The sequence below is a fragment of the Leifsonia sp. ZF2019 genome, from assembly GCF_019924635.1.
Lineage (GTDB): Bacteria > Actinomycetota > Actinomycetes > Actinomycetales > Microbacteriaceae > Leifsonia.
The window spans coordinates 3958407-4016077 of the sequence record NZ_CP065037.1; the positions used below are offsets into that span (position 1 = coordinate 3958407).

Here is a 57671-nt window from a genome sequence, read left to right on the forward strand (position 1 = left end):
CGTGAGATCAGCGATCGTCCACCTCCGCGTGGACTGTCGCACGCACGCCGTCCGCCGTGGGCGATGGAGCGGAGCGCCCGCAGAATCACCTCCTGAGCCGCCGGCAACTCACCCCACCCACCAGCCCGAGCAGGAAGCTCAGCACCAGCGCCGCGGCTCCCCCGATGAGCAGGAACAGCTTCATCCTCCACCCCGGCTCGACCGTATGGCCGAAGCCAGGGCCGCGGCATCCGCCGTGAGGGGGATTCGCACCGCGATGACGCTCTGTTCGACGTGCGAGCAGGAGGACGCGGAAGACCTGACGAGGCGGCGGCCGCGGTTCGCCCCGCGGCCGCCGCCGGACTCAGTAGCGCAGCCCGTGCCCGAACCGGAACAGCGGGTCGGCGGTGTCGAACGGGACGTCGGGGCGGGCGGACTCGACCGCGGCCATCGAGCGGGGGAGGTCGAACGGCAGGCTGCCCTGCGGGGCGAATCGGCCGGTGACCACGTCGAGGAGGGCGTCGGCACTCGCGCCCCAGTTGACCGTGACGGCCGCGGCGGTCCCGACGAGGGGTTCGAGGATCGCGGGACGGTCGGCGAAGACGTCGACGATCACGGGCGCGTGGGCGGCGAGGTCGCGGATGCGGTCGACGACCTCCGCGGGGAACTCGAGGGAGCCCGAGTGGAAGAGGCCCTCGAAGACCGTGGGGCGCTCCTCGTACGGGGCCTGGAGGCGGACGACGATGGCATCAGCCTCCTCCGGGGTCGCGACGACCTCACCATAGGCGGCGGCGCGCTCGGGGTCGATGCCCTCGACGTACAGCCGCGGGGCGCCCCGGAGAGGAAGCAGGGGCGCGCCGGCGGCGCCGTTGGTGAGCAGGGTGATGGAGGCACGCTGCGCCCATTCCCCTGCCGCGACGAACGCGTCGCTGCCCACGATCGCATCGGCGGCCTCGAGGTCGACGAGCGCATCCTCGAAGAGGCCGAGCTCGAACTTCTCGCGGAGGATGCGCCGCGCCGACTCGTCGAGGCGGCGCTCGGGCACGTCGCCGCTCTCCACCAGCTCGATGAGCAGCTCGGGGCAGGCCTCGCCGCCGAACTGGTCGGCCCCGGCGTCCAGGACCTTCTTCATCCGCTCGCGCGGGCTCAGGTGCTCCACGCCCCACGCACGGGCCGGGAACGGCTGGCCGAAGATCTCGGCATCGGTCAGGAGGCCCCAGTCGGTGCACACGAGACCGTCGAACCCGAAGCGCTCGCGCAGCAGGCCGGTGATGACGGACTTGTTGAAGCCGAAGCCGACCTCCTCGTAGTCGGTGCCGACCGGCATGCCGTAGTAGGGCATCATCTGGCGGGTGCCCGCCTCGATGAGCGCCTCGAACGGCGCGAGGTGCAGCTCGAAGGCGCCGCCGGGGTAGACCTGCTCGCGGCCGTGGGCGAAGTGCGGGTCTTCGCCGTCCTTCTGCGGGCCGCCGCCGGGGAAGTGCTTGGTCATGGTGGAGACGGATCCAGGCCCGAACGAGGCACCCTGGAAGCCGCGGACATAGGCGGCACCGAGCCGCGAGGTCAGCTCCGCGTCCTCACCGAAGGTCGCGACCTGCCGCGACCAGCGCGGCTCCGTCGCGAGGTCGACCTGCGGATGCAGCGCCACACGCAGCCCCACGGCCGTGTACTCCTGCCGTGCGATGTCGGCGAACCGCTCGACGACGCCCTCGTCGCGGATGGCCGCGAGACCGAGGGGCTCTGGCCACTGCGAGAACGGCCCGGCGAGCATCGCGGTGCCGGGGTTGTCGGTGAAGGAGTGCCGGGGGTCGGTCGAGAGGGTCACCGGGATGCCGAGACGGGTGGAGGCGGCGAGCCGCTGGAGTGCGTTGTGCCACTCCGCGATCTCGCGGGCGGTGGAAGCGCCCCCGATGAGGTTGAAGTGCGACATCCGGCGGCGTTCCACGAAGTCGACCGCCGACGGGGTCGAGAACACCGGGTTCGGCTCGGTGAGCTCGCCCATCCCGATCATCGTGTGGAAGAACAATCCGGCCTTCTCATCGAGGGTCATCTCGCTCAGCAGCAGCTCGACGCGCTCCGCGACCGGCAGCTCGGGGTCGAGCCAGGGGCGGGCGGTGACGGTGTCGGTGGCGGTCATTTCACTCCTTTGATCCGGTAGACGAGCACGGCGCCGAGCAGGGCGACGACGGCGCCGAAGAGGTACCACACCGAGTACCCGCCGATGGCGGTCGCCGATCCCAGCGCGATGATGGACGGCGCGATGGCCGGGGCGATCGACTGCGGGAGCGCGTTGGCGATGTTGAGCACCCCGAGATCCTTCGCCGTGTCGTCTGCGTTGGGCAGCACCTGGGTGGCGAGCGCGAGGTCGACGGAGAAGAAGGAGCCCGCCCCGAGGCCGATGACCGCCTGCGCCACGACCACGACGGCGACACTGGGCGCGAAGGCCAGGATCACCAGGCCGACGACCATGATCAGCCCGGCGATGGCGACGAACGGCCGGCGCTTGCCGAGCTTGTCGGAGAGGTAGCCGCCGATCGGGCTGGAGATGACCATCGCGACGGTCGAAGCCAGGTTGGCGAGGAGGATGGTGGAGATCGCCGCCTGCTCGTCGAGCTGGAACTTCTGCGTGAGGTAGAAGGGCAGGAAGGTGGCGATGCCGGCGTAGCCGAACATCACGAAGAACTTGGTCAGCCAGGTCCAGCCGAAGTCGGGGTGCTTGACCGGGTTGAAGACGAACGACCCGAAGAACTGCCCGATGGTGAAACGCTGTCGCGGCTTCTCCGTCAGCCGCCGGTCCTTCAGCACCGCGACGAAGAACACCGCCACGAGGAGCGCGAGCAGGGCGGGGACGAGGAACCGCAGCAGATCGTCGGAGATGAAGTTGATGATGAAGCTGCCGGCGAGGATGGCGAGCGGAGTGGTGATGCCGACGATCCCCGAGACCCTGCCGCGGCTGGCCGCGGGCACCTGGTCCGGCAGCGTCGCGTTGGCCGCGGCGAGCACGGCGTTCAGCGACGCCTGCGCCAGGCACCAGCCGATCAGGACGACCCAGATGGAGGTGGCGGAACCGACCAGGACGAAGGCGCCGACCCCCACGACGGCACCGCCGAGGATCCACGGGCGACGCATCCCGAACCGCGAGGTCGTGCGGTCGGAGAGACGACCGGCGAGCGGGTTCGCGATGAGCGCGAACAACGCGCCGACCCCCAGGATGAGGCCGAGCTGTGCGGTGGCCTCCTCCGTGGACGCGCTCAGGTGCTCGACCTTGAACGCCATCGAGACGAGCACGGGGGTGAGCAGCGCGAGCAGGACGCCGAAGTTCACCACGGCGAGGCCCGGGGTGTAGCCCCGAGGGGTGCGGGAGGGGGTCGTTCCGGGTGCCTTGATCCCTGTCGTACCCGTGTACGCGGCAGCCGCCGCGGGTGACATCTCTGTCATTGTCGAGTCCTTTCGAGTCGTCCGCCTTGACGATGCGGGTCAGCATATCCCACAAAACGACCGTGTGGTAACTGAATTCCGACCGATCGGTAACGCGGCTACGATGGGCTCCGGAGGTGCGTGTGACGTCTGTGATCGATGGGAGCCGGTTCGCGCGCGCCGCGGCGACCAGACAGGCGATCGTCGAAGCCGCGACCGCGCTGTTCGCCGAGCAGGGCTTCCGCGCCGTGTCCCTGCGCGAGATCGCAGCGCGTGCCGGCATCTCGCACCCCGCACTGCTCAAGCACTTCTCGGGGCGGGAGGAGCTGCTCGCCGAGGTGGCCAGACGGATCGACGACGGACTGTGCCACGGGGCGCCGGGTGCCGCGACCGACGACGGCCTGCCGTTCGCCGCACAGGCGAGCGCCCCGTCCGCCGCACCGGAAGCGGTGCGCTTCTTCGCCGCGCTGACCGGCGAGGCGTCCGCGACATCCCACCCGCTGCACGCCGTGATGCGGGAGCGCGTCGCCCGCGTCCGCGCGGAGCGACAGGGCGTGCTCGAGCGCGCGTCGGCGTCGGGCGCACTGGGCGAGGGACGCGATCCTGCCGACGAGGCGACCCGCCTGACGGCGGCCTGGGCGGGCCTCCACCTCGTGGAGCAGTACGTGCCGGAGCGTGTCGACAGCGCCTCCCGGATCGCCGCGCACGAGCGCCTCCTGGCCGACCCGCCGGGGCGACGCGATCCCGGGGACGAGCGCGGGGACGGCGCCTCGCCACCCGCGCGCCCTCTCCCCCCACTGGTGACGGAGGACGCCTCTCCCGTCGCGCCGGGCTACCGCGCCGGCCGTCAGCGTCGTGCGAAGATCGTGGCCGACGCCACCGCCCTCTTCGCCCGCGAAGGGTACGGCGACACCAGCCTGCTCGACATCGCGCAGCGGGTCGGCGTCTCCAAGTCGGCGATCTACCACCACTTCCCCGCGAAGGACGCCCTGCTTCACGAAGTGCTCCGCGAGCGCGACCGGCGCATCGACGGGGTCGTGGAGGCTTCTCCCGCGCTCTCGGCGGCGGACACCCTCCGCGGCTTGGCCGACGGTGCGGCACGCAACGAGACCGAGCAGCCGGGCCTCATCGAGCTCTACGCGGTCATCTCGTCCGAAGCGACCCCGCTGGGCCACGCGGCGCACGGCTACTTCGAGCAGCGGTTCGCGCGCGCGCTCGACGGGTTCACCCGGATGTTCCAGGACGCCGCGGCCGCCGGCGACCTCCCCGCCCACCGCGACCCCGAGCACGAGGCGTGCTGGCTGCTCGCCCTGTGGGACGGCTTGCAGTACGAGTGGCTGTACGACCCGGAGAGCGTCGACGTGCCGGGCCAGCTGCGCGCCCACCTGGCGGACGTGCTCCCCGCGTAGCCGGCCCGGCAGCGGGCGCGCAGATCTGGTCCAAATGTCTGAGCCGGCGTTAGACTCAGCGCGCCGACGCGGCCGGGGCGCCGAGGAAGTCCCCGATGATCGCCGAGATCAGCGCCGGTCGCTCGGCGAGCAGGCCGTGCGTCGCACCCGGCACGATCGCGAGCTGAGCGCCGGGGATCGACGCGGCGATCAGGATGCTGTGGTCGGGACGGATCGTGTCGCGGTCCCCCGACATGACCAGCGTCCGTGCGGTGATCCCACGGAGGTCGGCCGGGTCGATGTGCGGCTCCGACGTCCAGAGCCGGAAGAGCTTGGCGAGCACGACGTCGGCGTGCTCCGGGCCGTCGGGCGAGAGCCGGTCGTAGTGCAGGCGTTCCACATCCGGCTCCTGCTCGGCGGCATCGGTCGCGTGCGCGGGATCCCCGAGCGGCTGGAGCACGAGCGCCCCTGCCGCCTCGTGCGAGCGGGTGAAGGCGGACGGATCGAGGTTCGCACTGATCGCGACCAGCGACCGCACCCGCTCGGGATGCCGCATCGCGAGCAGCAGCCCGAGAATGGCGCCGTCGCTGTATCCGACCACGTCGACGCTCGGAAGGTCGTGTGCGTCGAGATAGGCGAGCACCTGCTCGAGCCCGCGCTCGTAGCTGTACTCGCCCGCCTCGTCCGCGCTCCGGCCGTGCCCGGGCCGCTCGAACGCGTAGACGCGGCGGGCGGCGGCGAGCGCCTCCCCCTGCTCACGCAGCGACTCGAGCGAGCAGAACCCGCCGTGCAGCAGGAGCAGGGGATCACCGGCGCCGGCGACCTCCTCGTAGACGTCGATGCCGGCGATGCGGAGGTAGGGCATGGGGTCAGCTTAGGGCGCGGACACGGACCGGCGCGGGCTGCACGTCAACCCCGTTCACAGGGCCGTATCGGCCGCCTACCGTCCACCGGAGATCGAATTCCCCATCGAACGAGAAGGAGCAGGCAGTCATGGCCACTACCGCGAAGAAGACGTCGAAGGCCGGCAGCAGCACGTCCGCGGCATCCCCGCGCACCGCACGCGTGCGCGGCGAGTCGGCGGGCGAGCACACCACCCGCCGAGAGAACGCGGAGCACGGCTTCACCGCATCCGCCTCTCTCGCAGCCGACCTGCAGCGCGTGCACGTCGACCTGATCGAGCTGCACCTGCAGGGCAAGCAGGCGCACTGGAACATCGTGGGCCGCAACTTCCGCGACCTGCATCTGCAGCTCGATGAGATCGTCGACGCGGCGCGCGAGTTCAGCGACGACATCGGTGAGCGCCTCCGCGCCCTCCACGCCACGCCGGACGGCCGCTCGCGCACCGTCGCGGAGACGACCTCCCTCGACGAGTTCCCCAACGGCGAGATCGACACCGCGGAGGCCGTGGACCTCATCACCGACCGCCTCGAGTCGGTGGTGCGCACCATGCGCTCGGTGCACGACGATGTCGACGAGGCCGACCCCACGTCCGCCGACATCCTGCACGCGATCATCGAGCGGCTGGAGCAGCTGGCCTGGATGGTCAGCGCGGAGAACCGGACGCCGGCCGGGCGCTGAGCGCTCAGGACGCCATTTCACGCAGATAGGCCGCGTAGCCGTCGGGCGCCCGCCCCTCCAGCCGCGCGGAGGTGACCACCGGGTGCCGCTCGCTCTCCGCGATGCGGTACCCGGCGGCGCGGATCCGCGCCACGAGGTCGACGTCTTCGCCGACGGTGAGCGCGGGAACGCCGCCGACGGCGAGGTAGGCGTTCGCCCGCACGCCCAGATTCGCGCCGTGCACATGGCCGAGAGTCGCGCCGGGCGGATGCGTCCGCAGCCACACTCCGCGCCGCGCCTGGTCGAGGTCGTCGAGGCGCGGCACGACCGCGCCGACGAAGGCATCGGCCTGGGCGGCCGCCGAGAGATGAGCGCGCAGCCAGGGTGCCGGGACGGCGGTGTCGGCATCCGTGAACGCGATCCAGGTGCGTTCGGGGTCGCCCCCGGAGAGCCGGAGCCCGGCCGTCGCGGCGGCGTCGCGGGCGCGGCCGACGTTGCCGTAGTCGCGCTCGATCGTCACGACCTCCGGGTACTGCCGGGCGATGGCCGCGGAACGATCGCCGCACGAATCGAGGACGAGCACGACGGTCGACGGCACGGCGGACGCCTCGCAGGCGTCCAGCACCGATTCCAGGCAGGAGTCGAGCGTCACCTCCTCGTCCCGTGCCGGGATCGCGACCACGATGTGCTCGATGGTCACGCGAAGACCTCCAGCCGGAAGTCGTTCTCGACGTGCTCGACGATCCGTTCCAGCCCGGAGCGCGTGGCGACGTGCTCGTGCGCCTGCCGCCCGGATTGGGCGAAGTCGTCGGCCCATCCCGTCCAGTGGCACAGGAGCAGATGGCCCCCGGGGCGCAGAGAACGGACGATCCGCTGCACGGTCGCCTCCCACTGGTCCGCCGCAAGGTAGTAGGCGACTTCGGAGACGACCACCAGATCGAAGTCTCCGGAGGGCCACTCGTCGGGGACGCGCATCCGGTGGACACGGACGTTCGGCAGAGCCGCCGCCCGCTCGGCGGCCAGCGTCACGGCGGAGGCCGCAGCGTCGACGCCGACGAGCGCATCGCACCGCTCGGCCAGCGCGGCGGACAGTTCCCCGTTCGAGCATCCGATCTCCAAGGCCCTGCCGTACCGTTCGGACGGAAGAGCGGCAACGGTCATGGCGCGCTTCCGCCGCTCATACCAGCGGGTGCGCACCGACCACGGGTCCGCACTGTCGCGGTGCAGTCGCTCGAAGTGCTCGCGCGCAGGATCGCGCTGCGGCTCGATCAGCACTTCGCGGCCCTCGGCGGCCCGTTCGACGAACTCCGCCGACAGAACGCCCGACGGGTTGTGCGGCGAGTGCAGCTGACTCGTGAAGGCGGCGAGCGCGGCCCTCTTCCGCCGCCGGGCCTCGGGTGTCGACGCGACCTGCGACACACGTCCCCACGGGAGGTCGTCCGGCGTGCCCCACTGCCAGAGCCAGATGGGGTAGAAGCGCAGGGTGTGACCGCGCATCCCGCACACCGCCGCCGCCTCGCGGCCGAGCGTGCGATGGTCCCCGTGGCGGTCGCCCGGCCAGGGGGCGAGCACGAGGCGGCGCGCACCCCCGTCGCCGGGGATCGCCGCCTCGAGGCCGCGCCGCAGGTCGTCCGATTCGTGCTTGAGACGGCCATCGCCTCGGCCGAGGGAGGCCGGGGCCGCGTCGAGGCCGAGGCGTTCGAGCGCGGTCGACAGTTCGTCGGCTCGGCCGGGGCTGTCGACGGTCGCCACCACCACGTCCACGGGCAATCCCATCCCTGCGCAGAGCGCGAGCAGGCCGCCGACGCCGAGCGTCTCGTCGTCGGGGTGGGCGGCGAGCACCGTGACCGCGTCGAAACCCGCCAGCCACGTGGCGTCGGCCACCGGCACATCAGCCCATCTCTCAGCGGCCTCCCATTCTGCGAGCGACGTCTCCGTGACGAGCGGATCGAACGTCACCATGCGAGATCGCCGTCGCCGAGATGGGCGGCCAGCGACGCGTCGTCCCGGCCCCGGTGGTACTGCGACACGTAGAGCTCGAGGTCGGCGCACCGGCGCGCGAGGCCCTCGTCGAAGGCGAGCGCAGCCGGGCCGAGCACGTCGCGGGCCGCCGCGAGCGCGACCACGACGGCGTCGGCGACGATCCCGCGGACCGAGTGCGCGAGGGCCGCCAGGTCGGGCGCATCGTCCGCACGACCGTCCGCTGCGGCATCGATGCGCGCCGCGGCGTCCCGCACGGCGAGGCGTCCCGCCTCCAGCGCCCGGTGCAGCTCTCCGAGTCGGGCGGCTCCGAGCGCATCCTGCGGCCGGGCCCGCACGCGCTCCCGCAGGGCCGACGCGATCGGGAGGCAGCCACCCCACCAGCAGGCAGCGACACCGATCGCTCCCCAGCGGAAGCCCGGACGATCGAGATACCAGGCCGCGCCCCCGATCGGCGTCGCGGACGCCCGGTCGAACCGGAGCGGCCCGCTCACCACTTCGGCGAGGCCGCGGGCGACCCACGCCGCCGGCTCCGCCCGCACGGCGGGCGGGGTCAGCTCGACGGCGAACATCCGCGTCGCCCCGTCGAGGGTGGTGGCGGTGACGAGCCCGTGGGACAGCTCGCCGCCGAGCGAGCACCAGGCCTTGCGGCCGCTCAGCAGCCAGCGACCGCCGTCCTCGACCGCCTGCACGGCCGCGCCAGGCGCCTCCGCCGCGAACACCCCCCACGTCGTGCCCTTCGCCGCGGACAGGTCGTTCCTGCCCGCCTCCGCCATGATCGCGACGGCGTCGACGTGGGGTTCGAGCACGCGGGCGGCCGTGAGGTCCGCCTCCGCGATCCGCGCCAGACGCCGGAACCGCTCGTCCGTCGATCCGCCGCCCGGCAGTGGTAGGAGGGTCTGCGGCTCGATCGCGCGCAGGGCCGCGAGCAGGGGGGCGACCCGGCCGCCCCACGCGCGCGCGGCGGCGAGATAGCGGTCGAAGCCCGGGCTCGACGGCTCGGCCGTGAGGTCGGGTGTTCCGGACGGACGAACGGGGGCGATGGACGTCATGGCACCCACCGTCGGGTGGCACCGGCACGCCGTCAACCCCCTTGAGGGCGCCGCCACGAGGTGCGGTCGTCACGGCGCGTATACAACGACGACTCGGGCCGCCGGTCAAGCCCTTGCCCATCGAGCGCCCGAGGCATTCGATCACAGCACAGGAGCCGAAACGACAGAAGGGATGGATCGATGTCCGTGACCCTGAACCGGAAAGCGCTCGATCACGCGCGGGGCCTCGTCGAGAAGAGCCGATTCGTCCGCGACGCGCGGGACGACTGGAGCGAGCACGCCCCGAGCGCCAGCGACGAGAACGCGTACATCGACGCACACGGTTGGGACGACTACGCGCTGTGGCACCTCGGCGAGGATCCGGAAGCGGACCCGGAGACCAAGCAGCGCTACAGCTTCCCATACGGCGACTTCCGCCGCGTACACCGATGCGCGGTGATCTCGCTCGAAAGCCGCGCCGCCCAGAACGACCATGACGACATCACCCGGGCGAGCAAGCAGCTGCTCTCCCAGATCGACGAGGACTGACACATGCCAGAGAACCAGTACACCTTCGACAATCCCGTCGACCGCTATCCGCGCATCTCGCCACCCGAGGAGCAGGTGCCGGAGCCGGGCCGTGACAGCGAGCTCGACCCGCCCGCGGACCACGGCGAGCTCAGCTACGTGGGCAGCGGGCGCCTGACCGGACGCAAGGCACTCGTGACCGGAGGGGACTCCGGGATCGGCGCAGCGGCGGCGATCGCGTTCGCCCGCGAGGGCGCCGACGTCGCCATCGTCTATCTGCCCGACGAGGAGGTGGACGCCCAGGCCATCGGCGAGCAGATCCGCGCGGCGGGACGCTCCGCGCTCCTCCTGCCCGGCGACCTCGCCGAGAAGGCTTTCGCCGCCGAGGCGGTCTCCCGCACGGTCGCGGAGTTCGGCGGTCTCGACATCCTGGTCAACAATGCGGGCAAGCAGGTCTTCTGCACCGATCTGGCCGAGCTGCCGGACGAGCAGTTCGACCTGACGATGAAGACCAACGTGTACGCGATGTTCTGGCTCACGAAGGCTGCGCTCCCGCATCTGACGCCGGGATCGACCATCATCAACACGACCTCCGTTCAGGCCTACCTGCCCGGCGAGCAGCTGGTCGACTACGCGACGACGAAGGCCGCCATCAACGCGTTCACCAAAGCCCTCGCGCAACAGCTCGCGCCGAAGGGGATCCGCGTGAACGCGGTCGCCCCCGGCCCGATCTGGACTCCGCTGCAGCCCAGCTCCGGCCAGCCGCCGGAGAAGCTGCCCGACTTCGGCGCGCAGACACCGATCGGGCGTGCGGGCCAACCGGCTGAGCTCGCTCCCGCCTACGTCTTCCTCGCCTCCCCCGAGTCGAGTTACGTGATCGGCGAGACGCTCAGCGTGAACGGCGGGATGCCGACGCCCTGATCGCCGGCCACCGGTGCGACTGTCAGGGGCGCTCGCTTGTGCGCGCACGGTCTCGGGAGGATGGTGGGTGGCATGGAGCTGGTGCGGAACGAGTTCGCCACGACGGACATCGACGAAGTCCAGCAGGTCTTCGCCACCGCCTTCGCGGACGGGCTGGTCACGGAGGCGAGGCACGGTGAGCCTTTCGCGTTCGCCCAGACCGTCGCGACGGACGGCGTCGTCACCGTCTCGACGCTGCGCTTCCAGGGTCACGTCCAGGCGGCCATGGACGGGTCGCGGGATGTGCTGTTCACCGACATCACATCGGGGTCGTACGCCTGGCGCAGCCGAGGCCGCCAGGGCGATCAGGACCGATCGCTGATCCTCCCGGCCCACCACGAGCTCGCGGTCGAGTTCGATTCGGTACGCTCCGTGACCCTCAGCATCGACGCCCCCACGGTCGCCCGCTGGCTCTCCCGCTACGGCGGGCTGCCGCCGTCGCCCGCGCTCCTGCACCAGGCCGCCGCCGGCTCCGACGCGGTCCGCGCCGCGCTGCGGTTCTACATCGACGTGGCGCCGACGGAGGCGTTCGAGTCGGAGCTCGTGCGGGCCGGCCTGCTCGACGTGCTGATGAGCATGACGGCGCACCACCTGCTCCCGGAGGTGACGACCGCGCAGCGTCGACAGGCGCCCGCCGCGCTGCAGCGAGCCGAGGAGTATCTCCGGGACCACGCCGCCGACCCGGTGTCGATCGCCGACGCCGCCGAGGCCGCACGCCTTTCCGTGCGGGGCCTGCAGGAGCAGTTCCAGCGCTGGCTGAGCATCTCCCCGGCGCGCTACCTGCGCAACGTCCGGCTCGAGGGGGCACGGAACGAGCTCTTCGCGGCCCGCGCCGACGGCCGCTCCCCTCTCGTGCGCGACGTCGCCGCGAAGTGGGGATTCACCCACGTCGGTCGCTTCGCGGGCTACTACGCCGACGCGTACGGCGAGTCGCCGAGCGCCACCCTGGGGCGCTGAGACCTCCCACCGCGGTGCGGCCCGACCGCATCCCGCGAACGCCTGCCAGCCCTCTCCCAGGCGGATCATCGGCTTCTGCCAGCCGGCGGACCCATTCGAGTCCGTAGGTTTGATGACATGTCCCCGATGAAGAAGTCCTCGAAGGTCTGGATCTCCGTCGCCGCCGGCGTCGTCGTGCTGGGTGTCGCCGGCGCGATCGCCGCCCCCTACATCTACCGCGACCTCATCGCAGCGCCCGCGGACGCCGTGCCGACCGTCGCGCTCACGACCGATCCCGACGCGAAGACCACGATCGACACGTCCGACCTCAGCGGCGACTGGAAGGTCGGCGCGTCGTCGTTCGCGGGCTACCGGGTCAAGGAGGTGCTCAACGGGGTCGACGTGACCGTGACGGGACGCACCTCCGACGTCACCGGATCCTTCACGGTCGACCGGCTCACTCTCACGAAGGCCACGGTCACCGTCGCCGTCGCCACGATCGCGACCGACGAGCCGAACCGCGACGACTACTTCCGCTCCACTGCCCTGCAGACCGAAAAATACCCGGAGGCGACCTTCGTGCTCTCGGAGCCGGTCTCCGTGAGCACGCCGGAGGCCGGAACCGCGCAGACGGTGAAGGCGACCGGCACGCTCACCCTCCACGGCGTCTCGAAGACCGTCACCGCCGACCTCCAGGTGGGACTGAACGGAGACGGCGGTCAGCTCAGCGGCAGCATCCCCATCACCTTCGCCGACTACGGCGTTCAGGCGCCGAGCCTCGGGTTCGTGACGGTCGAGAAGACCGGTTCGGTGGAGTTCCTGCTCAACCTCGAGAAGGCCGCGGGCTAGCGCGGGGCCTCGAGCCCCAGCAGCGGGTAGAGGTACGGGAGGCCGCCGTCCAGGCCGCCGTTCAGCGCTCCCGCGCCGTGACCGCCCTTCGGGATGTCGACGAACGCCGTGTTGATGCCCGCGGCGCGCGCCAGTTGCGCGGCCCGCACGGCGACCCGGTGGTAGGCGGGGTCGTCGGCGCAGGCGGTGAAGATCGCCGTGGTGCCCGGGTGCGCGAAACTCCGGAGCCGGTTGAACGGCTTCGACCGGTCGTACGCGACCGCGTCTCCGCCGAACTCGTCGCGCAGGGTGGCGTCGGGGTGTTCCGCACCGGAGTACTCTTCACCCGAGATGTCGAGCACGTTCGCGAACAGGTCGGGGCGGTCGATCCCGAACGAGAGCGCGCAGAGCCCGCCGTTGGAGTAGCCGGCGACGGTCCAGAACCGGTGGTCGTGCGTGACGGTGAGATTCTTCTCCGCCCACGCCGACACATCCTGGGTGATGTAGGTCTCCACGTTCCCGAACCGCCGGGTGTCGCGGCAGAGCGTGTCGTGCGTCGGGTCTCCGAGCTGGTCGGGGACGATCACGATCGGGGCCAGCCCGTGATGGGTCGCGCTGAAGCGGTCCAGGGCCTCGGCGATGAACGTCGGGTCGGGCGACCCGGGCTGCCCCATCATCATGACGATCAGCGGCAGCACGGGCGGATGCTTCACGCGGGCGGCAGGCGGCAGGTAGAGACCGGCCTCCCGGGCTGCGAAGCCGCTGCGCGTCGGGGGGATGCGGACCGTGCCGACCTCGCCGTGGGCGGGCATGTCGCCTGGCGGGGTCCAGTGCTTCCAGAGCTCGGTGTCGTAGTGCCGGTCGGCGCTGGTCGGCGGTGTCAGCGCGACCGGCTTCGGGACGGCGATCGCCAGCAGCCCGCCGACCGTGCGGTCGAGGCCGTAGTTCGCGTTGATCCCGAGCGTCGCTGCAGCCGCGAACACCGGGATGCCCGCGATCGCGACGACCGTGCGCCAGCGTGGCCGACGCCCGATGCTCACGGCGCACAGTGCCACACCGCACGACGCCGCGGCGATCCAGAGGTAGTTGCCCATCCCGAGCGACTCGCCGAAGAGGTTCAGCCAGCGCACGCACACGAGCCACACGATCACGGCGGCTGCCACGCCGGCGATCGCGGCCAGGGCGAGGCGCCGCATCCGGCGTGGGGTGGGCCGCTGCAGCAGCAGAGCGATCAGGATGGCCGCGGCCGCACCGTAGACCGCCATCGGCAGTGGGCCGCTCAGCACGTCGAGCGACAGCACCCCATCGAACACGCCACGGCCCCCATCTCACGGCCCCGGTCGAGACCCCGATTCATTCAAGCCGAGGGGTGCCCGGGCGCGGCTGGGACGCGGCGGCGCGATTCTTCGCATCCCCTCAGACGCGACGCCCCGACGGGGTGCGAGGTTCACGACGTTGCGCCCATTCCGGCCGGAATGGGCGCAACGTCGTGAACTTCAGCGGCCACCGTGGCCTCCCGCGCGTCGGTGGGCGGTGGCACACTGGGCGGCGTGCTCCTCGATGCGCTCGTGACCACCGCCGTCGCCGTCGCCGCCACGCGGTCACGGCTGGCGAAGGTGGATGCCCTGGCCGACCTCCTGAACCGTCTCGCCCCGGACGAGATCGCCCCGGCGGTCGGGATGCTGGTGGGCCGGCCGCGGCAAGGCCGGGTGGGGGTCGGCTGGCGCGGGCTGGGCGCCGCGATGGGCGAGCCGGCCGCCACGGAGACGCTGACCGTCGGCGATCTCGATGCCCTGCTCGATCGGCTGCCCACACTGTCGGGCGCGGGCTCGGCCGCCGAGCGCACCGCCACGCTGCGCGACTTCACCGCGCGCGCGACCGCTGCCGAGCAGGACTTCATCGGCCGCGTCCTGCTGGGTGAGATGCGCACCGGAGCGCTGGAGGGCGTGCTGCTGGATGCGATCTCCCGTGCCTCCGGCCGGCCGGCCGCGAGCGTGCGGCGCGCGGCGATGCTGTCGGGCGACCTCGGAGAGACGGCCCTGCTGGCCCTGACGGGCACCCCCGAGGAGCTCGACACGGTGGGCCTGGTCGTGGGACGACCGGTGCTCCCGATGCTCGCGGCGACGGCCTCCAGCGCCACCGCCGCCCTCGAGACCACGGGCGAGGCATCGGTCGAGTTCAAGCTCGACGGCGCACGCATCCAGGTGCATCGCGCGGGCGAGGAGGTGCGTGTCTTCACCCGCACGCTCGCCGACATCACGCATCGCGTCCCGGAGGTCGTGGAGGTGGTGCGCCGGATGCCCGCCCGCGACCTGATCCTCGACGGCGAGACGCTCGCTCTCGACGAGGACGGCGGGCCGCGCCCGTTCCAGGAGACGATGTCGCGTTTCGGCTCCGAGACCGCGAGCGAGACGGTGCTGCACCCCTGGTTCTTCGACATCCTGCACGTCGACGGGCGGGATCTGCTCGACGAACCGCTCGCACTGCGCCGCGAGGAATTGGAGCGCGTGGCCGGCGTGCACCGCATCCCGGGCCGGGTGACCGACGATCCCGCGGTCGCCGAGCAGGTCGCCCGGGAGGCGCTCGCGGCAGGCCAGGAGGGTGTCGTCGTCAAGGCGCTCGGCTCGCCTTACGCGGCCGGGCGGCGTGGCTCCAGCTGGGTGAAGGTCAAGCCGGTGCACACCTACGACCTCGTCGTGCTCGCGTGCGAGTGGGGGTCGGGCAGACGGCAGGGTCTCCTGTCGAACCTCCACCTGGGTGCGCGCGACCCCGACGGCGAGTTCGTCGAGCCGGGCGGCTTCGTCATGGTCGGCAAGACTTTCAAAGGGCTCACCGACGAACTGCTGCGCATGCAGACGGAGCTGTTCCAGCAGATCGAGATCCGGCGCACTCCCGGCACCGTGTGGGTGGCGCCGACGACGGTTGTCGAGATCGCGATCGACGGCGTGCAGCGCTCGAGCCGGTATCCGGGAGGCATCGCGCTGCGCTTCGCCCGCGTCAAGCGCTACCGCGACGACAAGACCGCCGCCGAGGCCGACACGATCGCGAGCCTCCGCGGGCTGCTCCGCGGTGCCCCGGAGTAGGCTCGCGGACATGACCAACAAGACCCCGCGTGAAGAAGAGATCCAGAAGGTCGAAGAGGCCAAGGTCGCCGAGAAGGAGCGCCTGGAGCGCGAAGAGGAGGAGCGCCTGCGCTGACGCGCGGCACCCTCCCGCCCCAGCCTCTCTGACGTGCCGGTGACGCATCGGTGACGACGGTCATAGACACGCGGGCGTGCGGGGCGATAGCGTCCGAAGCATCCACGGAAAGGATGCTCGCGATGTCCACATCTCAGCCTTCGGGTTTCGCCGCCTTCTCGCTCAACGGCAAGGACATGACCGGTTCGGTCATCAACAGCGTGCGCGTCGCGCTCGGGATCAGCGGCACGGTGGCGCTGATCATCGGCATCATCATCGTGTTCTGGCCCAAGACCGCCGCGGTCGGCCTCACCGTGCTGATCGCCATCTCGCTGCTCGTGTCCGGTCTCGCCTACCTCAGCATCGGTATCTTCGCCACAGGGCTGAGCGGAGGCTCGCGCGCGCTCGACATCGTCTTCGGCGTGCTGCTCGTGATCGCCGCGATCGTGGCCTTCGCCAACCTCGGCGCCACGACGGCGTTCCTGGCCGTGTTCCTCGGCATCCTCGTCGGCATCGCCTGGATCGTGGAGGGCGCGGTCACCCTCGCGCAGCTCGGCGACAGCCCGTCACGCGGCTGGGCTGTCTTCTTCGGCATCCTCAGCATCGTCGCGGGCATCGTGCTGCTCTTCACCCCGCTGTGGGGCATCGTGGTGCTGTTCGTGCTGACCGGCATCAGCCTGATCGTGCTCGGGGTCATCCAGATCGTCCGCGCCATCACCTTCGGGCGCGGCGTCGCCACCCCGTCCTCGCCGGCGGCCTAGACCCGCACGCACGCACGCGGCCGCCCGTCGGGCGACCGGACCCGCGAAGAGGCGCTCGCCCTAGGCGGCGACCGCCTCTTCGTACGTGTGGGTGCGCCCGATGGGACACCAGCAGCCCACCCGGATCGGGTCGTGCGTCGTCGTACTCGTGTAGACCTCCGCGTGGAAGTCGAGCGCACTGCCCACCTCGACGTCGTCGGTCACGTTCGGTGCCTTGATGTTCGTCATGGATCGTCCTCTCACCAGCAGAGGGGACGCATCCCCTCAGAGGGAGAGACACGGGTCCGGGGCATCCATGACGCGGAATCGGGAACTCGGTCTCGCCGACTGCGTATCGAGGAGCGGGCGGAGACGTCATCGCGCCCTCGGTTCCGGAGAAGTACCCCCGGGGGATGCCGACTGCTCCGTGTCGGGTTGAGACGTCATCGCTGGTCGGATTTCGTTTCCACATCGCGGCGGCATCCCCGGGCTGAGAGCAACGTTATTGCCCGCGAAGGGGTGTCCTCAATCTGGAGGACAGAAACCGTCAGCAATTGACGGTGGACCTCGCTGTCTACTGACGATTCGGGCGCGGCCGGAGGTGACGAGCGGCACCGCGACCTCGGCCGCTCAGTCGCGCGCCGTGAAGATGTCGTCGTGCTCGATCGGCCGGTGCAGCAGTCGTTCCTCCGACGCGAACCCGTGACGTTCGTAGACGCCGACCGCCCGCGGGCTCGAGTGCACCGTGACGCGCTCGACGCCGAGGCTGCGCGCGTGCGCGACGACCGCGTCGATGAGCCGGCCGCCGACGCCGTCGTTGCGGAGCCCGGGGACGACATACGCGCATTGCAGGTCGGCCGACGCACGGTGGAAAGAGCGGGCGCTCGGAACGCGCAGTGTGCGGGCCAGCCACGCCATCCCGACCACGACGCCGTCCGCGTCCACAGCGACGATGCACTCGTGCGTCGCCCCGTTCGAGGCGGCCCATTCGGCGAACCGTGCAGCGAAGACCGCGCGGTCGTCGTCCGGCACTCCGCCGAACTCGAGCAGCGAGTCCCAGCGCAGGCCTCCGACCGCCGCCCACTCGTCGGGCCGGGCGGAGCGCACGTCGATGTGTGTCATCCCGTCACTGTACGACGGGCTCGGTCTGCCGGCGGAGCAGCAGGAGGGTGCGGATGGTCCAGCCGGCCTGCGACGGAGTCCACCACTGGCACTGCGTCGCGTCGCATCCGGTCGGGTAGCGCCATGCCGGAGCATATCGGGCGACGATGTCGTCGAGCATCGCGCGGGCTCCGTCGGCGTGACCGAGCGCGACCGCCGCGTACGCCATCGGCGTCGCCGCCTCCCCCCGGTTCAGCAGACTCCGCGTCCAGCCCGGCCACCGTGCGGTCAGGTGCGCCCAGCTGGCGATGACGCGGGGGTCGTGGGCGTCGACGACACCGTGGATCAGCGGGAAGTACTGCGCCATCCCGGCAGGGTAGAACGCTCCGCCGAGGTTCGCAGCACTGCGGTCGTAGACGTTCCAGGTCTGCGCGGCCGGGTTCCAGAGCGTGCCGAGGATGGCCGCGCGGGAGGCCCCGGCGGCAGCGCGGAGCCGGGCCGCGTCGGTCTCGAGGCCCAGCCCGGTGAAGAGGGCGGCGCCGTCGGCGAGACCCTCGTAGACCTCGGCGTTGTCCATCGTGTACCCGATGGTGTAGCGGACCGTCGCCTGGGTCAGCCCCGACGTCTTCCGCACCCCCGTCGGCACCGGGCTGACGAGCAGCGCGGCGATGCCTCGATAGTCGGCAGCCCGGGAGGCGACATCGGCGCGAACGTGCGGGTCTCCGGATCGCCACAGCGCCGCCGCGACCGAGAGCGTGGTCGCGGCGTAGCTGTCGACCGAGTCGTACCCCTGCGTCGCCACCTCCTCACCGCTCCGGATCGCGTAGTCGTACGACGTGAACGAAGCCCCCTGCGCATCGGGCGCCCGGTTGAGCCGCTCCATCACCCAGTCGTGCCACCGTTCGGCCGCGGCGAGACTGCGCGACGAGCCTTCGGCGACGAGCCCCAGCGCCGCCGAGTTGCCGAAGTAGACGTTGACGCCTCCGCTCCCGTGCAGTATCGCCCCGCTCGCCCGCTGCTGCGACAGGATCATCTCGACCTGCCACTGGATACGCGCGTCGATGGCCGTGGGGCTCCAAGCGGTGGAGCGAGAGAGCGGCGGCACCTGGGTCGCCCCCGTGCTGGCGGAGGCGGTGGCGGCTCCCGTGGTCGCCATGGCCACGACGGCGGCGAAGGCGATCGCCGCCGCGAGACGCCGGTTGATGCGATATGCAAGGTGCTCCATGAGCCGACGGTAGGGCAGCCGGTCCGGGAACCGAAGGGGCTATCGCAAGAAGTGACGCGCCGGTGTCGTAGCAGCCGCCGTAGCGCTTCGCGGCTGAGTGGATGGGCGTATCGTGCGTGCCATGGCAGATGCTGAGAGGTCTCTCACGATGCTGCTGCCCGGCTTCGGACTGGTCGAGTGCGTCACGACGACCACCGAGGCCAAGGACGGCAGCGTCCGTGACATCCGGGTGGAGTCGGCCGTCGACAAGGACGGACGCCGCGTCGATTACCGCACGTGGGCGCGGATCGAGCAGCTGCTCCGCGGACGCTAGCCCGCTACGCGCGGCCGCGATTACGGCGGCGGACCTCGCGCGGGGCCCGACCCCCGAGGAACGACGAGCCCGGATCGACGAGGAAGCCCTGCCGCAGCGCCTCCCTCCCCACGAGCATCCGGAACCCCATCTGATCGCGATTGCTGAGGGTGGTCTCCGCGTGGATGGTGCGCCCGGCGAGCACGAGCTCCAGCAGCACCACGATCCGCTCCTCCGTGTGCCCGGACGAGCTGCGGACCACCCGCCGGTCATGGATGGCGCATTCGACCTCGATCTCGTCGGCGTCGGAGTCCTGCCACGGATGGACCGTGAACCGCACACGGCCCTCCGGCAGCTCCTGGACGTCGTACGCGTGCAGCGCCGAGCTGCGCGCCCCCGTGTCGATCTTGACCTTGATCCACGGAACGTCGATACTCGGCAAGCCGACCCACTCGCGCCAGCCGACCACCACGGGGTGTGAATGGAGGTCGTCAGCCATATCCCCCATCTTGGCAGGAGCACCGGTGAAACTCGCCATCCTCTCGCGCGCCCCGCACGCGTACTCGACGCAACGGCTCCGCGCGGCGGCGCTCCAGCGCGGCCACCGGGTCAAGGTGCTGAACACCCTGCGCTTCGCGATCGACCTCTCCGGCGACGAGCCCGACCTGCAGTACCGCGGAAAGCTCCTCTCGGACTACGACGCCATCCTGCCGCGCATCGGCAACTCGATCACGTACTTCGGCACGGCCGTCGTGCGCCAGTTCGAGCAGATGGACGTCTACACGCCCAACACCGCCAACGGCATCACCAACTCCCGCGACAAGCTGCGGGCCAGCCAGATCCTCTCCCGGCACAACATCTCCATGCCGGCGACCACATTCGTCAACAACCGCAATGACGTGCGCCGCGCGATCGAGCAGGTCGGGGGCGCTCCGGTCGTCATCAAACTGCTCGAAGGCACCCAGGGGATCGGCGTCATCCTCGCGCCCGAGGTGAAGATCGCCGAGTCGATCATCGAGACCCTGCACTCGACGAAGCAGAACGTGCTCATCCAGAGCTTCATCCGCGAGAGCCGGGGACGCGACATCCGGGCGCTCGTCGTCGGCGACCGGGTCGTCGCGGCCATGCGCCGCATCGCGAACGGCGACGAGTTCCGCTCCAACGTGCATCGCGGCGGCACCGTCGAGAAGGTGGAGCTGACGCCGGAGTATGAGCAGGCGGCCGTCCGCTCGGCGCAGATCATGGGCCTCCGCGTCGCCGGCGTCGACATGCTCGAAGGCAACGACGGTCCGCTCGTCATGGAGGTCAACTCCTCACCCGGCCTCGAGGGCATCGAACGCGCCACCGGCCTCGACGTCGCCGGCGCGATCATCGACTTCATCGACAACCAGGTCGCGTTCCCCGAGATCGATGTGCGCCAGCGCCTCACCGTGTCCACCGGCTACGGTGTCGCCGAGCTGCTCGTGCACACCAACGCGGACCTGGTCGGCAAGACCATCAAGGAGTCCGGCCTGTGGGACCGCGACATCACGGTGCTCACCGTGCACCGCGGCAGCTCGGTCATCCCGAATCCGCGGAGCGGCGTGCTCCTGGAGCCGGGCGACCGCCTCCTCTGCTTCGGCAAGCTCGAGGAGATGCGCTCGATGATCCCCGACCGACGCAAGCGCCGGGCCAAGGTCCGCAAGCTCCCCAAGGAGCACCTCCCCGAGTCCGAGACCCCCTGACCCGCACCCGCCGCACCCGCCGCACACGCCACACCCGCCACCGAGTCCGCAGAAAGCGGGGGCGAAGCGGTCGAGTCCGCAGAGACTCCGTGTGCTCGGAGGTCGGTGCGGCTGCGCGGCGTGGCACCGGAGGGTGATCCGGCGGCTCGCGCTACCGCCGGGCGTTCTCCAGGTCGAGGGCGGAGTAGACGGTGCCGCCGCAGTCGGTACAGGCTCCTCCGGCCGTGAGCCGCAAGGCGCCGTCCACGGCGCGTCCGACGACCACGATGCGTCCCCCGCAGCGCGGGCACGGCACGACGACCGGCATGTTCGCGGGCACACCGCCGGACGGGAAGGCAGGGGGCATGCAGACACTGTCGACCACCGCCGGGGATATCGCAAGGGATTTCACCGGATTCCCGCATTCTCGTGCCCCGCTCGGATGTCTCGGGCAGGCTCGGTTCACCGGGCTGACGCGCGGCGACCGCCTGCCGAGGCGGCGGATTCTGCGCCGTCTCGGCGCGATTCGTGCGAGTTTGCGCCGTCTCGGCGCCGTGGGGTCAGGCGAGGAGGCGCTGCCAGTCCGCGGGAAGGCGATCGGCGGGGCCCGGGGCGGACTGGTCGAGCGGATGGCTGTGCGGCGCGGCGAGTTCGGGACCGGAGGCGAAGCGCTGGGTCGCGTAGTCCCAGAACCAGTCCTCGCCGGGCTCGAAGCTCTGGATGATGCGGTGCCCGGTCTGCTGCGCGTGCGCGGTCGCGTGCTTGCCGAGCGACTGATCGCAGCACCCGATGTGGCCGCACTCCGCGCAGCGGCGCAGGTGGAACCACCACGAGCCGTCCCTCGTGCACTCGACGCAGCCTGGGCCGGACGGCGGCACGGAGGGGTCGACTCCGGGGATGCGGGCGTCGCGCGCAGGATGGTCGTCGGTCATGGATTCCTCCCTCGGGGGGACCCGCTCGGTGGGTGTCGCTCGGTGGGTGTCGTCAGCGTCGCCGGGCGGGCGCGGCCCGTGCGATCAGGTGCTCGGCGACGGGGTCGCCGTCGGCGAGCTCACGGGCGCGAGCGAGCACGCCCTCGTCATACTCCGTGATCCGGTCGAGATGCTGACTCAGGTGCTCCTGCCACGACCCCAGGGTGAACGCCTCGACCATCACCGCAGTATCCTCCCGATCGACGTACAGGGACCAGTCGCGTGCTCCGGTCCGGCGCCGGGTGCGGGCGACGTCGGCCATGCGACGCTCGAACTCGGGCCGCCGCTCCTCGGGAACGGTGTAGCGCACGAGGACGAGCACGGGGGTGTGCGCGTCGGTCCCGGCGTCGCCGGCCCCTTCACCCGGCACGGCAGCGGCCTCGACGGGCGGGACGTCGGTCAGCGGCAGCGGCACGATCGACCGCCCCTTGCCCTCGGGCGATACAGAAGGACGCAGGAGCCCGACCGCTGCGAGCACGACGAGCAGCACGCCGGAGCCGACGAGCACCGGCGCGACCCCGAAGGGCCCCGCCAGGGCACCGGTCACCGCCGCACCGACGGCCGTCATGCCGAAGAGCACGAGCTGGTAGATCGAGAGGCCGCGGGTGCGCACCCATATCGGGAGGAACGACTGGACGGTGCCGTTGATCGTCGCGATGACGCCGATCCAGGCGATGCCTGCGACCACCAGCACGAGCAGCACCAGCCACAGCGACGGCAGCAGGATGAGGCCGACCATGCTCGCACCGAAGACTCCGGCGGAGACCGAGACGACGGCGCTCGCGCTGAAGCGCCGACGCAGCGGCGGCAGCACGAACGCGCCCGCCACCGACCCGACCCCCACCGCGGCGAGCAGCAGGCCGTAGCCTCCCGCGCCCATCCGGTAGGTGCCGCTCGCCACCACGGGCAGCAGCGCCCAGAGCGCGTTCGCGGGGAGGAGGAACAGCGCCAGCCGGAGGTAGAGACCGCGGATCACGCCGGCATGGCGGATGTAGCGGAGGCCGGCCCGTGTGGCGTCGAGGAAGCGCTCCGGCCTCCCGCGCGGAGGCACGTAGCCGCGCCACAGCACCAGCGCCGCGAGGAAGACGGCGAACGAGAGCGCGTTCGCGAGGAAGACGGAGGCGACCCCCAGCTGCGCGACCAGGAGACCCGCTGCCGCAGGGCCGATCGCCCGCGCGACGTTGACGCCGATCGACGACAGCACGGCGGCGTCCGCGATGAGCGGTCGCGGGACGATGTCGGGCACGATCGCCTGGTACGCGGGCAGCTGCACGGCCGAGCACGCGCCGAGCAGAAAGGTCAGCACGAGCAGCAGGGCCGGGGTCGTCGCGCCCGCGATGGTCAGACCGGAGAGCACGAGGACGACGGCGAGCTGGACGGATTGCACGACGATCAGGACGGTGCGGCGGTTGAGGAACTCCCCCAGCACCCCGGCGGGGAGGGCGAGCAGCAGGACGGGAGCGGAGGCGGCGGTCTGCACGAGCGCAACGACCGCCGCCGAGCTCCCGTGCTCGACGAGCAGCCACTGCGCGCCGACGGTCTGCATCCAGCTGCCGATGTTGCTGACGATGCCCGCCAACCAGAGCACGCGGAAGATGCGCACCCGCAGCGGGGCGAGAGCCGGGCTCATAGCGCCTCCATGGGTCGTGGTCGAAGGGAACGTCGCCAAGCGTACGCACGGCCCCGCGGGAACCGCCCGCGGGGCCATGCGGCAGGGTGCCTACTTCTTGATGAAGTCCAGGATGTCCTGGTCGAGCTGCTGCTGGTACGCGCCCCAGATGCCGTGCGAGGCGCCCGGGTAGACCTTGAGGGTGCCGTCCTTCACCAGTTTGATCGACTTCTCGGCGGCGGCCACGATCGGGACGATCTGGTCATCGTCGCCGTGCGCGATGAAGATCGGCACGTCGATGGCCTTCAGGTCCTCGGTCTGGTCGGTCTCGCTGAACGCCTTGACGCAGTCGTAGGCGGCGGCGAGGTTGACCAGCATCCCCTGACGCCAGAAGTCGTCGATCAGGCCCTTCGAGCCTTCGACGCCCTCGCGGTTGAAGCCGAAGAAGGAGACGGCGAGGTCCTGGTAGAACTGCGAGCGGTCCTTCAGGACGCCCTCCCGGATCCCGTCGAAGACCTCGATCGGCGCGCCCTCGGGGTTGCTCTCGGTCTTGAGCATCAGCGGCGGCACGGCGCCGGCGGTGATCACCTTGGCGACACGGCCGTTCGCGAACTGGGCGGCGTAGCGCACCACCTCGCCGCCGCCGGTGGAGTGGCCGATCAGGATGACATCGTGCAGGTCGAGTGCCTCGACCAGCTCGCTGAGGTCCTTCGCGTAGGTGGTCATGTCGTTGCCGGTGTAGGTCTTGGACGAGCGGCCGTGGCCGCGGCGGTCGTGCGCGATGGTGCGGTAGCCGGCGTCGGCGAAGAGCTTGAGCTCCACCTGCCAGGCGTCGGAACTGAGCGGCCAGCCGTGGCTGAGCACGATGGGCTGCCCGGTGCCCTGGTCGGTGTAGTAGATCTCGGTTCCATCAGTCGTGGTGATGTACGGCATCGTCTGCTTCTCTCTGTTCGCGGTTCTCGCTGACAGAGCAGAAGCTACTCGGGTGCACCGGGGGCGCGGGAGGGTCTGGTGTCGACACCTCTTGCTACGAATGTCGAGCGACGGCTACTTCGCGCACAGCACCTGTTCGACGCGACGCCAGGTGCGGTGGTCGATCCGGCGACCGGCCTGATCGACGGCCGAACGCAGCGTCGTGAACTGCGCCCCCGAGTCGCTCCGCACGGTCTCGGTGACGCACGTCACCAGTCCGAATCCCGCGATCATCAGGGTGCGGGTGATGGCGCCCTCCGTCATGGTCCACTCCTCCCACGAGTGCAGCATCGAGAATGTGTCCCCGAGTGTGGCGACGGTCAGAGCCGGCGCTTCTGGTTTTGCGCGATCTGCGACACGCTCTGCGAGTTCTGCGCGGAAGCCGCGGCCTGCGGATCGCGATGGCCGGTGCGTCCGCGCTCTCGTCGGATCCTCCAGCGGATGGTTCACTGGGATCGAGCCGGAGAACGGAGGCGGTCGGATGGCGTCACGGCAGTCGAAATGGGACGCCATGGAGCCCGTCGAAGCGCTGCGCCTCCGCGCCCGCGGCATCGCCGACGTGCAGGCGAACGAACGGCTCACCGAGTACCTGAGCTCGGCGAACCTGCGGATCACGCGGCTGGAGGAGTCCGAGAGCCTCCGGCTGCGCATGACCCGCTTCCCCGAGCTGACCTTCGCCCACGCGAACCTGCCGCGTGCCGTCGTCGAGTGGCCACGGGACGAGCTCTCGCTGAGCCGCGCCGCGATCATCCTGTGCGTCAGCGGGCACGTCGTCGGCGCCCCTGCCGAGGCGATGCTGCAACGACGGCCCGGACTCTTCTTGGTCCCGCCCGGCGTGGAACCGGTGGCGTTCGAGACCCGCAGCCCGCTCAACGAGATCCTCTACATCAGCGCACCCGCCGCCCTGCTGAGCGACCTCGACCTCACCGCCCGCCGCGCCCAGCCGCGGCCCGAACTCCCCGCCGGCGTGCTGGCGCCGCTCGCCGCCTTCGCCATCTCGCTGAGTTCCGGATCACTGGGCAACCCACTCGTCGTCGGGCCACTGCGCGCGGCGGCGATGGAGGTGGCGCACGCCCTCGCGCGGCTCATCGCGGAGGGCGACCCGAGCGAGCTGACGTTGTTCTCGCGGGCGGTCCGGCTCATCGTCGACAACCACGCGGACGCCCGCCTGACCGCGCCGCGCCTGGCGACCCTCGCCGGGGTCTCGCAACGCACCCTCCAGGCCGCGTTCGCCTCGGAAGGGACGACCGTCGCTCGCGAGCTGCGCGCCACCCGCACCCGCACCGCGGCGGAACTCCGCCGCCGCAGCCCCGACCTCCCCGCCGCCGACGTCGCCCGCGCCGCCGGGTTCGGGTCCGTCTCGACGCTGTACCGCGCTGTGTCCGAGGTGCCGCAGGAGCAGAGTGCTGGCGACAGCACCGACACATCGAGCGGGAACCAGGCACACGTGTAGCCGTCTCATCGGCATACGAAATGAGATGCCTACTGTTATTAAATTCCTTCCTTGCGTAGACTCGCTGTTCTGCCTCCTCGCGGTTCCCGAAGAGCTGAGCACGACGACTTCGGCGGCGGAGAGCGCGATGAACCAATCGTCGGGGATCTCTCCCCACCGCCTCTTCGGCCGACCTCACGCGAACTCCGAGGCCGTGCGGGCCACCGCCTGCGCACGGGACCCTCGTGAGCCACCCACCAGCGACAGCCGACGGTGCACGGGGAGCCCTTGAGCCTCCACGACGGCAGGGGGCTCGACCGGCTGTCGCTCTGGAAGAAAAGTGGCATGCACTACACGATCAACACGTCCGAGCAGGGATCGACCGTCGCTCGCGGCACCACCCCCTCGCCGCTCGGGTCGCTCGCTCGCATGACGCCGTCCCAACTCGGGATGGTGCCGGTCACATGGATCTCGGGTATGCGGTACGGGAGGCCCGATAGCTAGTCTCAACGTGACGGGGCACTCCGGGCGAGTCGACGAGAAGGCACCCTGTTGCGTCATCGACCGTTGCGTCATCGACGACAGAGGAGAAGCGATGCCGATTCCTACCAGCAGCTCCCCCGTGACCGCTCAGCGCGTGCTCCTCAAGGACGTGGTGCGGGACCGCATTCGCGACGCCATCCGGGACGGGACCTTCCGGCATGGAGAAGTGCTGCGAGACTCCGATCTCGTCGAGTGGCTCGGCGTGTCTCGCACGCCGATCCGATCCGCACTCGACGATCTGGCTCGCGAAGGCCTCGTGGAGACGGCTCCGAACCGTTACACCCGCGTCGCCGTCCCCAGGAGGAAGGACGTCGTCAGCGCCTCCCACGCACTGGGAAGCCTGTATGCGGCCGGAATGCGTTTCGCTCTCCCTCCCCTCACCGACTCATACGCTCAACGCGTACAGGAGGGGTTGAAAGCGGTCGTCGAACATGTGCGTACACGTGATCTGGATGCGGTGATCCGAGATTTCCTTCCCCAGTTCAATGGGCTGATCGCGCAGTCGTCGAACAAGATCTACCGCGACCAGGCTTTGCGGGCCATCGACAGCATCACCTTCATCACGCAGGTCGAGTCCGTGTACGACGCCGGGGGCGCCCACGCCGCGGTCGAGCCCTTCGACGCCGCCGTGTCCGACCTCTGCGCCGCTATCGCCGCGCGTGACATCGTCGCGGCCGCGCGCGCCACAGAGCAAGCCTTCCTCGGATGGGTGCCCGATCCCGCTCTCTCGTGAAATCCAGCACGCCAGCCCACTGGCTTTCTGGTCGGACCGGTGTGACTACGTAGGCCGACGTTTCGGCATGCTATACGCCTGGTCGAACCAATTAAATCGCCTCTGATCAGCTAATTGGCACTTGCAGCCAAGAACGAGGCGCGTGACACATCCCACGCTGAGACGGTTGCACTGCGGAGATGGATCGCGCCGCATACTGAGACGCGCACGATCTCGCGGCGAGTGTCAAGGTTCATCTACTTGTTCTGACCAAGCTCCACGTGGTTCGTGGGTCGCCCTTGCCTAGCCTGTTTTTGCGCGCCAAGCCCGTGAGGATCTCCGACCCGTGCGTTCCGTCATCCGCTGAATCGAGCCTTCTGGCTCTGATCGGCGACGCGGTTCGCCGCTTCCGACCGACAGCCGAGGTTCCCGTGACGGCGTCGCACGCGATCCGCACGGATTCGCGCCCGTTCTGCCTCGTCCCCAGTCGAGGCGGGCTGCCATCAGCCGGATCTCCCGGCACTCCCGATGAGAGGTAAAGAATGAAGAAGCTACATACTGCCGGCCGCGCGTTCGCGGCAGTCGGCGCCGTGGCCGCGCTCGCGATCGGCGGCCTGGTCGCTGCGACACCAGCGTCGGCCGCCGGCAGCGACATGGTCACCGGTCCGCTCGCCATGGACTACTACGGGGCATCCAAGTACTTCGTGAACGCCGACGGCACGAACATCACGTTCGTACCCAACGCAAACCTCGAGGCAGAGCTCGCGGCCGGGAGGATCGCGACGGACTGGACGTATCCCACGTTCGGCGGTGTCGGAACGATCTCCCGCAACGGCAAGTGCCAGGTGGGAACCGCGGGGATCAACAGGACGGCCAACTATATGGCCACGTGCGATGACACGGCCATCGCCCAGAAGTGGTTCGGAAACAACATCGACGGGAAGCTCGTGCTGACGAATCGCACGCAAGCACCCTGGGGTAAGGTCATGTGGCTCTACGACGGTGCCGTGGGCCAACAGGTCACCACCGTCAACGAAGGTGCCAAGTACGACATGGGCGCGGGTCTCGGCTTGTCGTATGCGGTGGTGGATGAGGCGTCGTTGGGGTCGCCGTTGCCGGGTGCGGAGATCACACCGGGGACGGTGTTCTCGGGTCAGGCTCAGCAGGGCACGGTCGTGTCTGTGAAGGATGCGTCGGGCAAGATCATCGGTTCGGCGACCGCCGGCGCGGACGGCACATGGTCGCTCGTGCTGGACCCGGCCCCGAAGAACGGGACCCACGTCCTGACGGTCGCCGCGCTCGGTACTGACGGTAAGTCGACGGAGCTGGCGAATGGTTCGTACACGATGACGGCCTCCGATGAGGAGCGGGCACTGCTCTCGCCCGAGGCGGACACGGTCATCACCCCCGACACCGTGTTCTCCGGTACCGGTCACATCGGTGACACGGTGATCATCAAGGACGCCGACGGCACCGTCGTCGGGCAGACGACCGTCGGCAACGACGGAAAGTGGTCGACGACCCTGGACGGGCTGGTCGGCAACGGTTCGAAGAACCTGGTGGTGGAGGTCACCGGCAAGGACGGTCTGACCGAGCAGCTGGCAGACAACACATACACGGTCGAGGGTGTCGACCTCGACCGGGCGGTCACCTCCCCGGGTGCCGGCGACGTGATCACCCCGGACACGGTCTTCACCGGCACCGGCAACATCGGTGACACGGTGAAGATCAAGGACAAGGACGGCAACACGATCGGTTCCGCTGTCGTCGGTAACGATGGCACCTGGTCGGTCCCGATCAGCTCCCTCCCGGGCAACGGTGACACCACCCTGACCATCGAGGTCACGGACAAGAACGGCACCACCGAGACCCTCGCCGAGAACACGTATGTGGTCGAGGGTGTCGACCTGGACCGGGCCGTCACCTCCCCGGGTGCGGGCGAGACGATCACCCCCGACACGGTCTTCACCGGCACCGGGAACATCGGTGACACCATCACGATCAAGGACAAGGACGGCAACATCCTCGGTCAGACCACTGTCGGTAACGACGGCACCTGGTCCACCACCCTGAACCCGGCCCCGACCAACGGTGACACCAGCCTGGTCATCGAGGTCACCGGGAAGAACGGTGAGACCGAGACCATCGCGGACGAGAGCTACGAGATGGAAGGGTCGACCACGAAGTTCGAGGTGACCTCCCCGAACCTGTCCGAGTCCAACAGCATCAAGGGCGACACCGTGTTCACCGGAAAGGGCGAGCCCGGCACCACCGTGGTCCTCACCGACCATGCCCAGAACGTGGTCGGCGAGGCCCTCGTCGACGACCACGGCAACTGGTCCATCCCCGTCGGCAGCCTCCCCCAGGGTCCGAACAACCTGACCATCACCCACACCGCCCCCGGTGCCGACCCGGTCGTCACCGACCTCGGACCGGTCGTGAAGGTCATGGACGACGGCGAGCAGTCCACCCCGCTGATGGACCCGGCCATCGCCGGCGGAGCCGCACTCGCGCTGCTCGCCGCCGCCGGAACGTTCCTCACGTTCCGCCGCCGCAAGGCCACCACGGCCCAGCGGTAGCCCAGACGGGTACCCGAACACCCGCCCGTGGTGGGCGGATGCCTCCCCCGGACATCCGCCCACCACCCTGACCCGCGCGTTTCCGACCACTCGATCGGATCGTGCAGCTGCCGCCGAGCTTCGGGTTGCTCGGCGGCAGCACCCCCGGAGCGCCCAGTGGAATGGGCGCGCTCCACCCCGATGGCCGCACCAGCCCCACCGCCGGTGCGGCCATCCTTCCGTACTGCCGCCGTCGAAAACTGGAGGACCATGCCCGCACCACGCAAACTCGACCGGGTCACGATCGAACGCGCATTACTCAAAGATGTCGTCCGGGATCGCCTGCGCGACGCCATCATGGACGGAACCTTCGAGGCCGGAGAGATCCTCCGCGACGCCGATCTCGTCGAGTGGTTCGGCGTCTCGCGCACGCCTGTCCGCGACGCCATCAACGACCTCACCCGCATCGGCCTGATCGATACCGCCCCCAACCGGTACACGCGCGTGGCCCAGCGCAGGAAGTCCGACATCGCCCCCGCGCTGCGCGCGCTGTCCATCCTCCACGGAGGCTCTGCACTCCTCACCGTCCCGTCCGTCGACGACGACGACCGTGCGACGCTTCATCACGCCAGCACCGATCTGGCGAGTGCGCTCTCGGCCTCTGACAGCGAGGCCACCGCGCGCGCCTTCATCCAGCTCTTCGACTCCCTGCTGCGGTTCACCCCGAACCAGATCTTCCGAGATCGCGTCGCGGACGCGGTCGACGGCCTCTACTTCCGTGTTCCCTTGAACCAGGCGGTGCAGTCGCTCGCCGCCGCGCGACGCAACGCCCTCTCCGACGCGAACGATGCGTTCGCCGCGGCCCTCGCCGATCACGACGGACAACGCGCGCGCGACGCGGTCGAAGCCATGCACGCCGCACTGCTTCCGGAACGCTGACCGGGCATCGACCGGCACACGGCTACACGGATCGCGCAGACGGGCCGACGTCACCGGCTGGCGGCCGTCAGAGCCGCCCGGTTCCCTCCCACAGTCGCGCCAGCTTCAGCGTGAGGTGCAGGGCGCTGCGCAGGAGGCCGTCGTCCAACGCCCTGCGCACCGAGGCGGGCATGTTGTCGAGGCGGTAGTAGAGCGTGGTGCGGTGGATGTGGAGCCGGTCGCAGGCGAGCTGGGCATGGCCTCCCGCGTCGAGGTAGGTCTCGATCGTGTGGCGCTGCACCTCGTCGCCGTGCTCCAGGAGCTCGGCGGCGGCGGGCGAGAACACGGCGAGCGAGGAGCGGTCGCCCTCGACGGCGTCGAGCAGCATCCAGCCGCCCACATCGGCGACGTCGGCACGGCCGCCGAGCTCGGGGAGGCCCGCGGCGAGCCGGGCGGCGGCCACGGCCCGCGCGACGGCCACGGTCAGATCGTCGTCGTCGTGCGCGTGGGCGGCCGAACCGATGGCGCGCACCGGGAGCAGCCGGCGCACCGACTCGGAGCGCAACGCGGCATCGATCGCCTCCCCGTCGGCAGCGCGGCCGATGAAGAGGAGGCAGTGCTCCGACTCGCCGAGATAACGGATGACCGGCGCGTGGCTCGCGGTCACGCGGCGGCCGAACGCGGCGCGCTCGAGCGGGGCTGCCTCCCCGTCGTGGAGCACGGCCCGCACGACCGTCTGAGGGCCGCGTGCGATCAGCCGACGGCCGACCGCTTCGGCGAACGCCTGCCGACGCACGACCGGGTCGGCATCGAGGAGCCGCATCAGCGATCCATCGCTGCGCTCGCGCGAGTGGGTGCCCGGCTCGGGCAGCAGCGCGCGCCGCGCCAGCTCGACGGCGGCGTTCACGCTCGCCAGATCGGTGCCGCTGAGCGCGGGGAGGCCGCCGACGATGAGCCAGAGCACCCCGAGCAGCCGCTCCCCGTCCCGGATCGGGACCGCGAGGCGCTGCCTGCCGCCGAACGCGTCGAGGTCGATCGTGATCGGCTGCTGCAGGGTGTCCAGCCGCAGGGTCTCGAGATAGCGGCGCGCCTCCACCGGCGTCTCGCGCCGCAGCAGGCTCTCCATGCGCAAGCTGTCGATCTCGTCCCCCTGCGCGCTGACGGCGAGCGGACGGTAGTCGGTGTCGTTGACGACGACGGAGCGGCGGAGGCTCCGGGCCAGCTCGTCCACGATGTCCTGGAGGTTCATGCGCGGGTGCCGACGGCGCTCGGGGTCATGGGTTCCATCATTGTGTAATGGCGGTTCCATAATCAAGTCGCCGCCCGTGCGGAGCACCCCGCCGGCCGGTGCTATGGTGCCGAGATGGCCCGCCGACGCGAATTCGATGAACACGCGCTCCTCGAGACGGCCACCGACGTGTTCTGGAGCCGCGGCTACGCGGCCACGTCGCTGAGCGACATCGCCCAGGCCAGCGGCGTCGGAACCAGCAGCATCTACGCCGCCTACGGCAGCAAGTGGGGGCTCTTCCTGGCCGCGTTCGAGCGATACTGCGCGGGACGTGTCGCGCTCGTGCGCGCCGCGGTCGCCGTGGGCGACGGCAGCCGCCGCGACATCGCCGAACGCATGCTTGCGGCGATCATCGACGACTGCGCCGGCCAACCCGATCGGCGCGGCTGCCTCATGCTCAACAGCATCGGCGAGCTCGCCTCCGAGCATCCCGAGGTCGCGCGCATCGGTGGTGAGACCACCGGCGCGATGGAGCGCGCCGTGCGCGAGCGCCTCCCCGAGGACGCCGGCGCCGACACGCTCGCCGCGCACCTCGTCGCGCTGTCGCAGGGACTCATCCAGATGAGCAGGCTCGGAGTCAGCGAGCGGCGCCTCCACGCCACTGCCCGCGCCGCCGTCGCCGCGCTGCCCGCCTGAGGCGCGCCGCCGCTTTCGACAGATGTCGAGGTGGGATGCGACGAGCGGGACTGCCCCGCACCCCTCCCCACGGCCTACGCTCCTGACCGTACGCAGAATGCCAGAGCCCGGACCGCATCCGGGAGACAGGGGTCGCCATGTCGGAGTCCAGGCACGTCGCGCAGCTGATCGGCGGCGAGAACGTCTTCGAGAACGAGTTCGGCAGCATCACCCAGGTCACCTCGACCTCGCTGCCCATCCTCACCGGGATGTCCGTCAAGCGGATCACGCTCGCCCCCGGCGCCCTGCGCGAGCCCCAGTGGAACGTCAACGCCAACCAGATCGCCTACGTCGTCGCCGGCACCGTGCTGATCTCCACCCTCGGCGACGGTGACACGTTCTCGTCGTTCGTCGTGCAGACGGGCCAGATGTACCACGTCGAGTCGGGCGCGGTCTACCACATCGAGAACGTCGGCGACGGGGAGGCGGAGATCATCGCCGCCCTGCGCACCGACCGCCCGCAGCACTTCTCCCTGCAGGACAGTGTCAGCGCCATGACGAACGCCGTGCTCGGCAACACCTACGGCCTCCCCTCCGACGCGTTCGCCGCCTTCGACCGCCAGCACTCCTCCCAGATCGTGCACCGCGACGGACCCGCCCGCATCCCGGACACCGCCGGCCTCCCCAACGCCCGCCTTTTCGATATGGAAGGCCAGCACGCCCCCCTCTCGTACGCGTGGGGCCAAGCCCGCCTCGCCCGCAAGCAGTTCTGGGCAGCCCTCGACGACCTCTCCATGTACGAGCTGCAGATCGGCGGCACCGGCATGCGCGAACCCCACTGGCACCCCGTGACCGGCGAGCTCGGCTACGTCCAGAGCGGCCACGCCCGCATGACCGTCCTCGACCCCGACGGCTCCCTCGACACCTACGAGCTCCACCCCGGCGAGGCCTACTTCGTCCCCCGCGCCTACCCCCACCACATCGAAGCACTCACCGAAGAAGGCATCCGCTTCCTCATCTTCTTCGACCAGCCCACCCCCGGCGACGTCGGCTACCGCGCGACCGCGTCCGCCTTCTCGCGCGAGGTGCTCTCGGCGGCGTTCAAGGTGCCGGAACGGGATCTCCCGACGTTCCCGTTCACGCCGGTGGACCCGCTGATCGTGGAGCGGGTGAACGGGCGGGACGGGGTGTGAGGGGGCTCGGAGTCGGCGCCGGTCCGGACCGGGGGAAGCGATCGCCGATCTCGTAGGAGTCGAAGGTGGCGTGGTCGACGATCACCTCCCGGTCACCTCGACCAGTTCGGATGCGAAGGAGAAAGGTCTCGGGCGTGACGACAAACCCGCCGAGGCCCGTACCGCGGAAGGCCAGAACGGTCTCTCCATGCTCCGCACTACGACGTTTGCCGACGATACGGCCATACACCGACTCCGTGTCGAGAAGTCGACGTCGCGAGCGTTCCATCCGCCAGATCGCAAAGCCGCCGATGAGGCCCGCAGTTACAAGAGTCGTGACGAGGACGAGGACGCTCACCATCACATCACCTGCTCGGCGGCCCAGCGGGGCCAAAAGTCCAGTCGAGACCAGCCCCGATGCAGCATCCGAAGATCGACGCCACCCCGACCGCGTTTTCAGGACGCCAACCGAGAAACCACTCGCCCGCGAAGAAAATGATCGCGTCGACGATCCCCACCGCAACGAGGATCCGGCCAACAACGGTGCGTCGGCGTGCTCGAACGCGCCCGACGAAGCGCTGAACCCGACCCGCAACTCGGTTCACTGGGCTTCGCTTGGAATCCTCCCGCTCAGCATCCTCACCCCCTGTCGGATCGCTCATGGATGCTCCTCACGACTTGGTTTCGCGCCCCTGCGAATAGTCTTCCGCCCCGGAGGAGCCAGCGAGCCTTCAGCGCGACGAGTTAAGTGGCGGCAGGATCGCGTTGAAGTAGGAACTCATGTGTTTCCCCGGGGTAGTACTCCCATCATCGACGACCCGGTCTAGGCGATGATGGCCGCAATTACCACACCCAGTCCGATAGCAGCCCAGCCAAGACCAAGCGCGAGCATCATCCCGGGGGTCGATCGGCGGGACCCCGCTTGGCCTGCGCCGAACCTTGCCTCAATGTTTCGTCGGTTGCGGTCGGCCAGCGGTACTCGATAGACCACCGCCGCAGCCCCTCCTACGATTCCGCAGAATCCCATGACCAACATGATTACGTTGCTAATTGTCATTGATGCTCCTAGAAGTACCACATTATGTAGCCGGAGCAACCTGCTCCGCCTCCGGCGGTAATCCCTGAGTCAGCCGAGTCGCGACCCAACCAATCACGCGAGTAAGAGGCGTACACACCTCCGCCGTCGGCAGCCCAACATGTGAACTGGAAACCGAGGCCGTTCACGTCTCCATTCGATAGCCCCGCCGCGACCGATCCGCCAGCGCCGACCGCTGGCCCAATTCCGCCGCCGCCGTTGCCAAGTTGCACGCAAATCACGAGGCCACAGAACTGTCCACCTAGGCTTCCATGTTCGGCAACATAATTCGCGATGTTCTCCCAGAACTGGTTCTGTTCCTTCAGGTATTGGGAGTTCGCGCATTGACCGTTCGTGTAGGAGTTCTCGTACCACTCAGTGCCAGCCGGACACCCATGGCTGTTGCCCGCGCCGGTAGGCAAGTTGACCGACGGCACCTTGAAGTTGACGTCGTCGCGGTGGAGTGCGGAGAGCCGGTTCTGCGTGGCTGGTCCGTTGATGAGGTTCTTCGGGTTGTAGGACGTTCCGTTTCCGGAGGGGAGCGCATCGCGTCCGCCTCGGTCGTTGGCGGTCGGTGGGTCCTTCACGGCTTGCGTGGCCTGGACCGGCGGTGCACCGCAGCCCTGGAGGAGTCCGTCGTTGCCCGCGGGCTTCGACGCGCATCGGTGCCCGTCCGGGTCCCAGAACGTGGTCGGGTTGTTCCACGCGTACTGATACCGCGCCAACGACTTCGGCTGGACCAGCAGCCCCCGCCAGGTGTCCGGACTCGTCCACGTCCCCGTGCCCACGTCATACGACCGCGCGAACGTGTGCATCAGACCCTGCGTCGCATCCTGCACATGCCCGGTGTAACCCACGGGCGCGTCCCACCCGTCCGTCTCGAACGCCTGACCACCCCAATCGTCATACGACACCAATTGGGTGACCGACCCGCCGGTCACGCCCGCGATCGTCGTCCCCAGGCCGTCCAGCAGGTCCCAGGTCGCCTCACCAGATGCCGTGACATGCTCCGCCAGCGCACCCGCAGCATCCCGCACCACCGTCGTGGTGCCCTGCGTCGAACTCGTCGACTGCACGAGAGAAGTCCCGTCGAACACGTTCGCGGTCGTGACGGACCCGTACTTCGTCTGATCCGTCGAGGACGCCTGCCGGCCCAGCCCGTCATACGCATACGACGTCGACCGGCCGTCGCGGCTCACCTGCGTCGCCTGCCCCGACGCGTTATACGACAACGACGAACCCACACCCGCCACCGACTGCGACACCCGGTTGCCGGCACGATCATACGAATACGACGCCACCCCACCAGACACCCCACGACCCGCACCCGACGTATTCGACCGGGTCAACTGGTTCGCGTCGTTGAACACGGCGGACAGGGAGAAGTTCCCGTCCGCAGCACCCGTGCGCGTCCACCCGATCCGGTTGCCCGCCGGGTCATACGCATACGTGTTCTTCTCACCCGACGACACGGTCGAGGAGGCCAGACGGTCCACACCGTCATACCCGTAACTCGTGGAGGTGACCTTCGCCTTCGTCGGCGGGGTCACCGCCGACGGCACACCAGGAACCGGCGACGACGACTGCCCCGCACCACTCGAATAAGGAGCCGCTCAGGGCAATCGCTGTCGACGCGCTCGCGGAGAGGACTCCCAACGATCTTGCAGCCGCCAGATCCGGGAGGGCATGAGTGCTGCGTCGGCGATGAGAAGACACCCGAGCAGGAGGTAGAAGACATATGTAAAGAAGGTTCCAAGCGCCGCAGTTCCGAGCAGGAGAAAAGTGAAGTAGAGAATTCCTGCCCAGGCACGCGAGAGATAGTAGTTGTGGACACCCAGCAGCCCGCCGCCGACCAGAAGCACGTAGCCCACGGCACTCGAGTAGCGTCGGGCCGCCCCAGAATCGCTGTTGAGGATCGGCCGAAGGCGCCAGACAAGAACCGACAGGATTACGTAGACGGCTGCTGATGGAATTGCACGCCATCCCAGAAACAAGATCGCGACGACGCTGAGAAGGCTCAGGACCAGCGCGAGAGTCGCCGCACGTGCGTTCCTTGTGACCAGCTCGCAGGCAACCGCGATTGGCAGTGCAACAAACACCCCCACAGTGAGAGCGCAACCAAGGACGATAGGGACCACGAGAACGATCACCTTGATGTTGATGCTGCCAAGTAGCGCGTCCCAGTCCGTCAAGAGGATAGTGGCCGCCAATCCCAGGAGATTCAGTACGGCGGCCGACGCAAGCCCCCACGTGGCGAGAACGATGACCTTCTTTTCTCGCCCCTGGGTGTTCGACGCTTTAGTTGGTACCACTGGCTATAGCCCCCATCGTTTCAACTGATCAGCCCACAAAGCGTATTCGGCGTCCTGCCAGTCATAGAGTGAGCCGATGAATGAAGCGACGTCTTGCGGATCGAGATCAACGCATGCACCACCTCCCACAGGCAACGAAGCCCCACAAAGCACTAGCCCTGGAACCACCCCTATTCCATCGAGAACAACATTAACGAACGCAAGCCACGCGTCTCCGCACAGGTTGTTGCACTCGAGCCAGAGGCGCGCTCGCTCTTCAGAATCCTTGAGATTCTTCGCGTCGACGCACTGTGGGCTCACGTACGGGCTGATGTATCGCACCTTGCCAGCGGGACAATCGTGGGTGCTCGGAAGATCGTTCTGATCATTGGGACCGGAAACGGAAGGCCCCGATGGACCTGAGGGAGTACTGGTCGTCGTGGAGTCGGGCGGCATCTGGACGTTCTCCCACGCCTGGTGGGGTGGTGCGCCACAGCCGAGTGGGAGCGCATCCGACGCACCTGCCCGCGACGCGCATCGGTGCCCGTCCGGGTCCCAGAACGTGGTCGGGTTGTTCCACGCGTACTGATACCGCGCCAACGACTTCGGCTGGACCAGCAGCCCCCGCCAGGTGTCCGGACTCGTCCACGTCCCCGTGCCCACGTCATACGACCGCGCGAACGTGTGCATCAGACCCTGCGTCGCATCCTGCACATGCCCGGTGTAACCCACGGGCGCGTCCCACCCGTCCGTCTCGAACGCCTGACCACCCCAATCGTCATACGACACCAACTGGGTCACCGACCCGCCGGTCACGCCCGCGATCGTCGACCCCAGACCGTCCAGCAGGTCCCAGGTCGCCTCACCAGATGCCGTGACATGCTCCGCCAGCGCACCCGCAGCATCCCGCACCACCGTCGTGGTGCCCTGCGTCGAACTCACCGACTGCACGAGAGAAGTCCCGTCGAACACGTTCGCGGTCGTGACGGACCCGTACTTCGTCTGATCCGTCGAGGACGCCTGCCGGCCCAGCCCGTCATACGCATACGACGTCGACCGGCCGTCGCGGCTCACCTGCGTCGCCTGCCCCGACGCGTTATACGACAACGACGAACCCACACCCGCCACCGACTGCGACACCCGGTTGCCGGCACGATCATACGAATACGACGCCACCCCACCAGACACCCCACGACCCGCACCCGACGTATTCGACCGGGTCAACTGGTTCGCGTCGTTGAACACGGCGGACAGGGAGAAGTTCCCGTCCGCAGCACCCGTGCGCGTCCACCCGATCCGGTTGCCCGCCGGGTCATACGCATACGTGTTCTTCTCACCCGACGACACGGTCGAGGAGGCCAGACGGTCCACACCGTCATACCCGTAACTCGTGGAGGTGACCTTCGCCTTCGTCGGCGGGGTCACCGCCGACGGCACACCAGGAACCGGCGACGAAGGCTGCCCCGCACCGTCAGTCACGGCTGCCACCGGCGCGGCCGGCGTGATCGTACGGGTCGCCTTCGTCACGTTGCCGTCCGCGTCGTACCCGTACTGGTAACGCAGAGCACCACCATCGGCCACCGGGTTCTCCGGCATCGGGAGGGCGCGGCCGTTCAGGTAGGTGTTCGCGTGCTTGCACATGCCGTTCTCACCCGCGGCGGGCGCAGAACGCGCACTGAGGTAGCCGGCGACCGTCACGCACTTGTCCGACTGCGCGTCGCCCGCGGCGAACGCGACGGGCGTCGCGGATGGCGACGGCGATGCGGGCGTGGCCGCCTCCGGCGTCGTGTGCAGCACATCCACGACACGGTTCACGGCATCGTACGAGTAGCTCGTGGCGACACCGTTCGAACGGACGAGGTCGGTGAGGTTGCCCGCGGGATCCCACGAGTACGTCAGAGCACCCCACGGGGACGACTGCGAGGTGACCTCGCCGGCGGCATCGTAGGTGTAGTCGAGCTTCTGACCGGTGGGAAGGGTCATCGACGTGACTTGCCCGGCCTTGTCGTACGCGGTCTTCAGACGGCCGCCCTGCTGGTCGAGCTGGGCAGTGGTCCGGCCGTCCTTGTCGTAGGTCCAGCCGGAGGTGCCGGTCGGGTCGGTCATCGCGATGAGCTGCTGGTTCGCCGAGTACTCGTAGGTGGCGACGGCACCGGCCTGGTTCTGACGGGAGAGGTCGCCGCGACCGTCGTACGCGTACGTGGTGCGCGCTCCGTTGCCGTTGACCAGGGAGGCCAGGCGACCCGCTGCGGTGTACGACCAGGCGGTCGTGGTGCCGACCGGGTCGACCTCTTTGGTGGTGCGGCCGGCGGCGTCGACGGTGTAGGTCGTCCGGTGGCCGTTCGGGTCGGTGACGCTGGTGAGCGCGCCGTCCGCGTCGTAGCCGTACTTCGACACGACGTTGACGTCCGCGGACGCCGCGGCGCCCTCCCGGTAACCCTCGGTCACGCGGACGAGCTGCCCGGCGGGGTCGTACGCGTAGCGGGTGACGTGGCCGTTCGCGTCGGTCGCGGAGGTCTGGTTGCCCGCCGCATCCCAGCCATAGGAGGTCACGGCGCCGGTGGCGTCGGTCGTCGACGTCTGGTTGCCGTCGGCGTCGTAGGCGAATGAGGTGGTGTGCCCGTTGGGGTCGGTGACGGAGGTGGTGCGACCGTTCGCGTCATAGGCGTACGACGTGGTGCGCCCGACGGGATCGGTCGTCGAGACCAGACGGTCGAGGGCGTCGTAGGTGTTCGTGGTCGTGCGGCCCAGCGGATCCGTCACCGTGGCGAGACCGCCGTCGGCGTCGTACCCGTAGGTGGTCACCGCGCCCAGCGGGCTCTTCGCGGTCAGGAGCTGCCCGGCCGCATCGTAAGTGAACGCCCACGGGTTGCCCTGCCGGTCCACGACACCGGTCAGGTTGCCGTCGACGTCATACGACAGGTCGGTGCGCTTGCCGAGACCGTCGATGACGCGGACGACGCGGTCCATCGCGTCGTACTCGTACTTCGACACGACGCCGTCCGGGTCGGTCTGCCTGACCAGGCGACCGACCGAGTCGTACACGGAGGTCGTGGTGCCGCCGGTCGGGTCCTTCTGGGTCAGGAGGTGTCCGGCATCGTCGTAGGTGAACGTCGTCTTCGCACCCGACGGCGACGTGGAGCTCAGGAGGTTGCCGACGCCGTCGTAGCTGTAGCGCCATTCGCCGCCGGTGGGGTCGACGGTCGTGATGACCCGGTCCCGATCGTCCGTCGTGCGGGTAGTCGTCGCGCCGAGCGGATCCGTCTGCGACGACAGGGCGTCCTCGGCGGTGTAGCCGTACCTCGTCACGCCGCCGCCCGGGCTGGTGGAGTCGGTCAGGTGGAACATGGCATCCCACGAGTACCTCGTCACCGCGCCGGTCGGATCGGTCAGGGAGGCGAGGTGGTCGTTCGGCTCCCAGCCGTGGCCGAAAGCCGCACCGGTCGCGTCGGTAGCGGTGACCAGCCGGTCGCCGGAATCCCACGCGTACGAGGTGGTGTGGCCTCCGAGATCGGTCTGCGCGGTCATCCGGCCCGCGGCGTCGTACGCGTACGTCGAGGTGCGACCGATCGCGTCGGTGCTGGCGGTGAGGTTGCCCGCCGCATCGTAGGCGAAGGTCGTGGCCGCACCGGATGGCTGCGTCGTCTTGACCACGTTGCCCGCCGCGTCGTACTCGTTCGTGATCGTGGTGCCGTCCGGCTGGTGGGTCGCGACGAGGTGCCCGGCCCCGTCGTAGTCGTACGACCAGGTGCGCAGCGAGCCCCGTGGCGCGTTACCCGTGGAGGCCGCCACGAGCGGGCCGCCGGTGTCCGTCTTGGTCGCAACGAGGCCGGTCGGCGTGTAGGTGTACTTGGTGACGATGCCGTCCGGGGCGGTCTCGGTCGTGAGGTTTCCCGCCGCGTCGTACCCGTAGGTCGTCTTCTTCCCGTTCTCGTCGGTCGACGAGAGGATGTTGTTGTCGGCGTCGTAGGAGAACGCCGCGGTCGTGCCGTCCGGATGCGTCACCTTCGTGATCCGGAACCGGTCGTCGAACGCGTAGACGCTCGTGCGGCCGAGGTTGTCGGTGTACGTGGTCTGCCCGGCGACCGAGTAATCCAGCGTGCGGAGGTTGCCCTCCACATCCCACTGCTTCACGACGCGGCCCTGGTCGTCGTACTGGTTCTTCAGGTACGTGGCGCCCGTCGCATCCGTGCCCGTCAGCAGCTGGTGCTTGTCATCGTAGGTGAACTGCTTGGTGCGGCCGTCGGGCAGGGTGATCGTGGTGAGGTTGCCCGCGCCGTCGTAGGAGAGCGACCAGCGGTCCCCGCCCGGGCGGGTGAAGCTGGTGACCCGGCCCAGGGCGTCGGAGTCGACCGCGATGGTCTGACCGGCGCTGTCCGTGATCGACGCCAGCGGGTAGAACTGGGTCGTCTCGGGATCGGCGGGGGCGCCGTAGGTCAGCGTGGTCGTGCGCCCCTCGGCGTCGGTGTGCTGTATCAGGTTGCCGATGCCGTCGATGTTCGACGCGTCGAAGACCCACGACTCCCCGGACACGTCGGTCAGCTTCAGCCGTCCGCCGCCGGCCTCCGTCAGCGTCTGGTGCACACCGGCATCCGAGGTGCGGTAGCCGCCGTTGCCGTCACCGGTGAAGACGAACGAGGCGCCGTCCCCGCGGACCACCATGACCGAGCCGTCGATGAAGCGCTGCGCCCGGGCGCCCATCCCGAACGACCAGCCCGCGCCGACGCGGGAGAGACGGCCGTCTTGGCTGTTGTAGTACAGCGTGAGGTCCGTGCTCGAGCCACCGGTTCCGGGGAGGGAGAAGAGCTCTTCCTTCTCGAAGAGGTTTCCGGTGGAGAAGGCGAACGGCTCTCCGCCATAGGTGAGGTAGTTCTGGAGGCCGAGCATGCGCCAGCGGGCGAAGTCCGCTGCGGACGGCGGCGTTGGCCAGCCTCCGGTCACGGGATCGGTGCAGTCGAAGCCGTGCGTCTCCAGGTACTTGCCGAGACCGGTGAAAACGCCGTCGGCTAGCGGGGGCATACCGCCGTTGTCGATGTAGGCGCGGTCGTAGTTGTTGTCCAGGTAGAGCGCCTCGAGGTGGGTGAATGCGTTCGGGACGCCCGCGAACTCGTCTCCCGGGAAGTTGCCGTTGTTGCCCATGTTCTTGGCAGGGCGACCGGTATAGGTCGGCAGGTTTCCGACCAGCGAATCAGAGACCGCGTTGTCGGATGCGCCGCCTCGCGAGTAGACCTGCGAGCCACCCTGTTCAGGGTGCTCGCCGCCCCAGGCGACGCCTTCCCAGGTGTTGAAGCCGATGCCGAGTGAGAGGGAAGGGTTCCACGCCGCCATCTGACCGGCGCGGTACTCGCGCGGGACCATGACATTCGCGGGGTCTTCGTTCGTGATGTGCACCGTCGCGAAGCAGAGGTTCTGCAGACGATCCCGCACCAGCTGGGCGAGCTGGATGTTGTACGGCAGCTCCGTCACCGGAGGCGCGGGCGTCGTGACATGCCCCTCGTCATTGTCCGGGTCGAGCACGATGACGGGACGATCCGGGACGGGAAACGGGATCCCGATCACCACGAACTGCGAGAGGTGCGACGAGACGCCCTTCACCACCCCCGCCTCCGCGTCGTAGTACGACGGCAGGACCGTCCACGGCTCGCCCGGGTTCTCGCGGGTGTAGATCTGCAGTGTGGCCGGATCGAGGTTGTTGGATGTCACCAGATCGAGGTCCGGCTTCAGCTCCAAGGCGACACCGGGGACGACGTCGGAGACGACCGGGCCCTTCTCGCCGCCGCCGCGCGTGTTGACCGCCTTCGCCGGGAACTGGGTGACCTGCTTGCCGTCGGCGTCCTTCGCCGTGATCTCGACCGGGTCCGAGACGGGGGTGCCGCCGGACGGCTGCTCGGAGCGGGCCGCACGCAAGGCGTTGGCCGGGGCCCCCCCGACCTCCACGTCGAGCTTCGACTCCACCTTGTTGCCGGAGAACGTCACGGATGCGCCCAGACGGTCCGCGTCGATCGTGGACGTCTTGCCCGGCTCGATGCTGCCGGTGGCCTGCGGGGCGGGAGCCTCGGTCTCGGCCTTCACGCGCGCATCCTGCACGGCGGCGGCCGCGCGGACCTCCGCCAGCGTCGCCGCTGCGGTCCGCCTGGCGAGCTCGGCGGGCGACGCCTCCGCGGGCGTGACCGTGCCGACCAGGGTGAGTGCGACCGCCGCGACGGACGCGAGCACGGCCATGCCGACGCGCGCGCCGGCCAAGCGGGTGACGAGTCGTCCCCGCATCCTCGTCGCGCGCATCAGACGGTAGCGCCGTGCTCGAGAGCCGCGGAGTAGAGGCCGTGACGGCGAGCGAGCACGGCGCCCGTGCCGATCAGGGCGGCGGCGAGCGCGAGGATGACGCCGATGGCGATCATCGAGCCCGTGGAGGCCAGCGGGTTGCGCGGGGTGACGCAGGAGGCGAGCACGATCGCGTCGGACACGCCGTCGGCGTCGTAGTCTTCGTGGCCGGTCGCGCATCCGGTGGTGCCGCAGATGACGACGGACGCCCACTTCGGCACACCGTGCGCGTTCACGTCGGCGTTGTCGGTCCAGCACGTCGCAGAGCCGCACACGATCTGGCGGGTGTAGTCCGGGATGCCGTCGCCGACGCTGTCCTTCGTCGGCGACGCGCACGTGGCGGAACCGCAGGCCATGACCTCGACCCAGTCGGGGATGCCATCCTCGTCACGGTCTTCACGACCGGTCGCGCAGGTGGCGGTGCCGCACACGACGCGCTCGACCACATCCGGCACCGTGTCGCCGTCCGCGTCGCACGACGAGACCTCGCTCTGCGCGGGGCAGGGCGCGTACGCCGGGGTGGCGGACGCAGGCGAGCCGCCGCCGACCAGCATGACGATGGCCAGCAGGGCACTGGCCGTCGCCGATGCGGCGAACGCTCGGGCGCGGAAGGCAGGACTCTGAGAACTCACGCCCGCAACCCTGGACGAGATCCCAAGCCCGTTGATTGCGAATTGTCAGGTTTCAGTACCGATCGGTATGGATTTGCGTAGACGCACCGGTCTTGCGTACGTGTCCGCTGGGCCGCTGGGGTGGCGGCAGGTGAGACGCGCGATGACCTTCGCGAAGGTCGGAGGAGTGGGTCCACCGGCCCTCAGAGCCCAGCTGAGACCACCGACACGACATTCGTTCGCATCGCACGGATCGGCGGGTATCGCGCCGTGCGACGCCCGCCTGGACCCGCGAGAAGCGGCGCTCTCCTCTTTCCCCCCTCAGTCGTCGCGAGGTGGTGCGCTCGCGGGACGAGGAGTGTGGAGAAGGCCGTTGATCAGGACATCGAGTCCCCACCGGAACCGCTCCGACCCGGTACCGGCAAGCATCTGGTTCCCCAGCCTCAGGGTGCGGGGGTGAGTCGACTCCGATGCCACCGCGAGAGCGGCGGCCATCATGACCAGTCGTTCCGCGTCGCCGTCGCCATCGGCGTTCGCGGCGTGCTCGACGGCGCTGGCGGTGACCGACGCGAAGAGCATGTCGATACCCCATGCCGCGGTCTCATCGGGTATTCCGCCCTCAGCGAGCAGATCGAGAACGGACTCGACCAAGGTGAAGTAGTGCACGCCCAATGGCTGAGCGGCCAGCGCCATCCGGGCGATCTCGGGGTATAGCGACAACAACTCTCCGTAGGAGCCGAGCAGCTCGTGGAGCCGTTCCCGCCACGGGCCCCTACCGGAGGGCCGGGGCATTCGTCCGATGAGAGCGTCAAGGATCTGCGCGTGCAGATCCTCCGTGTCGCGGACGTAGACATAGAGCGACGCGGGACCGGTGTCGAGCGCGCTCGCGATGCGGCGCATCGTGACCTTGCCCAACCCCTCCTTCTGGAGAATCGCCAGGGCGTGGTCGACGATGCCCTCTCGGCTCAGCGCCGGCTTGGCGGGGCGGTCTCGGCGACTCTGCGGTGTCCTCGTTCGTGGGTCGGCAACCATGACGTAAGCCTATCAAATTGTCTCGAATCTGTTCGTAACGAACATGTTCGTGTAGGGTGATGACGAAGCCACCGACGGAATCAAGCGAAAGGAGACGTCGGCCATGTCGAAGCCGAACATCGCGATCGTGGGAGCGGGCCTTGCAGGCCTCGTGTGCGCACGCATCCTTCAACGCAACGGCATCCCTGTCACGGTCTACGAGTCCGACGCCTCCGAGGAAGCGCGTCAGCAAGGAGGCTCGCTGGACATCCACACCGCAACGGGCCAGGTCGCGCTGCGCGAGGCCGGCCTGTACGAGGAGTTCCGCGCTCAGACACACCCGCACGGCGAATCCGTCCGGGTACTCGACAAGCACGCCCGGGTCCTTATCGATGAGCCCGAGCGCGCTGGCGGCGCGGGACGCCCCGAGATCGATCGCACGAGGCTGCGGCGACTTCTCGTGCAGTCACTCGCGCCGGGCACGATCCGATGGGGGCACAAAGTCATCGCCGTGCGATCCGCCCCGAACGGCGCCGAGCTCGAGGTCGCCGACGGCACAGTGCAGCACGCAGATCTCGTCGTCGGGGCCGACGGTGCGTGGTCGAGGGTACGGACGCTCCTCACCGAGACGCGACCCCGGTACACCGGCATCACCCTGGTCGAGTTCCGTCTGAGCGATGCGACGAGCATGCACCCCGAGGCTCTCTCCGTCACCGGCCCGGGGAACGTCTTCGCACTCTCGGACGACAAGTACATCGGAGGACACGGTGGCGACCAGATCGCTCTCGGCGCCGGATTCCGGGTGCCCGAACAGTGGGCCGCCGAGTCGGGCATCGACTGGGACGACCCCGATGCGGCCCGCGCAGCGCTACTGGCGCAGTTCCCGGATTGGTCGCCGACCCTCACGAATCTGATCCGCGACTGCGACGACACGATCTGGCCGCGCCCGATCTACGCCCTCCCGACCGGCACACGCTGGGGTCGCGTGTCGGGCGTGACCTTGGTCGGTGATGCGGCGCATCTGATGTCGCCGTTCGCAGGTGAGGGCGCGAACCTCGCCCTCATCGACGGGGCCGACCTGGCACGCGCGATCGTGACCGGGCCCGATATCGAGACCGCGCTCGCCTCCTACGAGCAGACGATGTTCCCCCGCGCCACGAAGATGGCCGCCGCATCCCAGAAAAGCCTCGACAAGATGTTCGTCGACGGCCCTCCGACGAAGATCGTCGCCTTCTTCCGCACCGCGAACGCTCTCGCCCGATTGGCCACCCCGTTCCGGCGGCTCCTCGGCCGCGAGGAGGCCACCTCATGACCGGCGCGCGAGAATGGGACCCTGCTCAGCTGCCCGACCAGCACGGTCGCACGTTCGTGGTGACCGGAGGCAACGCGGGGATCGGGTACTTCGCGGCCGAACAGCTCGCGCGTGCAGGAGGCCAGGTGGTCATCGCCGCCCGCAATCCCGACCGTGTCCGCGCGGCGCAGGACGCGATCCGCGACCATGCCCCCGACGTCCTGACCCGATTCGTGCGCTTCGACCTCACTTCCCTCGCATCCGTGCGGGACGCCGCCGCCGAGCTGGCCGGGCTGCCGCACCTCGATGCGGTGATCCTCAACGCCGGGGTCATGACCGCACCGAAGGAGGGCGAGACGACGAAGGACGGGTTCTGGCCGTTGATCGGCGGCTACCTGGCCAACTTCGCCTTCATCGCTCACCTTCTGAATCGCGCCGGGCCGGACCGGATCATCCAGACAACAAGCAACTATGCGCGTTCGAACATCGATGTGCGCGACCTCACCGCGCCCCCGGGTCCCACGATGCGTGAGTACGGGAGGTCGAAGACCGCCACGGAGATCTTCGGGTTCGAACTCGACCGCCGCCTGCGAGCCGCCGGCCGCGCCGTCGACGCGATCATGAGCCGTCCTGGGATGGCCGTCGACGCCCGCACACCGCGGCGTCCGGGGATCGCCCGCAAGACCCGCTGGGACGAGCCGCTATGGGGATTCGTCGGGCAGAGCAAAGAGCACGCCGCCTGGTCAGCCGTACGTGCCGCCACCGATCCCGATGCCCACGGCGGGGACTTCTTCGGCCCGGCCCACGGCACGTTCGGTCCACCCGTGCGCATCGCACCCGAGCCGCGGCTCGCGAAACCTCTCGACGACCTGGCCGGTCGGCTCTGGGAACAGTCGGAACAGCTGACCGGCGTCACCATGAACGTATAGGCGTCCGCGCTCCGCCAGCCGGGCCCCTTCGTCGTGCGGCGTAGACGACCGGCCTCCCGATTTCGTCATCGGCGACAGCGATGACGACGGCGGTCCCTCCGCGTGAGGCTTCCATCCTTGTCCCCCCTCACGTCAGACGGCGGCCGAGGTATCGGACGTCGTGATAGGCGTCGGCCTCGATCTCGACCGAACGGTCCAGCACCGCGATGGCGCCCGCTCGGCTATCCCAGGCCTGCCAGGCAGGCTGTTCGCCGAGGATGATGTGCACTGCGGCGCCGTGCAACGCCTCCGCGATCTCCTTCGGCGGATCGGCCCCCAGCCAGGACGCAGCAGAAGGCTCATCGAGGATGTCGAAGAAGAAGGGCAGATCGAGACAGTGCAGCGCCTGCCCGAATGTCGGCGACGGCCATTTGAGCCGCGCCAACCACGTTCGCCCCTCCCCACGCGCCGCTGCGACCTCGAGGGCAAGGACTCGGAAGGTCAGATCGGCGACCAGCCGTCCGAGCAAGCGACGCGGACGAAGCCCCGGATGCGCTCTCCGAAACTCGCGGGATGCCGCCCGGGAGAGCCCCGTGCGCCGGAGCACGAAACCTCGTGGCAGCAGGTCGGCGGCCGCGGGAAGCCACCGCGACGCCTCCTGCGCGTTCTCGTCATCCGTCGTGACGAGCAGAAGCGGCTTGTCCGCGCCCACGCCCGCCGACAACGCCTCCGGCGTGGACATCGGGAGGAGTTCGCCATCGACGATGGGCGCGATGGGCAGCACTCCTCTGAACAGGTCACGCGCCGCCGCGAACCGGTCGCGGCCTCGTCGCGCCGCGACGATCTCCATCTGCGCCTTCAGCAGATCATGCTCCGGAACCCGCGAGAGTCCGGCGCGATTCGGCTCCACACCCGTCTCGTGCGCCAGATCGGCCGTGAACCGCAGCGACTTCGCTCGCGAGCCGTCGCCGAGCGCCCCGGAGAGCGCGATCGCAGCACGGAACAGGTGCTGGGCTGCGGGCGTGCCCAGCAACGTGAGGACGGCACCGCCCCCGGCCGACTGCCCAGCGACGGTGACCCGGTCCGGGTCTCCGCCGAAGGCGCCGATGTTGTCTCTGACCCACTCGAGGGCGGCGATCCAGTCACGGACCCCGCGGTTGTCCGGCGCACCGTCGATCGCGCCGAAGCCGTCGATGCCGAGCCGGTAATCCACGGTGACCACGATGATGCCTTTGCGGGTGAAACTTCCTCCTTCGTACCAGAGGTTCTTGGGCGAGCCGACGATGAATCCGCCCCCGTGGATCCACACCAGCACGGGTCTCCCCGCGTTCTCAGAGGACGCAAAATCCGGCGCGAAGACGTTGAGGTTGAGCGTCGCCTCCCCCGGGACGACGGTCTCGGGCATGGAGTGATCGGGCACCGCGATGCGGTCCGTCGTCGGCCCGTACTCGGTCGCGTCCCGCGTCCCCGTCCATGACGTCACAGGGGCCGGCGCATCGAAGCGACGCAGGCCAGTGGGCGGGGCGGCGAACGGCACACCCAGGAAGACGGCCGTGCTCTCCCGCCACGAGCCACGCAGCCGCCCCGAACTCACCTGCGCGATGGGCGGCCCCGACGCCTCGGGGGCGCTCACCGCACGCCCCGGACAGGGATGATGACCAACGCCGCCACGAGCGAGATCACGATCCCCGCCATGAAGAGGCTCGTGTAGCCTCCCGTCGCCACGACCAACGCACCTCCGATCGCCGGCGCGATCGCCTGCGGGATCGTGTTCGCGAGGTTGAGCACGCCGATGTCCTTCGCTGCGGATTGGTTCGGATTGGGGAGCACGAGCGACATGAGAACCCCGTCAGCCGACTGATACAGCCCGAACCCGAGCCCGAAGCATGCGGCGAGCCCGATCATCCCGGGGAAGCTCGGCCAGATCAACGGAATCGCCAGCCCGATCGCCATGAGCACGGATGCAGCATAGATGAAGGGCTTCCGCCGATTGAGCCTGTCGCTCCCGAGCCCCCCGACGAGGATTCCGAGGATGGCGGCGATGACAGTGGAGGCGGAGATCGCGCCGACCCCTCCGTTGGCTTCCGCAACCGAGAGATGCGCGTAGTCCGTGAGCATGTAGAAGGAGAACGTCACGACGGAGTAATAGCTGACGGTGAACAACAGGCGCGCGGCGAACGCCCATGCGAAGTCCGGGTGCTTCCGGGGGTTCACCCAGAAAGCTGCCACGAGCGAGCGCCACCTGAACGGCTCGGCGGGACCGACCGTGGTGCGGTCGGGATTGAAGACGACGAACAGGACGATCCCGATCACGACGACCAGGCCGAACAGCGCGTAGCCGAGGGGAAGCCTGCTGGCGAGTGCGCCTCCTGCCACGGTCGCGAGTGCTGCACCGACCATGAACCCCAGTCCCGCCAGCGCCGAGGCGCCCCCGCGCCTCTCGACCGGCAAACGGTCGGGCATGAGCGCGGACGAAGGGGCCAGCATGACGTTGAAGGAGATCTGGACGAGCACCCAGCAGACCGCGATCGCGGGGATGGAGGCGAGAAACCCCATGGTCGTCAGTGCGATGCCGGTGGAGGCCGCGCCGGCGAGCATCCAGGGAGCCCGCCGTCCGAGCCGGCTCCTGGTCCGGTCGCTCAACGTACCCACAAGGGGCTGGACGAGGATGGCCACCGCGAACGACACACTCGTGACGATCGCGAGATTGGTGACCTTCTGCCCGGCATCGATGCGGAGGAGTTGGTTCGGCAGCAGCACGCCCTGCGTTCCTTGGATCGCTCCCTGCACGATCAGCGCGACGACGCCGAGCCAGGGAACCAGGCGACGAGGCGGGATCCTCCGGGCGGGCGCGTCTCCGACCGCGGCTGGAGCAGGACCGGATGCAGGCTTGGCCACGGGCGCGCCGGGATCGAGCATGTCACTTCCTCGGGACGGGACGGACGGAATCAGGCTCACGCTAAGTGAACTGCGATTCGGCTGTCAAGTTAATTTCTATTCGCATTCCTCGGACGTGGCGCAGGGCCGTTCGCTCCGCACGGCTCGGATAGGGTTGTCTCATGGTCTTTTCTGCGACCGGAGTCGAGCCTCCCCCCAGGGGAACGCGGCCGCGCAACCGTCGCGCGATGCTTATCGCCACAGCAGGCCGGCTGTTCGGCGACCAGGGATTCACCGCGGTCGGCATGGAGCAGGTGGCCGCCACCATCAATGTGCGACCAGCGGCTCTCTACCGGCACATGGCCAGCAAGAACGCGCTCCTGCTCGCAGCGACAGAGGCGAGCCTCGCACCCCTTCTCGAGGCGGTCGCGGACCCCGACCGCCTGCTCGACGAGATCCTTCCACAGATGGCGCGCGCCACCGCAGCCGATCGCGGCGGCGCGCGCCTGTGGATACGCGAGTTCCGACATCTCGAGGCGGAGGGTCGTCAGCTGATCGAAGAAGAGATCGGCTCACTCGTGAGCCGGCTCAGCCACGACCTCGTCCACGAAAGGGGCGACCCACCACCGATCGCGCTCCGTCGAGCACGCGCGGTTCTCATGACATTCGCAAGCGCGGCCTTCCACGGGCTCGAGCCGAGCCAACGACGCCTCGAGTCGTTCCTGACGAGAGCAGCACGACGCTTGGCCGATGTGTCACTTCCGGCGCTTCAGCCGATGAAGACGACACCACCCCAACCGGAACGTACACGAAGACGCGACCAGTTGCTGGCAGGCGCAATCGAGCTCTTCGCCGCCCGCGGCTATGCAACGGTCTCCGTGGAGGAGATCGCAAGTGCCGCGGGAATCGCCTCCGGCACGTTCTACAGCCACTTCTCCGGCAAGCGTCAGCTGCTGGCCGCGGCGATCAGCGAGGCGGAGTCCCTCCTGAGGGATGAGATCGACAGAGCCCTCCCTCCAGACGGAGACCCCGCATTGAGCCTGCGGCGCTTGCTGGAGCAGTACATCCGGATGGTCACCACCAGACCGGACATCACGACCATCCTCGTCAACGACTCCGTGGAGCTGGATCAGGCGGAACGCCTCCAAGCGGGCCGGGTGATCGATGACCTCGTCAATCGATGGGCATCCCTTGTCCGGTCCGTCGTCGGATGCTCCTCGACCGAGGCACGCATGCGAGGCCATGCAACGCTGTGGGTCGTCCACGGCTTGACTCTGTGGCCGCCAATCGGAGAAGCCGCGGACGAAGCGTTCGTGCTCGCCGCGGCCAGCAGCGTGCTCTTCGGCTGACCACGGATAGTCGGCCCGGCTCCATCCCGGCGGCGTCGCGGGAGCGCTCGGCCCCGTCGACGACCAGGGCGACCGGCCCTGTCCGGGCGTGGTCCGCGGCGATCACCGATGATCGCCGCTAGCTCCGGAGACACTGTGCGAAGTCCTCACACAAGTGAACGCGACTTCGGGTGTCAAGTGAATCTTGATTCGTGACTGTGCTAGCCTCGGGCTCTCGCTGATCAGAGGAGATCGCATGACCGATCTGACACCCCACACCTTCCCCGCCGGATTCGCCTGGGGCGTCTCCCTCGGCGCCCACCAGACCGAGGGCGGCAACGTCGCGAGCGATGCCTGGTTCCGCGAGAATCAGCCCGATTCTTCTCTGGAGCGCTGCGGCGACGCCGTAGACGGCTACCATCGCTGGCCCGAGGATCTCGCCCTCGCCGTCGACGCCGGCTTCACCGACTACCGATTCGGCATCGAGTGGTCGCGCATCGAGCCGGCGGACGGGTTCATCTCGCGCGCCGCCGTCGACCATTATCGGCGCATCGTCGAAGCCGCCGTCGCTCGAGGACTCCAGCCCACGGTCACGCTGTACCACTTCACCCTGCCGCTCTGGTTCACCGCCAGCGGGGGTTGGGGTCGGCCCGACGCCATCGACCGGTTCCTTCGCTACATCGACGCCCTCGCCCCCGTGCTCGAGGCGGGCGCCGCCCGGGTCATGACGATCAACGAGCCGAACATCGTCGCCGTCACCCCGCTCCTCCGGAACGGCGCCGCCGACCTGCAGGACGGCATCCCGGCGCCCGACCCGGGTCTCAGCGCGTTCCTCGTCGACCTCCACCACGCCGCCGCCTCCCGGCTTCGCGCGCACCATCCGCATCTCGCCGTCGGGTGGGGCGTCTCGGTGCAGGACTACCGGGCCATCCCGGGTGCGGAGGACGATCTGGAGCGCTACGCCGAGCCCCGCGACCAGGTATTCCTGCGCGCGAGCGCCGGCGACGACTACGTGGGCGTCCAGACCTACACCGGTACGCGCGTCGGCCCGGGGGCCGTGGCGGTACCCGACCGGACGGCTCCGCGCACCCTCACCGGGTGGGAGTATCTTCCCGACGCCCTCGGCGGCGCGGTCGCCCGAGCGGCGCGCGTGGTCCCGAGCACCCCGATCATCGTCACGGAGAACGGCATCGCGACGGCCGACGACGCCCAGCGGATCGAGTACACCACTGGCGCGCTGCTGTCCCTGCGCGCCGCGATGGTCGACGGCGCCGACGTGCGCGGCTATTTCCACTGGAGCCTGCTCGACAACTGGGAGTGGGGTCACTGGGCTCCCACCTTCGGCCTGGTCGCCGTGGACCGCGAGACGTTCGCCCGCACGCCACGCCCGTCCCTCGCGTGGCTGGGCGCCCTCGCGCCCCGGCCCGCCGCGTGACCCGGCCGGACGTCGCGCGACGCTTTCTCGTCGGGAGCACGTTGGCGGTTGTCCAGTGAACCAAGAGTCACTTGACATCCGAATTCATTTTTACTTAGATAGCTGCGATCACGGGCAGGTTACCGAGGAAGTGATGCTGCTCGAACCCGACATGCCCCGTGATTCTGTGCGATCTGCGTCATGAATCGACGACGAAGCGCCCTCTCGATGTAGTGCGCCTCGTCAGAGCGTGCAGGTTGATCCAATTCGACGGTGACGAGAGTTTCGAGGTCCTGATGCCTTTACCCCTTTCCGGTTCGTCCCGGCTACGCCGAGGAGCGCTCGCGAGCCTCGCTCTGCTCGGCGTGACTGCCGCACTGCTCTCCGTCCCGACGAGTGCGAATGCCGCGGGCGGGTCGGCATTGACCACAGAGACCTTCGCGAACCAGGATGTGCCGGACGCACGCTGGGTGGGTCTGGGGGATGCGTGCCTGACGGCAGCACCGGCGGGTGCTCGGGCTCGCGCCGGCGCTTCGAATCTCGGCGGGTGCTCGAAGACGCAGGACTCGGTGACGAATCTCGGATCGGGATCGGATGGATATCTGCAGCTGACGGACAACTCAGGCGCAAGCACAGCCGCAGCGGTGCTGAACAGGGCGTTCCCGTCGTCGGCGGGCCTGCAGATGACCTTCGATGAGTATCAGTACGCGACGTCCGATACCGGGCTCGGACCGGCGGACGGCATCGGGTTCTTCCTGACGGACGGGGCCTACACCCTCACTCGGCCAGGGCCGCAAGGAGCGGGGTACGGTGGCGCGCTCGGCTATGCGTCGATCGAAGACCAGGCAGGCATCCCGCACGGCTATCTCGGACTCGGTCTCGACGTCTACGGCAACTACGAGGATCAACCCTACGTAGGGACATCGTGCGCTGAGCCGCACCCGCAAGCGCCGAACAGCATCACGCTCCGCGGGCCCGGTGACGGCACCGACGGGTACTGCATCGCCGGGACCACGGGGTATGCGGGCTTGCGCAACGCTCCCGCGACCGCTCCCGGCGGCGCACAGGGCGCCCCGCAGCGTGTGATGGTGACGATCTCCCCGACCACCGCCGCTGACCCGTTCCCGACGGTGACGGTGACGGTCAACGGCGCTCAGGTGCTGCAGGAGAAGATGACGACCCCCGTCCCGGCCACTTTGAAGCTCGGCTTCGCGGCTTCGACGGGTGGAGGCCATGAAGTGCACATGATCCGGAACGTGAGTGTGTCCACGGTCGACGGTCTCGGCGGGATCACCCTCGCCAAGACGGTCGACCACACCGTCGGCACCGGCACTGACAAGACGATCTTCACTCAGGGAGACACCGTCCCCTACACCTTCCTCGTCACCAACACCGGCGGAGAGGCCCTGTCCGACATCCACCTCACCGACCCGAAGATCGCCGACATCACCTGCCCAGCAACCACGCTGCAACCCGCGGATTCCTTCACCTGTACCGGCCTTTACGGTCCGCTCACCGCCGCGGAGGCTGCCGCGGGCAGGTTCGACAACACCGCCACGGTCACCGGCATCGACACCGACGGCGGAACACAGACCAGCACCTCGTCGGCGACGATCCCGACCTTCGAGTCCGCTCCCCTCTCCATCACCAAGCACGTCACCGGCACGGGTGCCTCCGCGGTTCCGTCCGGCACCTCGTACACCGTCCAGTACTCCTACCCGTCAGGGAGCTATGAACCGGTCAGCACGGCACCGGACGGGTCCACGAACACCTATCCGGCAGGATCGGGAACGCTGACTGTCACCAACGATGGAACGACATCAACCAGCTCACGGATCCCCACCGGTGCTGTCGTCACCCTCACGGAAGACGCCGCGTCACCGGTCGACGGCACGCAGTGGGGAACGCCGACGTTCAGCGAGAACCCGGTGACGATCGGTTCGGACTCCGCGACCGCCGTGACACTCGACAACCCGATCGCGGCCGACCGGGGATCGGTGGCATGGTCGAAGGTGGCCAGCGTCGGAGGCGAGCTGCTCTCCGGTTCGCAGTGGCTGCTCACCGGTCCGGACGGGTACGCGAAGACCGTGACCGACAACGGCGCCAACGACGCGGACGGCACCGCCGGCAGGCTCGCCGTGAACGATCTGGCGTGGGGCGGATACACACTGACGGAGACGAAGGCACCTGCCGGGTATGTTCTCGACAAGAGTGCCCACACCTTCACCATCAGCGCCAGCGACCTGGCCGCCGCACTCGGCGCCATCGCCAACACCCCGGCACCCATCCCGCCCACACCGAAGCCCTCCGCTGCTGGATACCCGGTTCCAGGCGCTGCAGTGAACACGGGCGGCACCATGGGAAGCGGGAACCTGCTTCCGCTGTGGGTGGGGCTGCTCCTTCTCGGCCTGACTGTGCTTGGAGCCGTCACCGTCATCGCCGTCCGGCATCGGGTGCTGGGCGACCGCCGATGATGGAGAAGTCCCGGCTCGGTCGTGGTGATGTGCTGCTTCTTCGCAGCACGAGCCGGGACCGCACGGTGGTCGCGAACCCGTCACGGCGCGCAACAGCATGCCGTGGCGGCGGAACCGTGTTCGCTTGACACGATGAGCACGGTCAGAGACGTCGGGCAGGCGGGGATAATCGGGACCCCGCCTGGCCGACCCCTCCCTCGATCGCATCGGACGAAGAGACGACACCAGTGAAACACCGCACCCAGAAGCTCTCCCTGCTCCTCGTTGCGGTGATCGTAGCGTGCGGGCTCATCGTCACTGGAGCCGTTGGCCTGTGGGAGACGCTGAACCACCCGGAGGCCAGAACCGCCCTGGATATGCGCGGTGATTCCGTCGAGCTCGACCCTGGCGAGGTCCCCGTTCCAGCAGCATCATCCCGCGCCGTCCCCGATACAGGAGATCGGCTCATCGTCTCCTCCGTCGGTCTCGACGTCCCGATCGGCGCGCTTGACGCGGTGGGCGGTCAGATCACCCCGCCCGGCTTCACCTCGGCGTACGTCGTCCGCAACATGGGTGTGGATCTCGCGGACGGTGAGGAGGGCACCGTGTTCCTGGTGATGCACTCCCTGCGGAACGGGGCCGTCGGCCCCGGCAACTACCTCGCCGATGTGACGACCCGACGATCGAAGCTCGCAATCGGAGCCAGTGTCGAGGCAGCGGGACATCGTTACACCGTCACGGGGTCGCAACTCGTGCCAAAGGCGAGCATCGCGGAGAACGCGACGGTCTGGGCCAACACCCCCCGCCGGCTGTTGCTGATCACCTGCCTCGAGCGCGCAGACGGCACACCCTCCACCCAGAATCTCATCATCACCGCAACCGGCTAGCCGCACAGAGCGACCCGTTCGAACGGCGGTCACGGTTGACACGGGGCGCGACGAGCCGCGAGTAGCCTGGCGGCATGAGTGCGAGCGGTGTGGAGCGCCGTGCCGACGAGGCGCGGGCGGAGGTGCGGCGGCGGTTCGACGACCGGGCGCCGACCTACGACGAGAGCGCGATGCATCGCGGGCTGGCGGAGGCCGTCGCGGACTTCATCGTGGCGGAGGGCGGCGCGGCCGGGGTCGGCGACATCCTCGACGTGGCGACGGGCACGGGGCTCGTGCTGCGGGCGCTGCGTGATCGGGGCGCGCGCGGGCGCATGGTCGGGGTCGATCTCGCGCCGCGGATGCTGGAGGTCGCCCGCCGCCACCTGCCCGATTCCGAGCTGATCGAGACGGATGCGGCCTCCCTCCCGCTGCCCGACGCGACGGTCGACCTGGTCACGTGCGTGACGGGCCTGCAGCTCTTCACGGACGCGCCGGCGGCGATCCGGGAGTGGGCGCGCGTGTTGCGACCGGGAGGGCGCGTGGTGACGGCGACGTTCGTCGCGTTCGACTCGACACGGCACCGGGCTGCGCCGCCGGCCGCGATGCTGCACCACGAGCCTTTCCGCAGCGTGGACGCGCTGAACGAGACATTCGCACCGGCCGGTCTTCGGGTGCGTCGCACAGCTCGCTGGACCGACGGCGCCGACGACCTCCTCATCGCGGAGCTGGTGGCGGGCCCCGGCGCGGTGGACGCGTGAGCGGCATCCACCCGACGGCATGGGTCGCCTCCTCCGCCGTCCTCACGGGCGACGTCACACTCGGGCCGGGCGCGCGGGTGCTCTCAGGTGCGGTCGTCGACGGCAGTCGGGGCGCCGTCGTCATCGGCGAGGACTCCCTGATCATGGAGCACGCGGTGCTGCGGGGACGGAGTGCGCATCCCCTGATCGTGGGCGACGCCGTGCTGGTCGGCCCGCACACCAATGTCACGGGCGCGACGATCGAGGACGAGGTGTTCATCGCCACCGGCGCGTGCGTCTTCGCCGGAGCGGTGGTCGGCGCGCGATCGGAGCTGCGCATCCACGCCGTGCTGCAAGTCGGCTCGGTGCTGTCGCCCGACACGGTCGTTCCCATCGGGTGGATCGCCGCCGGGGACCCCGCTCAGCTCTTCTCGCCCGATCGCCACGACGAGCTCTGGGCGGTGCAGAGCACGCTGGACTTCCCCGGCCTCATGTACGGCGTCCCGCGCGGCACGTCGATGCGCGAGATCATGCGGCGCCAGAGCGAAGCGTACGGATCGCCCGACGCCGGATGACCAGCGGCACGACGATCCACAGCACGACGACGACGGCGAAGACGACAGCGGCGGCGACGAACCCGGCCCCGGTGCCGAGCAGGAAGTCGACGATGAACATCACGATGCCGGTGAAGAGCAGCGATGCAGCGGCCAGGCAGACGATCAGCAGCCTGCTGCCGTACGAGACGAGCTGCTCCTTCATCCGGCGGTGGAAGAGAATGCGGTGCAGCGCCACCGGGGCGAGCGCCAGCAGCGTGATGAGGACCGCCAGCAGCACGAGGACGATGTAGACGCCG

Annotated in this window: 50 protein-coding genes (1 of these 50 only partly in view); 24 read left to right on the forward strand and 26 right to left on the reverse strand. The window is 69.3% G+C overall.

Translation table 11 applies throughout. From position 1 onward, the window contains the following. Positions 1-343 precede the first annotated feature (343 nt). Positions 344-2116: a glycoside hydrolase family 3 protein gene (locus IT072_RS19260; RefSeq protein WP_223358447.1), complete on the reverse strand. Its 1773-nt coding sequence runs from the start codon at positions 2114-2116 to the stop codon at positions 344-346. Further along, positions 2113-3417: an MFS transporter gene (locus IT072_RS19265; protein ID WP_223358448.1), complete on the reverse strand. Its 1305-nt coding sequence runs from the start codon at positions 3415-3417 to the stop codon at positions 2113-2115. The genes IT072_RS19260 and IT072_RS19265 overlap by 4 nt, the downstream gene beginning before the upstream one ends. A 116-nt stretch (positions 3418-3533) precedes the next feature. Between IT072_RS19265 and IT072_RS19270 the strand changes: the two genes are divergently transcribed. Beyond that, positions 3534-4805, forward strand: coding sequence for a TetR/AcrR family transcriptional regulator (locus IT072_RS19270; protein ID WP_223358449.1), 1272 nt, complete (start codon positions 3534-3536; stop codon positions 4803-4805). Between the two features lie 55 nt (positions 4806-4860). Here IT072_RS19270 and IT072_RS19275 read toward each other — a convergent pair whose 3' ends face one another. Continuing rightward, positions 4861-5649 (reverse strand): alpha/beta fold hydrolase, encoded by a 789-nt coding sequence (locus IT072_RS19275; RefSeq protein WP_223358450.1) that lies wholly within the window; start codon positions 5647-5649, stop codon positions 4861-4863. Positions 5650-5777: 128 nt separating this feature from the next. Between IT072_RS19275 and IT072_RS19280 the strand changes: the two genes are divergently transcribed. Next, on the forward strand, positions 5778-6365 hold the full coding sequence (locus tag IT072_RS19280; RefSeq protein ID WP_223358451.1) for a Dps family protein: 588 nt from the start codon (positions 5778-5780) through the stop codon (positions 6363-6365). A gap of 4 nt (positions 6366-6369) precedes the next feature. Here IT072_RS19280 and IT072_RS19285 read toward each other — a convergent pair whose 3' ends face one another. The 3 genes from IT072_RS19285 to IT072_RS19295 are packed head-to-tail and all read right to left on the reverse strand — an operon-like array spanning position 6370 to position 9376. Further along, complete coding sequence (locus IT072_RS19285; protein ID WP_223358452.1) at positions 6370-7044, reverse strand: glycosyltransferase; 675 nt, start codon at positions 7042-7044, stop codon at positions 6370-6372. Further along, a complete protein-coding gene (locus tag IT072_RS19290; protein ID WP_223358453.1) occupies positions 7041-8306 on the reverse strand; it encodes a bifunctional PIG-L family deacetylase/class I SAM-dependent methyltransferase in 1266 nt (421 codons plus the stop codon). Before IT072_RS19290 ends, IT072_RS19285 begins: the two co-directional genes overlap by 4 nt. After that, a complete protein-coding gene (locus IT072_RS19295; RefSeq protein ID WP_223358454.1) occupies positions 8300-9376 on the reverse strand; it encodes a hypothetical protein in 1077 nt (358 codons plus the stop codon). Before IT072_RS19295 ends, IT072_RS19290 begins: the two co-directional genes overlap by 7 nt. Before the next feature lie 180 nt (positions 9377-9556). Between IT072_RS19295 and IT072_RS19300 the strand changes: the two genes are divergently transcribed. The 4 genes from IT072_RS19300 to IT072_RS19315 all read left to right on the forward strand — a co-directional run bounded on the left by IT072_RS19300 (position 9557) and on the right by IT072_RS19315 (position 12628). Next, complete coding sequence (locus IT072_RS19300) at positions 9557-9904, forward strand: hypothetical protein (protein WP_223358455.1); 348 nt, start codon at positions 9557-9559, stop codon at positions 9902-9904. 3 nt (positions 9905-9907) lie between these two features. Next, positions 9908-10804: an SDR family oxidoreductase gene (locus IT072_RS19305; RefSeq protein WP_223358456.1), complete on the forward strand. Its 897-nt coding sequence runs from the start codon at positions 9908-9910 to the stop codon at positions 10802-10804. A 72-nt stretch (positions 10805-10876) separates the two neighbouring features. After that, on the forward strand, positions 10877-11800 hold the full coding sequence (locus tag IT072_RS19310; protein ID WP_223358457.1) for a helix-turn-helix transcriptional regulator: 924 nt from the start codon (positions 10877-10879) through the stop codon (positions 11798-11800). 126 nt (positions 11801-11926) lie between these two features. Then, complete coding sequence (locus IT072_RS19315) at positions 11927-12628, forward strand: YceI family protein (protein WP_223361019.1); 702 nt, start codon at positions 11927-11929, stop codon at positions 12626-12628. Here IT072_RS19315 and IT072_RS19320 read toward each other — a convergent pair. Next, positions 12625-13920 (reverse strand): alpha/beta hydrolase, encoded by a 1296-nt coding sequence (locus tag IT072_RS19320; protein ID WP_223358458.1) that lies wholly within the window; start codon positions 13918-13920, stop codon positions 12625-12627. The two genes, IT072_RS19315 and IT072_RS19320, sit on opposite strands and share 4 nt — an antisense overlap. 237 nt (positions 13921-14157) lie before the next feature. Between IT072_RS19320 and IT072_RS19325 the strand changes: the two genes are divergently transcribed. Continuing rightward, on the forward strand, positions 14158-15690 hold the full coding sequence (locus IT072_RS19325; protein ID WP_223361020.1) for an ATP-dependent DNA ligase: 1533 nt from the start codon (positions 14158-14160) through the stop codon (positions 15688-15690). Between the two features lie 237 nt (positions 15691-15927). Beyond that, complete coding sequence (locus tag IT072_RS19330; protein ID WP_223358459.1) at positions 15928-16545, forward strand: HdeD family acid-resistance protein; 618 nt, start codon at positions 15928-15930, stop codon at positions 16543-16545. 60 nt (positions 16546-16605) lie between these two features. Here the strand turns inward: IT072_RS19330 and IT072_RS19335 are convergent, their stop codons facing one another. The 3 genes from IT072_RS19335 to IT072_RS19345 form a co-directional block, all read right to left on the reverse strand. Next, entirely contained in the window at positions 16606-16773 is a 168-nt protein-coding gene (locus tag IT072_RS19335; protein ID WP_223358460.1) for a hypothetical protein, read from the reverse strand. Positions 16774-17154: 381 nt separating this feature from the next. Next, positions 17155-17646, reverse strand: coding sequence for a GNAT family N-acetyltransferase (locus IT072_RS19340; RefSeq protein WP_223358461.1), 492 nt, complete (start codon positions 17644-17646; stop codon positions 17155-17157). A 4-nt stretch (positions 17647-17650) separates the two neighbouring features. After that, positions 17651-18850, reverse strand: a complete 1200-nt coding sequence (locus tag IT072_RS19345; RefSeq protein ID WP_223358462.1) for a hypothetical protein — start codon at positions 18848-18850, stop codon at positions 17651-17653. Between the two features lie 121 nt (positions 18851-18971). Here IT072_RS19345 and IT072_RS19350 point away from each other — a divergent pair, with 121 nt between their 5' ends. Next, on the forward strand, positions 18972-19163 hold the full coding sequence (locus IT072_RS19350; protein WP_223358463.1) for a hypothetical protein: 192 nt from the start codon (positions 18972-18974) through the stop codon (positions 19161-19163). A gap of 4 nt (positions 19164-19167) precedes the next feature. Here IT072_RS19350 and IT072_RS19355 read toward each other — a convergent pair whose 3' ends face one another. Then, positions 19168-19641 (reverse strand): ATP-dependent zinc protease family protein, encoded by a 474-nt coding sequence (locus IT072_RS19355; protein ID WP_223358464.1) that lies wholly within the window; start codon positions 19639-19641, stop codon positions 19168-19170. 25 nt (positions 19642-19666) lie between these two features. On the opposite strand from IT072_RS19355, the gene rimK reads away from it, so the two are divergent. Then, entirely contained in the window at positions 19667-20866 is a 1200-nt protein-coding gene (gene rimK / locus IT072_RS19360; RefSeq protein ID WP_223358465.1) for a 30S ribosomal protein S6--L-glutamate ligase, read from the forward strand. Between the two features lie 151 nt (positions 20867-21017). On the opposite strand, the gene IT072_RS19365 is transcribed toward rimK, so the two are convergent. The 5 genes from IT072_RS19365 to IT072_RS19385 all read right to left on the reverse strand — a co-directional run bounded on the left by IT072_RS19365 (position 21018) and on the right by IT072_RS19385 (position 24661). Beyond that, the gene (locus tag IT072_RS19365; RefSeq protein ID WP_223358466.1) at positions 21018-21212 is read right to left on the reverse strand and encodes a hypothetical protein; all 195 of its coding nucleotides are present in this window, start codon (positions 21210-21212) and stop codon (positions 21018-21020) included. Between the two features lie 193 nt (positions 21213-21405). Continuing rightward, positions 21406-21777, reverse strand: coding sequence for a UBP-type zinc finger domain-containing protein (locus tag IT072_RS19370; protein WP_223358467.1), 372 nt, complete (start codon positions 21775-21777; stop codon positions 21406-21408). Positions 21778-21829: 52 nt separating this feature from the next. Continuing rightward, positions 21830-23446, reverse strand: a complete 1617-nt coding sequence (locus IT072_RS19375) for an MFS transporter (protein ID WP_223358468.1) — start codon at positions 23444-23446, stop codon at positions 21830-21832. A 90-nt stretch (positions 23447-23536) separates the two neighbouring features. Then, positions 23537-24358: an alpha/beta fold hydrolase gene (locus IT072_RS19380; RefSeq protein WP_223358469.1), complete on the reverse strand. Its 822-nt coding sequence runs from the start codon at positions 24356-24358 to the stop codon at positions 23537-23539. 114 nt (positions 24359-24472) lie between these two features. After that, a complete protein-coding gene (locus tag IT072_RS19385) occupies positions 24473-24661 on the reverse strand; it encodes a hypothetical protein (protein WP_223358470.1) in 189 nt (62 codons plus the stop codon). Between the two features lie 247 nt (positions 24662-24908). Between IT072_RS19385 and IT072_RS19390 the strand changes: the two genes are divergently transcribed. The 4 genes from IT072_RS19390 to IT072_RS19405 all read left to right on the forward strand — a co-directional run bounded on the left by IT072_RS19390 (position 24909) and on the right by IT072_RS19405 (position 30581). Further along, a complete protein-coding gene (locus IT072_RS19390; protein WP_223358471.1) occupies positions 24909-25850 on the forward strand; it encodes a helix-turn-helix domain-containing protein in 942 nt (313 codons plus the stop codon). A 616-nt stretch (positions 25851-26466) separates the two neighbouring features. Continuing rightward, positions 26467-27105: a GntR family transcriptional regulator gene (locus IT072_RS19395; RefSeq protein WP_223358472.1), complete on the forward strand. Its 639-nt coding sequence runs from the start codon at positions 26467-26469 to the stop codon at positions 27103-27105. Positions 27106-27626: 521 nt separating this feature from the next. Further along, positions 27627-29663: an Ig-like domain-containing protein gene (locus IT072_RS19400; RefSeq protein ID WP_223358473.1), complete on the forward strand. Its 2037-nt coding sequence runs from the start codon at positions 27627-27629 to the stop codon at positions 29661-29663. 249 nt (positions 29664-29912) lie between these two features. Continuing rightward, complete coding sequence (locus tag IT072_RS19405) at positions 29913-30581, forward strand: GntR family transcriptional regulator (protein ID WP_223358474.1); 669 nt, start codon at positions 29913-29915, stop codon at positions 30579-30581. A gap of 67 nt (positions 30582-30648) precedes the next feature. Here IT072_RS19405 and IT072_RS19410 read toward each other — a convergent pair whose 3' ends face one another. Further along, complete coding sequence (locus tag IT072_RS19410) at positions 30649-31809, reverse strand: helix-turn-helix domain-containing protein (RefSeq protein WP_223358475.1); 1161 nt, start codon at positions 31807-31809, stop codon at positions 30649-30651. Positions 31810-31923: 114 nt separating this feature from the next. Here IT072_RS19410 and IT072_RS19415 point away from each other — a divergent pair, with 114 nt between their 5' ends. Both IT072_RS19415 and IT072_RS19420 read left to right on the forward strand, forming a co-directional pair. Continuing rightward, positions 31924-32484, forward strand: coding sequence for a TetR/AcrR family transcriptional regulator (locus tag IT072_RS19415; protein WP_223358476.1), 561 nt, complete (start codon positions 31924-31926; stop codon positions 32482-32484). Between the two features lie 137 nt (positions 32485-32621). Continuing rightward, a complete protein-coding gene (locus tag IT072_RS19420) occupies positions 32622-33656 on the forward strand; it encodes a cupin domain-containing protein (protein ID WP_223358477.1) in 1035 nt (344 codons plus the stop codon). Between the two features lie 344 nt (positions 33657-34000). Here IT072_RS19420 and IT072_RS19425 read toward each other — a convergent pair whose 3' ends face one another. From IT072_RS19425 to IT072_RS19450, 6 genes are all read right to left on the reverse strand, one after another. Beyond that, positions 34001-34297: a hypothetical protein gene (locus IT072_RS19425; protein ID WP_223358478.1), complete on the reverse strand. Its 297-nt coding sequence runs from the start codon at positions 34295-34297 to the stop codon at positions 34001-34003. Between the two features lie 403 nt (positions 34298-34700). Further along, positions 34701-36260 carry an RHS repeat-associated core domain-containing protein gene (locus IT072_RS19430; RefSeq protein ID WP_223358479.1) on the reverse strand — a complete coding sequence of 520 codons (1560 nt, stop codon included), beginning with the start codon at positions 36258-36260 and terminating at the stop codon, positions 34701-34703. A 63-nt stretch (positions 36261-36323) separates the two neighbouring features. Continuing rightward, positions 36324-36902 carry a hypothetical protein gene (locus IT072_RS19435; protein ID WP_223358480.1) on the reverse strand — a complete coding sequence of 193 codons (579 nt, stop codon included), beginning with the start codon at positions 36900-36902 and terminating at the stop codon, positions 36324-36326. Between the two features lie 123 nt (positions 36903-37025). After that, positions 37026-43283, reverse strand: coding sequence for an RHS repeat-associated core domain-containing protein (locus IT072_RS19440; RefSeq protein WP_223358481.1), 6258 nt, complete (start codon positions 43281-43283; stop codon positions 37026-37028). After that, positions 43283-43954 (reverse strand): hypothetical protein, encoded by a 672-nt coding sequence (locus IT072_RS19445; protein ID WP_223358482.1) that lies wholly within the window; start codon positions 43952-43954, stop codon positions 43283-43285. The genes IT072_RS19440 and IT072_RS19445 overlap by 1 nt, the downstream gene beginning before the upstream one ends. A gap of 300 nt (positions 43955-44254) precedes the next feature. Then, a complete protein-coding gene (locus IT072_RS19450; protein ID WP_223358483.1) occupies positions 44255-44965 on the reverse strand; it encodes a TetR/AcrR family transcriptional regulator in 711 nt (236 codons plus the stop codon). Positions 44966-45068: 103 nt separating this feature from the next. Between IT072_RS19450 and IT072_RS19455 the strand changes: the two genes are divergently transcribed. Both IT072_RS19455 and IT072_RS19460 read left to right on the forward strand, forming a co-directional pair. Beyond that, on the forward strand, positions 45069-46256 hold the full coding sequence (locus IT072_RS19455; protein ID WP_223358484.1) for an FAD-dependent oxidoreductase: 1188 nt from the start codon (positions 45069-45071) through the stop codon (positions 46254-46256). After that, complete coding sequence (locus tag IT072_RS19460; protein WP_223358485.1) at positions 46253-47164, forward strand: SDR family NAD(P)-dependent oxidoreductase; 912 nt, start codon at positions 46253-46255, stop codon at positions 47162-47164. Before IT072_RS19455 ends, IT072_RS19460 begins: the two co-directional genes overlap by 4 nt. Positions 47165-47291: 127 nt before the next feature. Here IT072_RS19460 and IT072_RS19465 read toward each other — a convergent pair whose 3' ends face one another. After that, positions 47292-48776, reverse strand: a complete 1485-nt coding sequence (locus IT072_RS19465; RefSeq protein WP_223358486.1) for a carboxylesterase/lipase family protein — start codon at positions 48774-48776, stop codon at positions 47292-47294. Further along, positions 48773-50062, reverse strand: a complete 1290-nt coding sequence (locus IT072_RS19470) for an MFS transporter (protein ID WP_223358487.1) — start codon at positions 50060-50062, stop codon at positions 48773-48775. Before IT072_RS19470 ends, IT072_RS19465 begins: the two co-directional genes overlap by 4 nt. Before the next feature lie 206 nt (positions 50063-50268). Here IT072_RS19470 and IT072_RS19475 point away from each other — a divergent pair, with 206 nt between their 5' ends. The 6 genes from IT072_RS19475 (at position 50269) to IT072_RS19500 (ending at position 57393) form a co-directional block, all read left to right on the forward strand. Further along, entirely contained in the window at positions 50269-51369 is a 1101-nt protein-coding gene (locus tag IT072_RS19475; protein WP_223358488.1) for a TetR/AcrR family transcriptional regulator, read from the forward strand. A gap of 235 nt (positions 51370-51604) precedes the next feature. Then, a complete protein-coding gene (locus tag IT072_RS19480) occupies positions 51605-52783 on the forward strand; it encodes a family 1 glycosylhydrolase (protein WP_223358489.1) in 1179 nt (392 codons plus the stop codon). 236 nt (positions 52784-53019) lie between these two features. Continuing rightward, a complete protein-coding gene (locus tag IT072_RS19485) occupies positions 53020-55236 on the forward strand; it encodes a DUF7507 domain-containing protein (protein ID WP_223358490.1) in 2217 nt (738 codons plus the stop codon). A gap of 227 nt (positions 55237-55463) precedes the next feature. Next, entirely contained in the window at positions 55464-56102 is a 639-nt protein-coding gene (locus IT072_RS19490) for a class F sortase (protein WP_223358491.1), read from the forward strand. A gap of 74 nt (positions 56103-56176) precedes the next feature. Beyond that, positions 56177-56839 carry a class I SAM-dependent methyltransferase gene (locus tag IT072_RS19495; protein WP_223358492.1) on the forward strand — a complete coding sequence of 221 codons (663 nt, stop codon included), beginning with the start codon at positions 56177-56179 and terminating at the stop codon, positions 56837-56839. Then, complete coding sequence (locus IT072_RS19500; RefSeq protein ID WP_223358493.1) at positions 56836-57393, forward strand: gamma carbonic anhydrase family protein; 558 nt, start codon at positions 56836-56838, stop codon at positions 57391-57393. Before IT072_RS19495 ends, IT072_RS19500 begins: the two co-directional genes overlap by 4 nt. On the opposite strand, the gene IT072_RS19505 is transcribed toward IT072_RS19500, so the two are convergent. Further along, positions 57347-57671 carry the 3' portion of a DUF6328 family protein gene (locus tag IT072_RS19505; protein ID WP_223358494.1) on the reverse strand. The gene runs 215 nt beyond the window's last position, so the window shows 325 of its 540 coding nt (coding positions 216-540); the start codon falls outside the window, past its right edge; the stop codon is at positions 57347-57349. The genes IT072_RS19500 and IT072_RS19505 overlap by 47 nt on opposite strands.

What these genes read in the sequence shown, in the direction of transcription:
- IT072_RS19260 (WP_223358447.1), bottom strand. Translation starts at nt 2,116, where the DNA reads ATGACCGCCACCGACACCGTCACCGCCCGCCCCTGGCTCGACCCCGAG.
- IT072_RS19265 (WP_223358448.1), bottom strand. Translation starts at nt 3,417, where the DNA reads ATGACAGAGATGTCACCCGCGGCGGCTGCCGCGTACACGGGTACGACA.
- IT072_RS19275 (WP_223358450.1), bottom strand. Translation starts at nt 5,649, where the DNA reads ATGCCCTACCTCCGCATCGCCGGCATCGACGTCTACGAGGAGGTCGCC.
- IT072_RS19280 (WP_223358451.1), top strand. Translation starts at nt 5,778, where the DNA reads ATGGCCACTACCGCGAAGAAGACGTCGAAGGCCGGCAGCAGCACGTCC.
- IT072_RS19290 (WP_223358453.1), bottom strand. Translation starts at nt 8,306, where the DNA reads ATGGTGACGTTCGATCCGCTCGTCACGGAGACGTCGCTCGCAGAATGG.
- IT072_RS19295 (WP_223358454.1), bottom strand. Translation starts at nt 9,376, where the DNA reads ATGACGTCCATCGCCCCCGTTCGTCCGTCCGGAACACCCGACCTCACG.
- IT072_RS19300 (WP_223358455.1), top strand. Translation starts at nt 9,557, where the DNA reads ATGTCCGTGACCCTGAACCGGAAAGCGCTCGATCACGCGCGGGGCCTC.
- IT072_RS19305 (WP_223358456.1), top strand. Translation starts at nt 9,908, where the DNA reads ATGCCAGAGAACCAGTACACCTTCGACAATCCCGTCGACCGCTATCCG.
- IT072_RS19310 (WP_223358457.1), top strand. Translation starts at nt 10,877, where the DNA reads ATGGAGCTGGTGCGGAACGAGTTCGCCACGACGGACATCGACGAAGTC.
- IT072_RS19315 (WP_223361019.1), top strand. Translation starts at nt 11,927, where the DNA reads ATGAAGAAGTCCTCGAAGGTCTGGATCTCCGTCGCCGCCGGCGTCGTC.
- IT072_RS19330 (WP_223358459.1), top strand. Translation starts at nt 15,928, where the DNA reads ATGTCCACATCTCAGCCTTCGGGTTTCGCCGCCTTCTCGCTCAACGGC.
- IT072_RS19335 (WP_223358460.1), bottom strand. Translation starts at nt 16,773, where the DNA reads ATGACGAACATCAAGGCACCGAACGTGACCGACGACGTCGAGGTGGGC.
- IT072_RS19340 (WP_223358461.1), bottom strand. Translation starts at nt 17,646, where the DNA reads ATGACACACATCGACGTGCGCTCCGCCCGGCCCGACGAGTGGGCGGCG.
- IT072_RS19345 (WP_223358462.1), bottom strand. Translation starts at nt 18,850, where the DNA reads ATGGAGCACCTTGCATATCGCATCAACCGGCGTCTCGCGGCGGCGATC.
- IT072_RS19350 (WP_223358463.1), top strand. Translation starts at nt 18,972, where the DNA reads ATGGCAGATGCTGAGAGGTCTCTCACGATGCTGCTGCCCGGCTTCGGA.
- IT072_RS19355 (WP_223358464.1), bottom strand. Translation starts at nt 19,641, where the DNA reads ATGGCTGACGACCTCCATTCACACCCCGTGGTGGTCGGCTGGCGCGAG.
- IT072_RS19365 (WP_223358466.1), bottom strand. Translation starts at nt 21,212, where the DNA reads ATGCCCCCTGCCTTCCCGTCCGGCGGTGTGCCCGCGAACATGCCGGTC.
- IT072_RS19370 (WP_223358467.1), bottom strand. Translation starts at nt 21,777, where the DNA reads ATGACCGACGACCATCCTGCGCGCGACGCCCGCATCCCCGGAGTCGAC.
- IT072_RS19375 (WP_223358468.1), bottom strand. Translation starts at nt 23,446, where the DNA reads ATGAGCCCGGCTCTCGCCCCGCTGCGGGTGCGCATCTTCCGCGTGCTC.
- IT072_RS19380 (WP_223358469.1), bottom strand. Translation starts at nt 24,358, where the DNA reads ATGCCGTACATCACCACGACTGATGGAACCGAGATCTACTACACCGAC.
- IT072_RS19385 (WP_223358470.1), bottom strand. Translation starts at nt 24,661, where the DNA reads ATGACGGAGGGCGCCATCACCCGCACCCTGATGATCGCGGGATTCGGA.
- IT072_RS19390 (WP_223358471.1), top strand. Translation starts at nt 24,909, where the DNA reads ATGGAGCCCGTCGAAGCGCTGCGCCTCCGCGCCCGCGGCATCGCCGAC.
- IT072_RS19400 (WP_223358473.1), top strand. Translation starts at nt 27,627, where the DNA reads ATGAAGAAGCTACATACTGCCGGCCGCGCGTTCGCGGCAGTCGGCGCC.
- IT072_RS19405 (WP_223358474.1), top strand. Translation starts at nt 29,913, where the DNA reads ATGCCCGCACCACGCAAACTCGACCGGGTCACGATCGAACGCGCATTA.
- IT072_RS19410 (WP_223358475.1), bottom strand. Translation starts at nt 31,809, where the DNA reads ATGAACCTCCAGGACATCGTGGACGAGCTGGCCCGGAGCCTCCGCCGC.
- IT072_RS19415 (WP_223358476.1), top strand. Translation starts at nt 31,924, where the DNA reads ATGGCCCGCCGACGCGAATTCGATGAACACGCGCTCCTCGAGACGGCC.
- IT072_RS19420 (WP_223358477.1), top strand. Translation starts at nt 32,622, where the DNA reads ATGTCGGAGTCCAGGCACGTCGCGCAGCTGATCGGCGGCGAGAACGTC.
- IT072_RS19425 (WP_223358478.1), bottom strand. Translation starts at nt 34,297, where the DNA reads ATGAGCGATCCGACAGGGGGTGAGGATGCTGAGCGGGAGGATTCCAAG.
- IT072_RS19440 (WP_223358481.1), bottom strand. Translation starts at nt 43,283, where the DNA reads ATGCGCGCGACGAGGATGCGGGGACGACTCGTCACCCGCTTGGCCGGC.
- IT072_RS19450 (WP_223358483.1), bottom strand. Translation starts at nt 44,965, where the DNA reads ATGGTTGCCGACCCACGAACGAGGACACCGCAGAGTCGCCGAGACCGC.
- IT072_RS19455 (WP_223358484.1), top strand. Translation starts at nt 45,069, where the DNA reads ATGTCGAAGCCGAACATCGCGATCGTGGGAGCGGGCCTTGCAGGCCTC.
- IT072_RS19460 (WP_223358485.1), top strand. Translation starts at nt 46,253, where the DNA reads ATGACCGGCGCGCGAGAATGGGACCCTGCTCAGCTGCCCGACCAGCAC.
- IT072_RS19470 (WP_223358487.1), bottom strand. Translation starts at nt 50,062, where the DNA reads ATGCTCGATCCCGGCGCGCCCGTGGCCAAGCCTGCATCCGGTCCTGCT.
- IT072_RS19475 (WP_223358488.1), top strand. Translation starts at nt 50,269, where the DNA reads ATGCTTATCGCCACAGCAGGCCGGCTGTTCGGCGACCAGGGATTCACC.
- IT072_RS19480 (WP_223358489.1), top strand. Translation starts at nt 51,605, where the DNA reads ATGACCGATCTGACACCCCACACCTTCCCCGCCGGATTCGCCTGGGGC.
- IT072_RS19495 (WP_223358492.1), top strand. Translation starts at nt 56,177, where the DNA reads ATGAGTGCGAGCGGTGTGGAGCGCCGTGCCGACGAGGCGCGGGCGGAG.